A 57,671-nucleotide genomic window follows, 5' to 3' on the forward strand; every position below is an offset into this window, starting at 1 on the left:
CCTGCCTCATCCCGTCCAGCGCGCACGGCACCAACGCAGCGTCCGCGGCCATGGCCGGGCTGCGCGTCGAGGTGGTGAAGTGCCGCGACAACGGGGACGTCGATCTGAACGACCTGCGCGCCAAGATCGCCGACCACGCCGACCGGCTGGCCTGCATCATGATCACCTACCCATCCACGCATGGCGTGTACGAGCACGAGGTCGCCGAGTTGTGCGCGCTCGTGCACGATGCGGGCGGTCAGGTCTATGTGGACGGCGCGAACTTGAACGCTCTGGTCGGCGTCGCCCGTCCGGGCCGGTTCGGCGGCGACGTAAGCCATCTCAATTTGCACAAGACCTTCTGCATTCCGCATGGTGGCGGTGGTCCTGGCGTCGGTCCGGTCGCGGTGCGCGCGCATCTGGCCCGGTATCTGCCTGGCGATCCGTTGCAGGCGGGATCGCACGCGGTCTCGGCGGCCGAGTATGGTTCGGCGTCGATCCTCCCGATCACCTGGGCCTATATCCGCATGATGGGTGCCGACGGCTTGCGCAGGGCCACGCTGTCGGCGATCGCGTCGGCGAACTACATCGCCCGCAGGTTGGATGAGTACTTCTCGGTGCTCTACACCGGAGAGCACGGCATGGTCGCGCACGAGTGCATCCTCGATCTGCGCGAGATCACCACGCGGACCGGTGTCACGGTCGACGACGTGGCCAAGCGCCTCGCGGACTACGGTTTTCACGCGCCGACCATGAGTTTCCCGGTGGCAGGCACACTGATGGTGGAACCGACCGAAAGCGAGAATCTCGCCGAGTTGGACGATTTCATCGAGGCGATGATCGCCATCCGCGCGGAGATCGATCAGGTGGACGCGGGCGTGTGGCCGGTGACCGACAACCCGCTGCGCGGTGCGCCGCACACCGCGGCGTCACTGGTGGGCGAATGGGAGCATCCCTACAGTCGTGAGGTTGCCGTCTATCCACGCGGCCGCACGCATGCCCGAGCCAAGGTATGGCCGCCGGTCCGCCGGATCGACGGGGCATACGGCGACCGAAACCTGGTGTGCGCGTGCCCGCCGCTGGAGGCTTACGCCGACTGAGCGTGAACGGCTCAAACCGCGTTCGCGCACGGCGCGCGACGTCGGTATAGAGCTAGGCTCGGTCGCGCAGTCACGGTCGGTCAGGGCGTAGTGAGCGCCTTGACGACGGCGGAGCCGAAGCTGAGGTCGTCGGAGGTGATGACGCGGGTGTAGCTGCCGCCGGTCTGTCGCGCCAGGTCTTGCAGGGTTTGGTTGCTGCTGCCATTGCCGCCGATGACGATCATATCGATCCGAACTGGGCGGTCGCGGTTGATCGCGGCGGTGATGTCGGCCGCCAGCTTTGCTCCGGTGACGGTGGAGTCGTCATCGGGTCCGTCGGTGATCAGCAGCACCGAGTTGGTCAGGCCAGGCTTGTATCCAGCGATGGCGCTCTTGAAAGCGGCGATCAACGAGGGGTAGGCCTGGTCTGCCCGTGGCTCGCCGGCGTGGACGTTGCCGAGGGCGGTGCTGATCTGCGTGCGCTGGTCGGTGGTGAGCGGCGCGGTGGCGGCCTGCACCTGATACGGGATGGTGCCGTCGAGGTTCTTACCGAAGGTCCAGACACCGAGGCCGAAGTCGGGTGGCATGACGGTCATCGTGGAGTTCAGCGCGCCGATCACATTCGTCAGCCGTGTCATGGCGCCCTCGGGGGTCGCCATCGAGGCCGAGACGTCGATCAGGACCGTGGACTGCACGCCGAGAACGGGCTTTGCGAGCGTGGCCACCACCTTGTCGAGGGCGGCGCGCGGTGGCGCGGCGACCGCGGCAGGCGGTGCGGTGGTGAATCCGGCCGCGAGGAAGTTCTGTGCCTGACTCGGGGCTCGCAGATAATCGCGGAACAGCCCCGCGATGAGATTTTGTGTCTTGTCCACCCATGGGCCGGACATCAGTGCGGCCGGGTAATCCGCCGTCGGCGCGGCCCCGGTGGGATGGAACGCGGCCACTTCGGGCCGGGTCTTCAATTGCTGTTCGGTAGCGGCGACCGCATGAATCGGTGCCTGTTGCGTCCCCGCGATGGCGGAGAGCGCGGCAGCGGTGTCAGACGCCTCGGGGGCGCCCGCGGCCAGCCCCGAAACGGCGGCGACCACCTGACCAGATTGCGCCTCCTCCGTGGTGAGCGGATCCGTGCCCGACACCATGCCGCCGACTGAGGTGGCCGCGGCGAGCGTGGGGTCCCCGGGCGGGAGCGCCATTCGCAGGCCACCCCAACCGGTCAGTCCGAGTTCGCCGAGCGATCCTTGTTGCAGTCGTGGCAGATCCGCCCAGCTGATCTGTGCCTGCTCCAGCGCGCGGCGCAAATCCTCCGGCACAGCCAGCACGATCGGGCTTCCGGCGACCGGCGCGGGAGTGCCCTCGATCAGCCCGGGTACTCGCATCGCCTCGATGGAGCGGGACGAATCGGCGATCCACAGCGCAGGTTGTGGGCCGAGCGCCGGATCCCAGGTTTTGCCGCTGGTGAACGCGGCGACGAGGGCAGCGGAGGGCTGCGTGGTCACCGCGATCTGCGCACAATGGTCGCGCACCCGAGGTTTGGTCGAGTTGTAACCGTCCGCGGCCGCCCTGACCTGCGTCGCGATCTCCGGATCTGCGGTCACGTACAGCGTCGCGGGCCCCTCCACGCACTCGGCCGCCGCAGCGCTGTCCTGATCGGCCGCCCGATCGCGCAGTTGAAACCAGCCGACAACGGCCGCAACCAACAAGGCAACGACAACCACTGCGATAACCGGACCTTTGCTGACGCCCCGGGACCTGGCTCCGCTGCGATGAGTGCCCACGCGCTCAGTGTATGGGCCCCGGCGCGACGGGCTTGGCGAGGCTCCCTGTTTTGCCAGTCGGTCGGTGCGCGGCTCATCGACGTACCTGCCGTCGTGCGCGGGTGGAGGATCACAGGCGGATTACGCGTCCTCGGTCGAACTCGTGGCCGCCCCAGACACCGGACTGGCCGGTGCGCGCGGCGAACTCACCACACGCGTCTCGGATCGGACAGGCCGCGCAGACTGCGCGGGCGTAATCGAAATCCTGCGACGGGTACGGGAACCAGGCTTCGTGGTTCGGGTCGCCACGGCAGGCCGCGCGGTGCCACGCTCGGGAATCCGAGAGTGGGAGCAGCTCGGCCAAGGTCGACTCGGCGACGGTGGTTGTCTCGGGGTACGTCATCGCGATCTTCTCCTTCCTCGGAACGTGGTCAGGTGGCGGCGAGTTGCTTCCAGATCCGCCGTTGCTGCCTGGCCTGGTGGTGGGGTGCCCGCGGCTCCCAGAGCAGGCGCATGCTCGCCTCTTCCGGGGTGCGGTCGGCCTTGGCCGTGTTGCATGGCGCGCAGCAGGCCACCAGATTGCTCCAGGTATTCGGGCCGCCCCGCGATCGCGGCCGGATGTGGTCTACGGTCCGGGCCCATTCCGCGCAGTAGCCGCACCGGTGGTTGTCTCGGCGCAACACGCCGGCCGACGTCGCACGACTGTCGTCGAGCCGCAGCGGGCTGTGCTCGATGTACACATAGCGCAGCAACCGAATCGTCTCCGGCAGAGCGAGTTCCAGATGCCGTGACCGAATCGGGAACCGGGGGTCGCGGACCACGACCGTCTCCGCCGCACCGGCGATGAGCAGGACGACGGCCCGGTCGGCAGTGATCTCATCCAGTGCCTCGTAGGAGGCGTTGAGGACGACCACTCCGGTGTTTGTCCAGTTGTCGGTGGTCGGCACGACCTGATCGGCGGCACAGCGGAACGGCATGGGAATCACCATGTTTCGTACAAAAGAGTGAGTGATGAGGGGGAATGCGGCGGTATCAGCCGAGGGCATCGAGGCGGCTGTCGTCCGGTCCGTCGTGCATGACGCACGACTGCTTGCCGAACGCGTCGTCCGCGGTCGACAGCCACGGTGCCATGTCGGGATACCTTGGATTCGTCTGTTCCGGATGCACTGCCGCCCCTCCTCTCCACTACTCGGGTGACCAGCTTCGATGCGGTGGTCATCGTCAATCACATGGTGGCACAACGCCCCCGTCGCTGTCGGGTCATTTTCGGCGATGCGGCGACCGGGCGCACCGATCGCGGGCTGGCTCGGTCGTAGTTCTGCCACGTCGAACGAGACATCGCACCGGATGCGACGCCGGTGAACTGCGCCGAATCGATGTCGACAAAGGAGGGACGTGGCCCTCGGCGCTTCGAACTACCCGGGTCGGTGCACGTGTGATCGCGTTTACGGAGCCAGCTCTGCTCGGGCAGTCCTCGGTCGCCGTGCTGACCGGTCGCAGCCCGGGACCGGCCACATACCTCGATCAGAGGAGTGAGGCACGCGGCGACGGTGTCCCGCGATCGGTGCGTGTCCGAGCAGAACCCGGCCGCTGAACTGGGCGTGCTCGGCGCGGGAGGCGGGCGGACAGGCAGCCGTGCTCACAAATTCCCGATGACGCGCTCCAAGCGCTCGGCGACTAGTTCACGCGCCCTCTTCCGCAGAGTGGGGCGATAGCCGCTCGGATACACCGGGTCGGCGGGCGCGTAGTCCTTCAGGACCTCTTTCGCGAGGGTGATTTTGTGCACCTCGGTCGGGCCGTCGGCGATGGCCATCACCTCGGCGTAACCGAGCATGTCCACGAACGGCAGATCTTGGCTGACGCCGATCGCGCCGTGTAGGTGCAGCGGGCGTTGGGCGATGTCGTGCATCACCTTGGGCATGGCGACCTTGATGGCGGCGATGTCCTTGCGCACCTTGCGGTAATCCTGCTCCTTGTCGATGCGCCACGCGGTGCGCAGCACCAGCAGCCGGAACTGCTCCATCTCGATCCAGCTGTCGGCGATGCGTTCCTGGGTCATCTGCAGTCCGGCCAGCGTGCCGTCGCGCATCGGACGAGATACCGCGCGCTCGGCCATCATGTCGAACGCTTTGCGCACCAGGGCGACCGTTCGCATCGCGTGATGAACTCGGCCGCCGCCCAGACGGGTCTGCGCGACGACGAAGCCATTCCCTTCGGCGCCGAGCAGATGGTCGGCAGGAACGCGGACGTCGGTGAACCGCAGGTGGCCCTCGTGCTCGCTGAAGCCCGCGACATGGAAATTTTTCACGATTTCGAGGCCGGGCGTGCCGGCGGGCACGATGAACATCGACATGCCCCGGTAGGGACTGACCTCGGGGTCGGTCACCACCATGACGATGTGGAACGCGGCGAACTGTGCGTTCGAGTTGAACCACTTCTCTCCGTTGATCACCCAGTGGTCGCCGTCGAGCACCGCGCGAGTCGTGAACAGCGTGGGGTCCGAACCGCCGGTCGGTTCGGTCATCACATAGCAGGAGCCGATTTCACCAGCCAGCAGCGGCGCCAGGTAGGTCGCCTTCTGCTCCGGAGTGCCGTAGTGCGCGAGGATTTCCGCGTTCCCGGAATCCGGTGCCTGGCAGCCGAATACCGACGGCGCCCAGATCGAGGTACCCAGTACCTCGTTGAGCAGCGCGAGCTTCATCTGCCCGTAGCCGGGACCGCCTAGTTCCGGCCCCAAATGACAGGCCCAGAGGCCCTGCTCCTTGACCTGCTCCGCGAGCGGACGCATCAGCGCCATGGCTTCGCGGTCGGTGCGGTCGTAGGGGTTCGGATACAGCAGGTCGAGCGGTTCCACCTCGGTCCGGACGAACTCCGTCGCCCAGTCCAGCTTCCTCTGGTACTCGGTGTCGGTTTCGAAATCCCAAGCCATAATCAGCCTTTCAGACTTGCTCGGTGGCGCGCACGACGCCGTCGAGGAGGGCGGACGCGAGAATTTCGGAAATCTCGCCGGGAGAGTGGTCGCCGTGCGGGCGGTACCAGAACGTCACCATGTTCAGCATGCCGAGCATGCCGTTGGTCACCACATGGTCGTTGGTGCGCAGCAATCCCTCAGCGTGGCCCGCGTCGAGGACACGTTGCCAGCAGTGCTGGACCCGGTCGCGCAGGTCCTGCAGTTCGGTTGCGCACATGCCGGTCAGCGCGCCGACATCGCGCAACTGGATGGTGACCTCGCGCTGGTGGCGGATGATCAGCCGGACATGGCTATGGATCAGTGCGCGCAGTTTGGTGACCGGATCGTCGCCGCCCTCGGCGATCTGCTCGGCCTCGACGAGCATCAGTTCGATGTAGTCCCGCAGGATCCGCCAGAGTTGCGAAGGCGAGCACCATCTTCTTACCGAGGCCCCGGCTACCTCCGGTCACAACGACGACTCTGTCTGTGAGCGACACCCGGACTCCCGTTGTGGTCGAAATGTTCCGATCAGTACATTAAATATACCGCGCGGTACGATCGAGGGGTTGTCGGGCCGACCGCCGACACCCACGCGATCCGCCCGGTGAACGACCAGCTCACGAACGGCGTGGCGACACAGAATGGGCAGACGAGGTGTCCGCCCGACGCAGGCCTTATCTACCGACGGGTAACATGGTTGCGTCTTTCCACCCGGCTTTCTCAGAAGTGAGGCAGTAGATGACAAAGCGGATTCAGGTCGGCGGGCTCCAGGTTGCCAGCGTTCTCCACGAGTTCGTCGAGAACGAGGCGCTTCCCGGTACCGGCGTGGATTCCGCCGGATTCTGGGCGGGCGCCGAGCGAGTCATTACCGATCTCGCGCCGCGCAATCGTGCTCTGCTGGCCGAACGCGACGAGATCCAGGGCAAGATCGACGCCTGGCACGCGGAGCATCCCGGCGCGAATTACCACAAGGCCGCCTACAAGAAGTTCCTGACCGAGATCGGCTACCTGCGCCCCGAGCCGGGTGAGTTCCAGATCGCGACGCAGAACGTGGACGACGAGATCGCCACCACCGCGGGCCCACAGCTCGTGGTGCCCGTGATGAACGCCCGCTTCGCGATCAACGCCGCGAACGCCCGTTGGGGCTCGCTCTATGACGCGCTGTACGGCACCGACGCCGTCCCCGAGGCGAACGGCGCACAGAAGGGTGTCGGCTACAACAAAGTGCGCGGGGACAAAGTCATCGAGTGGGCGCGCAACTTCCTTGACGACTCGGTCACCCTGATCACCGGATCGCACATCGGTTCGACGTTCTACAAGATCGTCGACGGTGAGCTGGAGGTCGGCCTGGAGGACGGCACCAGTATCGGCCTCGCCGACGCCTCGCAGCTGGTCGGTTACCTCGGCGATCCGGAGTCCCCGAGTTCGGTCCTGCTCCAGCACAACGGTTTGCACATCGAGATCCAGATCGACCCGCGATCGCCGATCGGGAGCACCGACACCGCCGGCGTGCAGGACGTCGTGCTCGAATCGGCCGTCACCACGATCATGGACTTCGAGGATTCGGTTGCCGCCGTGGACGCCGAGGACAAGGTGCTCGGTTACCACAACTGGCTGGGGCTGATGAAAGGTGACCTGACCGAGGTGGTCACCAAGGGCGAGAAGACCTTCACGCGCACGATGAACCCCGACCGGGTATACACCGGGCTGGACGGCGGCGAACTCGTGCTGCACGGCCGCTCGCTGATGTTCGTGCGCAACGTCGGACATCTGATGACTTCCGACGCGATCCTCGACGCCCAGGGCAACGAGGTGCCCGAAGGCATCCTGGACGGCCTGATCACTTCGCTGGTCGCCAAGCACAGCCTCGGCGACGACACCGCGCTGAAGAACAGCCGCACCGGCTCGGTCTACATCGTGAAGCCGAAGATGCACGGCCCGGACGAGGTCGCGTTCACCGACGAGCTTTTCGCCAGGATCGAGGACGTGATCGGACTGGAGCGCAACACGCTCAAGGTCGGCATCATGGACGAGGAGCGCCGCACCACAGTGAACCTTGCGGCATGTATCGCGGCCGCTGCCGAGCGCGTCGTCTTCATCAACACCGGCTTCCTGGACCGCACCGGCGACGAAATCCACACCTCCATGGAGGCCGGGCCGATGGTCCGCAAGGCCGACATGAAGTCCCAACAGTGGATCCTGTCCTACGAGGACCGCAACGTCGACACCGGCCTGGCCGCGGGCTTGCCCGGCAAGGCGCAGATCGGCAAGGGGATGTGGGCCATGCCGGACCTGATGGCCGACATGCTGGTGCAAAAGATCGGCCACCCCAAGGCGGGCGCGAACACCGCCTGGGTGCCATCGCCTACCGCGGCCACGCTGCACGCGACGCACTACCACTTGGTCGATGTGTTCGCACGGCAGCGGGAGATCGCCAAGGGCGGCCGCCGCGCCACCATCGATCAGATCCTGGAAATCCCGCTGGCCGCCGCACCGAACTGGACCGACGAGGAGAAGCGTCAGGAGCTGGACAACAACTCGCAATCCATCCTCGGTTATGTCGTGCGGTGGATCGACCAGGGTGTCGGCTGCTCCAAGGTGCCCGACATCAAGGACGTCGCGCTTATGGAAGACCGTGCGACCCTACGCATTTCGAGCCAGCTCATGGCCAACTGGCTGCGTCACGGCATCGTCACCGGCGACCAGGTGGTGGCCAGTCTGGAGCGGATGGCGCCGGTCGTGGACCGGCAGAATGCCGGTGACTCGAATTACCGCGCCATGGCACCGGACTTCGCGGGCAGCATTGCCTTTCAGGCGGCCAAGGAACTGATCCTGTTGGGCGCCAGGCAGCCCAACGGGTACACCGAGCCGATCCTGCACCGGCGGCGTCGGGAGGCCAAGGGCACGTACAAGTGAGTGATGTTCAGTGATTGAAAAGTAGCTTCTGACAGCTCTTTTCGAATTGAGGCCCCTCGCCAGGGACACCAGGTGAGGGGCCTCTGTAATCACTGGAGATCAGCTTGATACCGGCCCGTCACGCTCAAAACGGTCACAAAAACGGTCACAGGCGGGAACGCTTTCAGTGTCAGAAAGTGATGCTCTACGAGCGCCGATGGCTGCCGCCGTCCTTGATGAGTACGGTCGTGGCGTGCGGACCCCAAAGGGGCGGCTGATGGTGCGTCGCTCAGACGCAATTGATCGGCCAATCAGCAGTCCACCACCGGCATGACGTCCGAGCATCAACCGCTTCCGCGACCGGCGTGGCCACGCACGACGAACATGACTTCCGGCGTGTCGTCGCGCCGACACGCCGACAGTTTTTCACGACAGCTAATTGCTGGCAATCGACATGGTTGGAGCGCTGCCTGGTTTCTGAGCACTCTGGAGCGGCCTTGGCGGACGGCGCTCCAAGACCGCGGCGCGCGGGTGAGGATCCGCTTGCGTGACATGTCTCGGTGGGGGTCAAGACGGGAGGGGGACTCGACCACTACGCACACCTCCACGAACGCACAGTGCTGATCGTGGGGGAGTAGCCAGCCCGTTGCGATCGCCGACCTGGACACGCTCCCACGGACGGTTGGTGTCTAGTCTCAGCCAATCTTGTGCGGATTCATCGAGATGCTTGCTGGGGCGCCGCAACCAGAGCCGTCACGCTAGCCTGCGCCATTCGCGGCGATTGATACTTCGGCTGCCGTGAATGGCGAAAGGTGCCCTGAATTGTGATAATTCGACTTGCCTAACCTGAGTTGCGCCAGGGTTAGGGGTTTTTCGGGATGTATGGAGTCTCTGCGCTGGTGACAGGGGTGTGGTTCGGAGAGGGGGCACACTAATCGGTCGGTAGAATCCGGCCCATGGCCGCCTATATCCGGAAGGTTCGCACCGCCTCGGGGGCGACAGCGGTGCAGATCGCGGCCAAGCAGCGCCGCCGAAACAAGGTGCTCGAGCATCTCGGCTCCGCGCATACCGATGGTGACCTTGCCGCGCCGCTCGAGGCGTCGCGCGAGAAACTGCACGCCGGTCAGCAGCAACTCGACCTCGGTATCGGGACGGGCGCACGCGGGGCGTCGGTGATCACCGGCAGCCGTTCTCGGCCACAAAGTTGATGCTTTTCCAGCGGCCGCAACGGCGGCCGTGTCTATTCGAGCATGCGTACGGTCGCAAGCTGCACGACTAAATGTAGTTCATTGGGTCATCGAATATTCTGAGGCCCTCATGAAATCCATCTAGCCGAGCAAGGTCTTCAGGCAGCAGATCGAAATCGAAAATGTCAAGATTTTCGCGCAAGCGACGCACGTTGTTCGACTTTGGAATAGCCGAGACTCCATGGTGGAGAATCCAGCGTAGCATGATTTGAGCCGGGGTCTTCCCGTATTTGATCGCTGTCGCGATCAGCCTGGGGTCATCGAGACGTTTGCCTTGCGTCAACGGACTGTAAGCCTGTAATTGAATCCCCTGACCCTGGCAATATCTCAAAAGGTCTTCGGAGTAAAGGTACGGACTAAATTCGACTTGATTGACCGCCGGCACTATATCAGCATAGTCTTGAAATTCTTCCAACAGGGGGATAGGATAATTACAGACGCCTATGCTCCGAATTCTTCCCTGTTGGTGCAAGGTCTCCATCGCCCTCCACATTTCTCTCCTATGTGAACGGCTGGGCCAATGTAGCAAATACAAATCAATATAACCGCAATTAATTCTGTTCAGACTCTCCTCGAACGCTCGAATCGTACTGTCGTAGCCTTGGTATGTATCCTTTACCTTGGTGGTAACGAATATTTCCGCACGGCCGATCCCACTTTCGCGAACCGCCCGCCCGACGGCTGCTTCATTGTCGTACATGGCAGCCGTATCGATGAGCCGATAACCAATGGTGAGGGCCGAGCGTATGGCGCGGACCGCGTCCGCACCGTACATCCCAGATACCCCTAAGCCCAACATGGGCATAGAATGGCCGTTGTTGAGGGTGGTCTGCAGCAAAGAAGTCACCATTCTGTCTCGGTCAGCCAGGCTGGGTGTATCTACTCGGCCATTCGATGAATACGCCAATCGCATGGACTCGATGGCAGCCGCGAGCCGCCTGCCGACGGCTTTGTAATCGCAATTATCCGTAGCAAGTGCGTAGTATTGTCGACGATCCGCGTCTTAGCGTTCGCATTGGTGTCGCAGGAGATCTGCGAGCTCGACAAGTCCGACGTTGGGATGGACGCGTATCAGGTTGCGATCGGTAGCCGGCAGCACTTTGTCGACAGGAAGATCGGTCACTGCGACGCAGGCACACGCTGATGTGCGGTCACACGGGATCGGTCGTGAGATTATCCCTCCTAGCTGACGATCCGAGAGATATCGACTCTCGCCACGCGCTGGACAGCGCAGTGGCAGCGTCGTCCCATGTCGGCAGTTCCCCAGCTACTGCATGGGCACGCGCAGCAAGTCGTTGCCGTTTCCGCGGATCGAGCAACAGCTCGGCGATGGCAGCAGCAAAGCGAGCATCCGTTTCCGCGATGACAACTGCATCGCGCGCTGACTGCGGAAAGCCCACCAGGGCTTCTGGTGCCGCCACGATCGGGCACGCGATTTGGAACGCCTCGGACAGTTTTATCTTGACGCCACCATGCATTCGCACTGGGCAGACAAAGACGTCCGCGGATCTGAGGTACTCCGCCACACTGGTGACTTGGCCAACGAATTCCACGCTTGGTGCATGGCGAGCCAGCACTCTCAGTGAAGCATCGGCCCCAGCGCCGATAAGACTCAGGCGAGCGTCAGGGACGAGCTGCAAGACGCGTGGCCAGATCGAGGTCAACAGGCGAACGGCCGCGTCGCGTGTGGGTGTCCACGAGTAGTTGCCGACAAACACTACTTGTGCCCCATCAGCGTGGCGCCGTGGCGGCGCAACGCCAACATGATCGAACCCGCAAGGAAGTAAGACGCTTCGGATGTCCGGAGCGTCGCGACGCATGATCTCGAGGTCGTCGATACTGACGGTGCCGCAGATCGTCGCTTGCTGCCAGGCCTCATGTTCGAGGTGCCTGATTTCATTCCAGCCGATCGAGTCCGGGTCGCCGAGTTCCTCGCATGTCTTGTCGAGGAGGTATTCGATGTTCTCTTCGCACAGAACGATAGGTAGGTCGACGTCCGGGAGGTGTCTCATCATGAAGTACCCCTCGACATGAATCGCATCAATTCCGCCAGCAGCAAGTCTGAGCTCGAGGGCGGGCCGCAACGTGGAAGATCGATAGCTTGCAACCCTTTTCGGCAAGTGAGGCTCGTAACCCTCTGTGGCTGACGCACTTCGAACGATAGTCAGGTTTGCGCAGTACGGCAGCATCAGGGCCGAATTTTCCCGGTCGCGCTCGAACTGGTTCGTAAGGACAACAAGTTCGATCGCGATGTCGCGGCTCAGTCTCTTCAGCGTCTCCGATTCCCTCAACTGGCCACCGCTATGAGCAGGCAGGGGGAGCTGGTTCGTGAGGTAAAGAATGCGGAACTGTCCTGAGTTCGCACCTCCACGCAACTCGAAGTGCTGCTGGCAGTTCTTTTCGCGGTAAATGTCAGACCACCAGATCTCCGGATGCACCCGCTCCCTTTCCATTCCGGGGCTCATCACCTGTCTCTCTCGAAGGTAGCTGGAGGGTTTGGTCGTTCTGCAGCCAAGCACGGAGCTGACCCGCAAACCATCGGTGCCCCTCTTCGAGGGAGTGGCCTCCGGGTCCGCGCTCGTATTCTGACGGCATCTCGAGGAAGCATGTGCCCGGGCGTGGCGGTATTCCGCCGAACGTTCGCGCTTGACTCAGTTGCTCAGCCGCAGCGACGGCCGAGGCAGGAAGTTCGCGTGGGATCGGGAATGCGAAGTTGTACCTGGGATGTACACCGGTGTCACGCAAGAGAGCGTCCATCATCACCCAATCCAAGAATTGGCTCGCCAACTGTCCGTCGTCATTCCACAGGTGGTCGTAGAAGGCGATAGATGCCCGGTGTCCCTCTCTCACGCGCCAGGAGCCGATACGTTGCCAGCCATCATGAAAACGATCTCCAACGTTGAAACGCCGCAAACTCCGCTTCTTTCCAACGTAGTGCTCGTGCCGCGAGGTCTCACTCCAGCTCACTAGGGTCAAGATCTCTTCAGGTGCGTAGCCTGATTGCTGGATTACCGTTGGCAGTTGCTCGACAAGAGTCCGGGTGATCCGCCGATTCGACGAGCCGTTGCGAGCCAGGTTGACAAGTTCAACGCCTAGGCTCTCTGCCAGAACAACCGGCCACCCGTCGCGTTCGGGACGCTCCATCTCTTTTCCTACAGCGCAGCTGCAGCCGTTAGTAACGAGAAGACGGATCATGAGATCACGCGAACGCCGGTTTTGGCGACCCACGACTTTACGTGAGAAGTGTCGTTCAAGAGCGGTTCGCCCCTTCCGTTCAGGCTCGTGTTGAGCAAAGCGGGGCAGCCAGTCTCCTGCTCCCACGCAGCGAGTAGTGCATACAGTCCCGGGTGTTGGTCTTCGGTGACGGTTTGCACACGACTTGTGCCGTCGAAGTGCACGACCGCCGGCATCTCATCCGGCAGACGACTTCGTGCCGTGAACTGCATGTATGGCGATTCGTCCACCGGAATGTCGAACAGATCGTGGGCGCGTTCCTGGCGAATGACCGGCGCAAAAGGACGAAACAGTTCACGTCCCTTGACCTTGTTCACTCGATCCTTCATATCCGCCGGGCGTGGGTCCGCAAGCAACGAGCGGTTGCCGAGTGCTCGTGGTCCGAATTCTGCCTTGCCACTGGCGACACCAACGATTCCATCACCGGTCAGCGCGGCGAGAATGTCGTCGACGGGCCACTCGGTGCCGAGCGATGTTCCGAGATAAGGCCCCCGCCAGTCGATCTCTCCGCCAAGGACCGCGGCCGCGGCACCAATTGACGATCCCGCGTCTCCTGGATTCGGAAGGATCCAAATACGGTCGAACAGTCCACGCTCGGCGATTCGAGTGTTTGCTACACAGTTCAACGCGACACCGCCCATCAAGACAAGGTTGCGAGAGCTGGTCTCTCGCGCAACCCACTCGGCAGCCGATAAAAGGATGTCCTCAGTGATGTGTTGGATACTCGCCGCGAGGTCGGCCGGTTCGGCATCCGCGGCCCATTCCCCAATACCGCGATGCGGGTTGATGCGAAGCCGGAACGACGGTGGGACTACTTCGATGAGGTCGTCATATATACGATCGACATGGCGGGGCGAACCGTAGGCCGCCATCCCCATGACGATGTATTCGTCTTCATTCGGACGGAATCCGCAGCGTCTGGTAAACGCACTGTATAAAAGGCCCAGGCTGTGCGGATACCGGCGCTCGTGAAGCGGGCGAAAACCAGCACCCCGCGTGTAAGAGCCGATGCTGAAGGTGGTGAACTCACCGATCGCGTCTGCGACGATGACGGCGGCTTCATCGAAGCCAGAAGTCGCGATACCTCCGATCGCATGGGATCGGTGGTGACTGACGTACTCGATCGGGGGTAGCCGAAATGGAAGCTCGAGTGATCGTAGGTAGCGACGGGGGAGGTCGTCCAACCGTATTGCGTCGGACCACTGTCCGGCGCGGACCTGGCGCGCTTTCTTAATCAGCGGCCGCTCGTACCAGGCGATGAGATCGGGCCGACCGAAACTCATCGCTTCTTGAATGAGCGCCGGATGCAAATAAAGGTCGTTCTTCACGCGTGAGTAACGCTCAGCATGCGCGGCGAAGAGGACATTCGTGCCGTCGATGACAGCGAGCGATGCATCATGAGAAAGCGCTGAGATCCCCCAGACCACCGTCATGCGCGGGCGCTACTTGTAAAGAAAAGGATCACGGCCACGCAACTTCCTCATCTTCCGACGCCTTCGTAACGTCTTCAGTGTGAATAGGTCAATAATGCTCTGCCACATCGGAATTAGGCTACTCGAACCGGGTGTCCACGGCAAGGGTTCGCGTTGATCGTCAATACTAGTGGGCGCCCGTTAGATTGAGTTCAAACCTGTCCTGCGCGTTCGGGATCCCGCTCTCTTGGCGGGTGCCTCGCTGGGAGGGTTTCGCCGCTCTGGCCGGGCAGGCCCTATTGTGTGCGGAGGTGCGCCGAAAGCCCGCGCCGAACTCGTGCAGGGGAACGATGCTGTAGGGCAACGGCTTTTCCCAAGGGTGGCGTAGGTCGGCGGCTATGCCGCGGGTGAGTCGGAGTTTGGTGTAGGCGGCGATCAGCATCCAGATCCAGCGGTCGGCGGCCTCGGGGTCGCGGACCCTGGGGCTGGTCCAGCCGAGGGTTTGTTTGAGCGCGCAGAAGATGGGTGGCGATGCAGATGACTGAAGACGGTGCCCCGCTCGTGGTTTGGGCGAAGATCTCGCCGTCGAGGGTCAGCTCCCGGCCGCGCGCCTCGTCGGCAATCGCCTCGGCCAACTCCGGATAAGACCTGGTGATCTCCTGCTTGTCTCTGCTGTACAAGCGACAGGTGCTGACGTCGCAGACGGTGATGGCGCGTACACGGTCCCATTTTGACTGCTGTGATCGTTAGCGCGGCGGCGCCGGGGAAGTCGGGCCCGAAAACCCGGCGGATCTCGGGTGGTGCGCCCTGGACCCGCAAGGAGATCACGCCGGGCGGGACAACCGGCGACAAGCGTTCCGGAATCGTGGTGACGCCGAACCCACCGGCGACCAGGTGCAGTTTCCTCAGCCGGTCGCGTGCACTGTGGACGATGCGCGCTCGCCCCGGCAGGCCCGGCCAGACACCGAGCAGTGGCTCCGCGCTGATGAGAAAAGGGCGCGATCCAGGGTGCGTCGACTACTAGGTTGTGCGTTGAACGACCGCCGCGGGCTCTTTTATGCGGCGTGCGCGCCAGGCCAGTATCACCATAGCGACGACCAGCAGCCAGCCTGTTGTCGAGATTCCGAGCATCGACAGAATGTACCCCGCGAGCAACGCGCCTACGGCCATGCCGCTGCACTGCACGAGCAACATGGCGCCGACAACCCTCCCCATCATGGCTTCGGGAATAACGCGCACCTGATACATGGTCAGCACAACGTTGGAGAATGTCCCGAAGCCGGCGATACCCATGAGGGCAACGGCGTACACCACCGGGCTGGAGCTGACCGCTATGAGCGCAAGCAGAACAGCCCACGCCCAGAGCGTGGTTACGAACGCAGTCCTTGCGCTGACCCGACTGGAGAGCCACACCGTGGGAACAGTGCTGAGCATGCCGCCTAGACCCGAGGCGCCCAATACGAGGCCGACCTCCCATACCGGACGGCCACTGTCACTGATATCCAACGCAATAAGCAACACGACGACCTCGAAAATGAAGTTCGTCGCCGCGAGGATGGAGGACGTGGACCGTAGGTACGGTTCGGTCCACACGATCCGCATACCAGCCCAGGCACGGTTCCAATCCCAAATACTCAGGCTGTCGACGTCAGGTTGCGCCGGAACTCTGCCTTTGATTATGGACAGGGACCAAAGACAGTACAGATAGGTTGCGGCGTTCGCGAGGAACGGCAAACTCCGGCCAGCACCCAGAGCGACAGCGCCGAGCGCTCGGCCCACCACGGTTGCGATCGACTCCTCGGCTTCGATGAGCGAGAAGGCTTCCCGACGCTCCTGGACGCTGACAATGTCACGGACCAGCCCCAACTCGGTGGTGGCGAAGAAAACCTGTGCGGTTCCCTCGACCAATGCCGCACTCATAAGGAACAGCGACACACCCGGGGGTTGCAACACGACGACCGTCGCCGTCAGCAGAGTTGCCGCCAACCCGAACTGCTTGCACTTGACGAGTGTTCGCATGCGATTCCCGTAGTCCGCAGCGACACCCGCTGGTACCTGGAAGATCAAGCAGGGCAACGTGATCGCGAATCCCACCCAACTAGCCACGACCGGCGATCCGGTGAGGGACAGCGCCAACAGCGGATAGGCGATGCGGACTCCGTTATAGCCGACAAACGAAGTCGCATTGCCAGACCACAACAGCAGGAAGTTCTTGTTGTTGGTGAGGATGCTCATGCTAGGCATATAGATTCACGGCCTCCGTGGGACTTGAGTTAAGTCGGTCCAGCACCCGTCCAGTACCCATGCGACACTACTGAATTGCTACGGATTCCCCATCTGCGGGAATGCTCGACGACCGCCCCTGGAGTGGGCATTGCCAGCAGGTTTTGGCGGTCGACGAGCGTGGTCACCTGACTGCTTGTCCCGCCCACGATCAGGTCGCTCTCGATGTGACCGGTGATGCTGCGGCCTTCGGCGTCGGCTGGCCTGTCGGTGATCGGCCGTGCCCTGATGATCTGCAAGCGTCACTTCTCTTTCACACTGTGCCGCTTGTTCTTACGGATCGAACGTGCGGTCCTCAGCTTCTTCGACATCTCCCTGGGGATACTCCTCCAGCGGCTGGTGTAGACAGTCCGCAGATCGTCTCGTGGCTGACCGTCACGTCCGGGTCGTCACTGTGCTCGAGGCGCAGCCGCTGCGCGATCTGCTGGGGCGACCACTCCTGCGCCAGCCACTCGGCGACCCGATAGAAGCACCGAATTATGTTCCAGCAGAAGCTATTTCGGGCACCCGCGTTGGTCGCCGGCATGTTTCTGGGCCGATACGGCCCGGTATGCCTCACGAACCGCCGTTGTGCTCGACCTCCCGGCTCACCGTCGACGGTGACCGCTCGAGACCAGCCGCGATGGCACGATACGACACCCCGGCCGCCCAACCCTCGCCACACAACCTCACTCCACCAGCACCGTTGCAATGACACCTTGAATCTCAGTGGTCCGCGCTGAAAGTTCTTCGGGGATTGTTGGGCCGGGTGTAGAACTTGAACGTTCGAGTGCGCGTTTCGCCCGCACCGAGCCACCCTCACCCGCTAGCAGCATCGGTAAGCCGGCACTTGCGGCCGTCTGGCCGATCCCCGAAGAATTCCCAGCGGGAACCACCAGGCGTCAGGCAAGGCCGCATAGCACCGGCCGCGACCGAAACAGGTCCCCGTCTCAGTTGTCGGCCAGGTCGGCGATCTGGCGTTCATAGACGGCAAGGCCGGTCAGGAGTACGGGGGCGTCGTGGAATTCGCGCCTGGCCCGGTCGAGGAATCGTGTCATGTCGTCGAAGCCGTGCTGCTCACCCTCCTCCAAATACAGCGTCCCCGATGGCGCCCAGGTCCGTTCGCGGGTGGCGAGGAAGTCGCTGACTGCCGCGAACTGGCGAACCTGGTCGTCTACTTGCGCTAACTGCCCACGATAGATCTCCTCCGCGATCCCACATTCACTCGAGGCCGCGGCGAACAGGTCTGCCACGGGCTTCCCGGATGCGGTGATGGTCAACGCATCCCAGACAGGTTGGGCGATCAAAGCGAAGACGATCGGTACCCCGTCCAGCACCGACGAGGGCTGGTACAAGTCGTCGTCGACGAAGCTGGTGGTGCGCTCCACGACGTGGACCAGATCGTCGATCACAGCGTCGGGCGGCAGCCAATCCACGTCAACGTTGCTGGTCTGGTCCTGGGTGAAGAAGCGGCCAGCGCCCTTGGCATCGAGGAAATAACGCAGGATCAGGTCGGTATTGGCGTCTTTGGTGATGCCGTCGATGGCACCTAGACGGTTGTAGCTGCCCGAGATACCCAGAGCAATCGGCTGATAATTCCCGCCCACCCGTCGAAGCAGCACCAGCGTGGCATCAACCGCACCCAAGCTGACACCGGTGATCATGCAATTGTAATCATAGAAGCCCACTGTGGAAGCCTATGACGACAGCCCGAGTCCGCACCCGGCGAGTTACATGATCCGGACAGCGAGATGTCTGTATACCTGGCCGGTTTCTGATGACGAGACCACCTCCGAATCGGGTGATCTCGTCATCAGGGACCGGCCAGGAGGGCCATCACCGGCCGCGTTCGGAAGCCGCGTTCGCCATGCTCTGCGGCGTCCCCTGATCCCCGCCTCCTCCGGCAGATGGAAGCATCGCCTGTAATCGGACGCCTTTTCCTCATCGCTCACCACGACGCCGAGTAGCCGGAGGGAATTTCACCCTCCGGCCTTTACAGATCCGGACGTGAACCTCGCGATTCATCCGGCTCGTGCCGTCCAGTCACCAAGTCGTGTAGCGCAGTTCCCAGTGCGCAAATAGGCGAGGCGCGCGTTTCCGAACTCCGCACAGCCATTCTCGCGCACCCTTGTCACCACGTTCCAGCCGCTTGTACTTCCGTCTCGCCCAGTGCATCAAGTGACAATCAACCCGCCAGCAGAACGGAATCACCATGCGAGGCGACCTTCCGGCTAATATCCTTCAACTTGCTGAAATTGACCGCCGGTAAGAACCGGCGCTGGGCTTCTGACGAAGAGGCAGTGGCTCATTTGGAAGACCCAGTCAGTATCGGCGAACCGGCGATCCCGGTACTTGAGCCGCATTGCTTCGAGTCGGTACCCGAAGCGGTTAAGGAGCGGCATCAATTCTAGTCGTGCCCCATCAGTGCCGCGAAGTAGGCCGACTTCGTTTGGAACGATGAAGAGATAGCGTACTTCGTGATCTGCCAATAGACGAAGCCACCATTCAATGGCTGGGCTCGGGCACTCCGGAAAACTGTGAATGTTCAGCGCTACGTCGATACGAGTCGACGAGAGACGCGAAGCAATGTCGTTGAGCGGGACAACGTCGACGGTCTCCACGCCGCGATGAGCGAGATAGAACTCGCTCAGTGCAGTGGATTCAGGGATCCCATCACTGCAGATGTACCCGGCACCGGGCGCTACCTCAGATGTCCTGTGCGCCAGTCGACCATATCCGGCCCCGATGTCGAGAAACGAAAGCGACGAGAGGTCGCCGAGTTCCGACCTCAGAAAGCCCAGCTCTGCAACGGAGTCGAGGAGGTCTCGGCTGACCAACCTGCCATCGATCGGCACGCAGTGGGCGCCGAACGCACCGTCTTCGGAGCAGCCCGCGAGCAGATCCCCTTCGTGGTCCGCTAACCACCTGTAGGACCGCTCGTATGCATCATTTCCATGAAAACGTTGCCACACATAAACGTTGTCTGCGCGGAAGTTGGCAGGGTCGATGCCCGACGCGATGTACTCGCGTGACCACATGGATGTTGCAGAGGCAGGGTGGCCGGAATAAAGCTGCCGTAAACGAGCGACATTCGCCGCGAAATCAACGATTGGCGTTGACATGATTACCTCAAAGGGCTTGGACTGCATGACGGTTGCAGTGCTTGCTCACAGGACCGATAGTGCTCCACAGACTACCGAGGCGGCCGCGACGACCAGCGCCCAGCGCAGTCGCGACCTCAGTACCTTGTGAAATTCCTCGAGGAATTTCACAACTGATCCACTTCTGGGCTTCCGCCACGTCTTTAGACCTCCAACCGCTAGCCGCTCGGCAGTCTCGATTCTTGCGTCGCCGCCACGACAAGTCAAGGGACATACCGCAATTCGCTAGCCAATAGTCGATGAGTCCCTGATCCTTGCGACTTCGACCTCCCTTCCGGATCGGGCCTGGACCAGGGCCGTCCTGCGCGCCCTGAGCTCCGAATCCATCTCTGACGCAATGTCGTACCTGCCGATCAGATCGCAGTGTCACGTCGCGTAAGTATTTCGTACCGGCCGGCTTTCGATTCTGCAGGCGTGGTTATCTGTTGACGGCGGCGTGGGGACCCGAGTTCGGGGCAGGTCTCGGGGTCCTGTCGGGACGTGAGAGATGCTGTGCTGAACCGTGTTTCGATGCCGGATCAGGTGTCGGCGGGGGTGCTGGCTGCCGAGGTGCGGTCGGCGTTTCCGAAGGTCAGGGTCGTGGCGGTGGCCGAATGCGGCACGCACCCCGCAATCCGCCACCTGCTCACGCGCCAAAACGAGCCCGCCACAACAGCTACCGGACCTAGAGACCCGGCGAACCCGCCAGCGTTCGTCACCGTCCGACTCCGACAATTCGAACCAGACTCAGCGGCATGAAGATGGGACGTGGTATTGGATCAGATCGCGGTTCGGCCGGAACGACATTGCCTCAGAGAGGGATTCGGAGCTCGGGGCGGGCAGGACGGCCCAGGTCCCGGCCGGATTCGGCGGGGTGAGCGGAGTTGTAAAGATCAGGAACTCATCGTCTGTTGGTCAGCTGACACGCAGTGTCCGGCCAAGTCTTGTATGCTTGCCGGGTGGTGAGTGTCAGCGTGATTTGCCCTACGTATCAGCGCAATCATGAGCTGCGTGCGATGGTGGGGTACTACTGTGCGCAAAAATTTAGCGGTTCATTGGAGTTGCTGATCCTCGACGACAGCCCAGAACCTGCCGAATTTCTGGCGAACGGGCAGTACCGGAAGTTTGATGTGCATTACATTCACCAACCAAAACACAAGATGTCGATCGGCGCCAAGCTCAACTTCTTGGTGGAAAGAGCTCGTGGGGACGTCGTGATGAGATTCGACGACGACGACTATTATGCACCGCACTATGTGGAGAGGATGCTGGAGCTCCTCGGCGACGGCGATATCCTCACGTTGAACCGCTGGTTCGCATATAGTCCGAAACACGAAAAGTTCTGCTACTGGGAAACGGACGTCAGATTGCCAGAACATTTTGTCGTGTCGCGTCAGGGACCGGTGCACACTGCTTCCACCGAGGGATGGGATCCGGATTGGACGCTCACCAAAAACTTCGGCTGCTACGGTTTCGCTATGGTGCTGCGGAGGCAGGTCGCCTCACAGGTGCAGTTCTCGGACAAGAATCACCGCGAGGAGGCGGAGTTGTTCGAGCGGGCCATGGACGCGGGATTCCGGTCGACGTGTGCGGCGGACACCGAAGGCCTGGTGCTGCACATCGTCCATGAGCGCAGTACCTCGGCGCACATATATCCGCAGTACGTTTTGCCCAGCTTCATGCTCCGGAGATATTTTCCGGACTATGCCAATATCGGTTTGGAATAAAAGTCGGGACCGTCGACGGCCACATGGGTGGTTGGTTGAGCTATGTCCTGGTATCGTACCCTCGATCTTGAAAGAAGTTTTTATGCAATTGAGTTGGAACGGGGCCAGCAGCATGAAAGCGGACCTCGAGACGGATATTGAGATCGCCCGGCGGGTGGGGTATCCATTATTGGAAATTTGGGGTGCGAAATTACGGCACTATCTGCAGGGGAACTCGGTCCTGGATTTGGCCGATCGCTTTCGCGAGAGCGGGGTGAAGCCGCTCAGCATCAACGCCGTGGACAAGACGACGTACTCCGGCAAGGATTTCGCCGACGGCGAAAAAACCTTGCGTGAGTTCGCTTTCATCGCCGGAGAGATCGGCTGCGAGACGATCGTGGTGGTGCCGGGGAGGCGTCCTCCGGGGGTCACCGACAACGAGGTAAAGGACGAAACCGTTGCGGTGCTGCGGGCGTTCGGCGACATCGCCGCCACCTACGGCGTCAAGATCGCCTTCGAGTTCCTGGGATTCCCGGGGTGCTCGGTGCGCACACTCGAAAAGGCCTGGGACATCGTGGCGGAAGTGGATCGCCCCGATGTCGGCCTCGTCATCGACACGTTCCATTTCCATGTCGGCGGGTCGCAGCTAGGATCGCTGCGGCGCATCGACTCGTCGAAGCTTTTCATTCTCCACGTCAGCGATTGCGAAGACCGCCCCGCTGCGCAGTTGCAGGACGCTCACCGCCTCCTGCCCGGGTCGGGCATTCTGCAGTTCAAGCGGATTGCCGACGAGCTGAAAGCCACGGGCTACGATCGGTTGGCGAGCATCGAGCTTTTCCGGCCCGAGTATTGGGAACGAGATCCGTTCGAATTGGCCGCGGCGGCGAAGACAGCCACTCAGAAGGCGCTCGGCATCCCCGAATAGTATTTTTCTACATTGGACTCGGTATCGAGGCCCCGCCAATGGGATGTGTTGGGCCTGACCCGCCCTGATCGATGTCGGTCGGAAAAGGAGAAATGGTGGGCGAGATGACGTTCACTGCGGCCCGTGTGGACCTTTCCGGCGTTGCAATCAACGCCGGGTGCCTTGGGCTTCAATCAGGAGCATTTCGCGCGCCTACGCCCTTCCGAACTGCGCTATGGCCGCACGTCGAGTGCCACGCTCGGCACAGGAACTCCCCAGGCGCACAGTGTCTGGCCTGTCGACGTCAAGCTCGACCCGCTCGATCTTCGGGGCAAGCTTGAGCGCCACAATTGCGATCATCGGGGGAGGCATGGCGGGTCTGGAGGTCGCAACTTCTCTGGCTTCTCGTCCAGGCCTGGAAATCGAGGTATTCGAGCGCGGTCCGTCCATCCGTCGCGAGCACATCGATTGGGACACCACGGTATATTCGGGTGATGAGAAAACGAGGAGATGGACTGCCACAGACTGGGGTGCAGGTGGCGGCCTCTCCGAAAGACTGGGCGGAAGATCGCTCTGCTATCACGGGGTTCTTCTCGAGATAGACTCGTCGGCTCTGGTCGACTGGCCGCAGGAGTGGGTTCACCTGCTCGCGGGCCCGGAAGGGGCCTACAGCGAAGTCCGCAAGAGCCTTATAACTGAGTTTCCTGAGCTCGAACCTCGCCCGCTTTCGCCGGCTGCTGTTCGCCTTGGGATGAAGCACGTTCCTCAGGCTGCGTACTTCGATACTGCTTCACAAGGCTTCAGGGCATACTCTCCGCTTCGGCCAGCGCTTCGGCTAGCGGGAGCGGGTGATTCTTTGCGCATCACCCGAGCTGCGGCGCAGCGACTCCGGCGAACTGCGAATGGATACTGGTCAATTGATCTTATTGATGAATATGGCAACGTCTACACGCGCAGTCACTTTCAATGTTGTGTCCTAGCAGCGTCCGCCATCTCCAACGTCACGCTCCTGAGTCAGACGCTACAGCAGGAATTGACGACTCGCATAACCGACCACTTATGTGCTGGTGCGCTCCTTCGCCTTCCACCCGGAAACGAGCTGGACACATTTCGCCACCGCAAGCTCTGGTCAGGCTACCTGGCCGTGCCATCAATGGCCACAAACATTTTCGTGCAAGAGAGGGCTCCGCTACCAAACGGTGACCGGCTCGTCGAGATCTTCGCCGTTATAGAACAGGGACGCAACCGAGCGGACTATAGCGAATTGACAGCCACTCCAGCCAAAGGCGGGCGCGCCTCGCGCACGTATGTGACCGGCAAAGTGTCGACCGATGACCGAGCGCGTGTGGCAGACGTGAAACGCCATCTGAGGCAGATTGTCAACCAGATCGCGGGAGGTGTACCCGAAGACGTTACGAGACAAGATTCCGAGGCCGGACTCTCTCGGCACGACGGGAACGTTTCGCGGGGAGGGGAGAACTCTCGCTGGCTCAGATACGAGGATGCGTACGACGCTGTCACAGAGCATCAACTAGCCGGGACGTTTGCGTGGTTCGGCAATCCCTATGGGTCGTTCGAGCACGAGGCATGCAGCCACCCAATCGGACTCGACGGCCCGCTGACGGTGACACGTCACTTAGAGGTAGAAGGACTGCCTGGTTTGTATCTCGCCGGACCCGGTAATTTCGTTAGGCCGGGAGCGGCCAATCCGGCTCTGACCATTCTGGCCATGTCGCGATTCCTCGCCGCCACCATTAGTGCAACCTACCAATGAAGCAGGTGTTGCATCTCACCAAACTTGGGCTGACCGCGCTTGATTAGACCGTGTCTCACGCGGATTTATCGCCGGCCTGAGGTTCACCCCGAATGGTGGACAGGGGATCAAGCAGCGGGGCTGAGCATCCCGAGGGCGGAGTGCCGCCGGTCATGGTTGTACCTGTGGATCCAATTGTCCACCGAGGCAACGAGTTCGGCTTTGGTTGCGTAGACGTGCCGGTAATATGACTCGTGTTTGAAAGTCGACCAGAACGATTCGGCGGGACAGTCGTCCCAGCAGATTCCGGTGTCACCCATCGACCGTTTCAGCTGATGGCGACGGCAGGCTTTCACCGTCAACGCCGCAGTGAACTCGCCGCCACGATCGGAATGCAGCACTGCGCCGGCCACGATGCCGCCGCGCACTGCTACCGCTCGGTCGATCGCCTGACACACCACATCGGCGCCGATATGGTCGGCCACGGCGTGGGCGAGCACACGGCGGGAATGCCCGTCACGAATCGCACACAAGTACATGTCGCCCTGCCCGCAGGTCAGATAGGTGAAATCGGTCATCCAGACAGCGTTCAGTCGCCCCTGGTCGAAGTTTCGACGCACCAGGTCCGGCGGGAACGACGCCGCAGGATCGACCACTGTCGTTCTCGTCTTGAAGGTACGGGGGCTGATGCCCTCGATCCCGATCTCGGCCATGATCGCCGCGACAGTCTTGACGTTGGCCACCTCACCGCGTTCGCGCAGCTCGGCGGCGATCCGCGGAGACCCATATGTCTCGTCGGACTCGGCGTGCACGTCCAAGATCTTCACCGTCGGATCGGCACGACGCTGCTGACGCGGCGTCAAAACTATTGCCACCTTCCGTTTCACATGTATGTAGTAGCCCGACGCCGAGACACCGAGCAGGCGTGTCATACGACGGATCGAGAATCGGTGTCCCTCGCGCGTGCCGGTGCCGGCGGTCTCGGCGATATCATCGGGGCCGGCGTACTCGGCCATCAGATCGAACCGGGTCGGTTGTTCTGCATCGCGGCAAAGTACGCCGAAGCTTTTACCAAGAACGCGTTGTCCTTCTCCAAAACGTCGCCCAATTGGTGTCGGCGCTTACTCGTAAAATGTTTCTGCGAATCGATCCGGATCCGGCCGACAAGCGCATCCGTCGTCTGACGGCCACCGAGGTCAGCGACCGGTACTGGCGCGCACGCGATACTGCGGACTTCGCCGCAGTCGTCACCTGGTTCGCCGCGCTCACCCCCGACGAACTCGACACCTTGATCAGGCTGGCCGCCAAAGTCCTGGCCGACTGACACTCGGTGGCCTTGTGGGGTACAGGTCGTTGTGGAAGAGCGCCGCATAGTCGCCGGGGTCGACCGGGACCCGCCATTGGCGGGCGCGCACGCGAGGGCTGACCGTGATGCCGAGGTCTGCGAGTGTCTCGTCGACGGTGCGGATCGAAAACGGGGCAATGCTGGCGCCGTGTGCGTGGTGTCCTCCGGTGCGATCGCGCATCCAGCGCAATCGCTGGGTGATCATCGCGTCGCGGGTGTGCGGGGCCGGTAGGGCGATGCGCCCTTCGAGCCACCCGGCGATCCACGCCGCGGACGCTTCCGCGTTGAGCGTGCTGACCGCCGACGAGTTGTAACCTGCGAAGGTGAGATTCGGGACGTGGGTCGGCAGTATCTGCCGATACAGCCGGAAGTCGCCGCGGGCATCGGTGATCATGTCGCGGACTGTCGAGCCGAAGAACGGCACATGTTGACGGAAACCGGTGGCGCACGCCACGATGTCGGCGCGCAATCGTTGCCCGGTGACCAAATACGCGGCGGTGCCCTCGGGCTCGGCGATCAGCTTGTCGATGGCCGTGTCGCGGCACACGACGATCCTGCCCGTGCCGACCTTTTCGAAGAAACCCTCGGTGACCAAACTCAGGCTACTTTCCGCGATGTCCTCGAATCGACCGTGCGGCACCAGTCCGAGTTCGACCAGCCGCAGCTCCCGCACCACGCGCCGTTGAATACCGGTCAGGATGTGTTCGCGAATGCGTCGGCCGGGGCCATGTAGGAATCGCTCGGTGATGTTCTGTTCGATATAGGGGAACATCGCTTCACCGATGCGGGTCAGGGCCAACTGTTCATAGCCGCCGCCAGCGGTGCGCGGCATCTTCCAGAGCAGCCGTCGGGTGACGACAGTGGTGGACGCGGCCACCTCCGATATGGCCTCCGCCAGATCACAAGCGGACTTCCCGTAACCCACCACCACGACATGTCGACCACGTGCCGCGTCAAGGTCGGCGAACTCGCTTGGCGCGCAGACTCGCCCACCGCCGTCAACGAACTCGTCCGCGCCCGAGAAGTCCGGTATGAGCGGATCACTGAATACGCCGTTGGCCACGACGAGATGGTCGAAACGGGCCATCGATGGTGCTGCCGCGGCCTGCTCGAGCAAGGTCAGTGTCCAACCGCCATCGGCTCTCGGCACCGCCGAGCTGACCTCGGTGCCGAGTCGAATTCGATCGCCGAATCCGAACCGATCGACATAAGCCGCCAGGTAAGCCTGCATCTGCGCGGCTGTCGGCCAGCTCGGGTAGTCGTGCGGCATCGGGAAATCCGAGAACCGGTAGGTCTTCTTGCTGTTCTGTGTTCGCAGCCCTGGGTAGCGCCGGGTGGCGCTCCACACGCCCCCGAGGTCTGGCGTTCGGTCGAACACGGTGACCCCGAACCCTCGCCCGGTCAATGTCTTGGCCGTGGCCAAGCCCGCTATCCCTGCACCAATTATCCCGATCCGCATGCTGTGTGCCGCCCTTACAATGCTCAATATCTTGCCTATTATGGAGAGGTATCCCGGGTGGTCGACAGGAGTTCCAGGTGAGACCACGCAATACGACGTCCGTCAGCGCCTCTCGGGAGGAGACCTTGGAAGCCGTCCTGCCGATGGCCGAGCGCTTCGCCGACCTGGCTGTCGACAACATCGATCCCGATCGTGACGTTCCTGCGACTCTAGGCTGGTCGATCACCGATGTCGTCGGACACGTTGCCATGGAGCCCTCCCGTTATCGCTCCTTGGTCTTGGGCGGCCCCGACGTCCCGGCGGCTGTGGGTCAGCAGCTGAACTCACCACCGAACCGTCTGCAGCGCAGGCCATCAAGGTCAACTTCCTCATAGACACCGACTACGGAGCCGAGCAGATCGAGACCGGATGCTCGGTCGATCGAACCCGTATCGCGATGTCGCCGGCACCACTCTCAACCCCTTGACCTTCAGCGTCGTGACCGACACTCCAATGCGCGTCGACTACGATTGGCCTTATGAATCAGGTAACCGGGGTGTTTGCCGGGCGCGCGCAATAGCGCCTTCCCCGACGAAATCTCGGCATGCAACGGATCTCACTCGGTGCCACTGATCCCGGTCCGGTCTCGTATCGTGCATAACATTCCGCGGTCACCGCTGTCCGCCCGGGCCGTGGATACTGCCGTCGGTCGGTCCGCCAATCGAATGAGCGCGTCGCGCAGATCTTCTCGGCGACCCCCTGTAGTGAGTTCTTGGAGTGCGGCCTCGGCGATAGCAGCGATTAGTAGAATGGCGACCGGCTCAGGTGATTGCCAACCTATCGCCTCCAGATCGGCTATGACTATGCCTGCTGCCTGCTGATTACGTACGGCTACTTCGTCCGCGAGCCCCGCATCGGTGCGTGCCTGAACTAACAGAGCCTTGGTGGCAGGTTCGGCGAGACACACGTCGAGATAAGTGTTCATCCCGATGGTGAGTCGCTCGAGGCCAGGCGGCTGGTGTGTCATCCTGGTTGAGACGATGCGAAGAAGCTCGTCGTGGAAAGTGCGGTGCAGGGCGAGGAAAAACTCGTGACGGCTGCGCCAATGCTGGTAGAAGCTACCTTTAGCCATCTTGGCCTCGGCGGTGATTGCATTGATCGACAGCCGGGTCAGGGGCTCCTCGGCCAATAGCCGCTGTCCGGCTCCGAGCAGGGCGCGTCGTCCGGGTTCGGCGGATCTCATCTTTGACTCCTGGCATGTTGAGCAAGAAACGAAGTGACCTTCCGGAGGAAAAGCTCTGGGCGCTCGTTGAATGGTTCATGACCCGTCGGAAGCAGCACGAACTCAGCGTCAGGTAGGCACCGTCGGGTCCGGCGCCCGTCGATTACGGCAAGCAGGACCGGATCGCGCTTGCCCCAAACAACGAGTGTTGGCACCGCTGGCGCGGTGTCGGACAAGTCGAATCGAGGGTCGGCAAAGCTGCGCCAGATTGCGCAGTGCACTTCAAGCCGCACTGGATCGTTGCGAACCTGCTTCGCGCGTTCGTATGTTGCCCGGGCGCTCGAGGTGCGCAGTCGACCTAGGTAGGCACGGGCGAGCGGGGTGACGAGTCGGCTGGCGATCCAGGGCCTGCCCATCACCTGACGGCAGAACGTTCGAGTGAGTGCATTCTGAGGTGAGTATCCAGCGGAGTCGACAAGTACGACACCAGTGACGGACTCGGGGCGGCATACCGCGAGCCGTACGGCGGCGAAGCCGCCGACGCTGTTACCAATAATGGCCACTCGCTTGATCCCATGTTCCGCCAGGTGATCCAGGACGAGTTCGCCAACCTCGGCCAAGCCGAGCGCGGTTACTTGGCGGGCGTCGGCCACTGTGGACTGGCCGTAGCCAGGCCAATCGACTGACGCGATGGCATACTCGCTGCCGAGAACTGGGGTGACAGCGTCGAAGTCGCGACTATCACCAGGATTCGCGTGCAGCATCAGCACCGTGGGCGCGGCCCCCGGATCCTGTCCGGTGATGTGCACGGAAACGGCTCCCAGTGGCGTGCCGACGGTGAGCATCATCGAGCCGAGGTCGACTGCCGCGTCGCGCGCCGCTGTGATCGGCGCGCGAGATACTCGCCGACCTCCATCGACCACGTGGCAACACCAGCCAGCTGATAGGTTACCGGACCGTATCGCAGAGCCGGCCCTTTCTTTCCGAACAAAAGGTGCCCGCCGAGATTGAACGACCAGCCGACGACGAACATCGGCACTCCGGCGTGGGGCCGCGCTACCAACAGCGGTAGTGAGGCAACAACCATGGGCACGCCGATAAAGTGCATCGCTCGCACACCTGGAACCGCGTGAATCGTCCGATAGTACTCGAGCTTTTCATCAAAGGGCGCAGTCGCCAATGGTGGATGCACGAGATACATGCTAGACATGACCGTCCGGTCGGTCAAGGCCTGTCATCTACTTTAGTACTGCGTAGAGTGGCAGTCCGGTCACACCAATCTTGGTGACGACGATGCGGGTCGTGGCCGAGCTCGCAGCCTGCAGACTTCGTCTCATGATGCGCGACAGACAGCCGGAGAGCCTGCGGGACTGGTCCGTGGATTCTCTCTCTACGCACGGTCGGTCTCATCGCCCTCGGGAAAGGAGGGAAAGGAGGTATTGCTCAAAGGACAAGGTCCGGTTTTGGTTCAACACCGCCTGTCGAGGGTGGACCTTTGCTCTGGCGGAAGAGTACTCGATAAGTTTATTCACAGAGGCTACGCTTAATGGGTGTGAATACTAGGCATCGGGTTGGTGCTGGTAATTTGCCTACGCCTGCTTATGGCTTCGTCGGACGAGATTGTGAGCAGGAGAAAATCAGTGGTCTGCTGCTGGGCGCGGCCAGGTTGATCACCTTGACTGGACCGGGTGGGATCGGGAAGACGCGGTTGGCTGCAGAGACCGTGCGTCGCTACACCAAAGCCGTGCGGGGAGCACGCGTGTATTGGGTACGGATGGCTCGACTTGCCAGAAATGCCGAGGAAGCCGCAGTCGTCGGGGAGATCGCACATGCGGTGATCGACGCCGACTTCTCCGGGCGAACAGCGAGGGCGGCTATCGTTGACACTCTCACCACTACCGACACAACCGGTCACGCGGGACATGTCGTGCTGGTGTTCGACAACTGTGAACATCTACTTACCAGTGTCGGGCGGGTGGTCGCAGACCTGCTTGAAACTGTCCCGGAGTTGACCATCATTGCTACGAGCCGCGAACCCCTCGGCTGGATCGACGAACTCCTCGTCCCCGTCCCGCCCCTAACCCGCCAGCATGCTCTAACTCTTTTCCAGCACCGGGCCGAACTCACCGGCCACCCCATCACCGGCGCCGAGCAGTCCAACACAGCGGCAGCCATCTGCCGTCACGTACACAACCATCCCCTCTACATCCAGCTTGCGGCCGCTCGGCTGGTGTACCAGCCACCTGCAGCGATCTTGCGTGGGCTAACTGGTCGCGTCGACGATGCCCGCCTGCGGTGGTCACAGACCCGTCGGCTGGGGGCAGACCCCCGCCATGGTGCGGTCACCGACGTCATCGACTGGTCCTACAATCTGTGCACGGACAAAGAGCGACTGCTCTTCGACCGCCTGTCGGTCTTCGCCGCTGGTTACTACACCAACCCCGACGACCCTGATACCACCAACATTCTGTTGGACGTCGGTGCCGACCTCGACGCCATCGAAACCATCTGCAGCGATACCACTTACGATGACGCGAAGGCTGACAGTGGCGGCGACGGTCGTTCTGCCGGGGCGGGTCTAGCCCGAAACGAGATCGAGGGTTTGCTCGAACGTCTTGCAGATCACTCGCTGATCTCGGCGCAGAGAACATCCAATACCGTGCGATACTCGCTGATGGAGAGTCTGCGTGTGTATGCCCAGCATCGGTTATCGCTGCGCTCCACCCCTGAGGTGGATGAACCCGCCCGCTTGGCCAAGAGGCACATCCACTACTACCGCGACAAAACGGTCTACGCCGCGGCCCACTGGTTCACACCCGAACGACAAGATCTGTTGAATTGGGCTCGAACGAACTGGGCAAATAACGTGACCGCAATCGAGGCCAGCCTCAACACCCCCGACCAAGCCACCGCCGGGCTGGAAATTTGCCTTGGACTGGCCCATATGCGAGTACCGTTCACGAACGGATCGATTCGAGAAATGCGCCGGTGGCTTCAATGCTGTCTCGAGGCCACCCGAGTCGCAGTGCCGCAACCCACGGAAATTCAGATCGCGGCAATGGCCGTCATGGTGCGGCTCGCCCTGACCCAGGGCATATACGATGATGCTGAACAGCTGCTCGAAGACTGTGTCGCCGCGTGTATTCCTGATGCAGAAGCCAGATCGAAGTGGCGTCACGATGCTGGCACTGATATAGGCCTTCCGGCCGATGTCGAATTTGCATGGGGGATGGAACTCTTACTCACGCGCCACGATCCCGCCTCGATCACTGTTTTTACCCGTGCTCGGAACAAGTTTGAAGCCCTGGGAAACAAGGGAAACGTCTCCCTGAGTGCTTTGTTCGCGGCGACGGCGGCGGGTCTGCTCGGAGACGCAAAACAAGCCCATGAAATCACCGAGCAGTACCTGGATCACACCAATGTTTCCGGAGCGCCGCGAGACAAGGCATGGGCTGAACTCGCCAGATCGATAGCCTTGACCCGACATGGCGACCCAGCCAAAGCCCTGGAACTGCAACGGGCGTCGCTGGAATACAACTTGGATGTAGGTGATCAGTGGTCTGGGGTATGGGCGGTACAATTACGGAATTGGTCGTTGGCCCATACTATCACTGAATCAATCCTCGCTGGGGAACCCGATCAAAATAGATTGGAAGCGCTTGCCACCGAAATCGCAGTATTAGCCGGTGGTGCTACAACCCTACGAGCCGGACTCGGCATAGAAATCAAAGCAATGGGACCACTTGCCGACGAAGCTACGAATGCAATCAACGTTGCACGACGAGTTCTCGGGCCCGACGCATACGCCGATGCAGAGGCACGCGGCTCGCGTTTACGTCCAGAACTAGACGAGGTGCAACGGGTCGCTCTCGGCACTCTCGGAATCGCCCCCGAGTCGAAATATCGTCCAGCCGGAAAAATTCCTTCCTCGAGGTGGAACGAGTTGAGTGAGGCTGAAAAGCAGGTCGCTGTCATGGCCGCCGCCGGTTGGACTAATTCCGCCATCGCCGCTCGCCGCGGTAAATCAGTGCGAACCGTCGAAGCGCAAATCGCCGCAATTCTGCATAAACTGACCATAACCTCGCGCGAAGACATAATCGACTACATCCCCCGAGACTTCATCGGCCAAGTTCGGACTGAAACCACCAAACGACTGAACCGAGATGGCCACAACGCAAAGCGGTAATATTTCTGAATACGGTGTCGCGATACCTCGCCTCGTAGCTTCACAATTTCCTATACCGCGACCCCGTAGATGTTACTGCGTGGGTGACCCGGAGATTACCCGGGGTATGGAGGACTTCACGTTCGGCCTGCGATCTCGCGAGGGCCACGTGTATTTGGCCCGGGCGCAGACGCAGATCGCGCGCGGCCGATTCCGCGCGGCGGTCGCCGACGCGCAGCAGGCATACGAGTGTTTCCAGGCTGCGGAAACGGGTGTGTGGGCCGCACAAGCCCAGCTCACAGCCGGGCGCGCGTTGGCGCGATCCGGCGAACAAGAATCAGCGGTCCGCGAACTCGAATTGGCGCATAGTTCACTTCGCGACTTCGGAGCCTCGCGGCTTGCCGACCAGGCCGCGCGTGAGCTGAGGACGCTGGGAAAGCATATCCGGCGGAGGCCAGCGGTCGATGTGCCGGCTGACCCAGCAGCCTTGACCGAACGCGAACGCGATATCGCCGACCGCGTCGTCGAGGGGTACAGCAACCGTGAAATCGCGGCGGAGCTGTACATCAGCCCGAAGACAGTTGAAAAGCACCTCGCGAGGGTCTTCACCAAGCTGGGGGTTTCCTACCGTGCCGGTGTGGCCGCAGCAATGAGCCGCGGGGACTCCAGACAACGATAGCGCCGCGCCGGCAGGGATTCGGGGGACGTCCACCCGATGTTGATGGTGATCGGTTGCGCAGCGCAGAGGCGGGGTCGATGAAGGTGTTGGTTCGGCGGCCGAGAAATCCTAATCCGTTGCACCCCCGGCTCATAGCTTCCAGCCAGGGGTGGGACACTGGTGACCTCGCGTTATCAACTGTCGTGTAAACCTGGCTCCGGGTCGTTCTGCGGTGCTGGATCGGGCCCGGTCTCGGGGCCGTAGCGGCTCCAGGGACTGCCGGCTTCGGCGGCGAGGCGGGCGGTCTGGTCGTGGGTGTAGCCGAGCATTCGGGCGACGACGGGTGCGGGTGCTTGCAGGACGAGGTGCCTGATCGCGGCGGCGCGGCCGGTGAGTGCGGGGATCTGGTGGAGGCGCAACTGCCGTTGGAGGGCATCGCTGGTCAGGGGCTGGCCGCCCCGGCGGCCGGGGAACAGCCAGTTGGCGTTGCGGTTGGTGGCGGTGGTCAGGTTGAGCTGGTTGCCGAGGTGGGTGCGCAGCAGTCCGGCGACGGGCTCGGGGACCGGGCTGGGTGGATCACCGAGCCTGATACTGGGCTTGGCGTCTGTGCCCAGAACATCGCCGGTGGTCAGGCGCAGGATGCGGGTCAGCGGCTGGGCGTAGAGCAGCATCAGCAGTGCCGCGACACGGGTGGGCAGCTCGATAGCGTCGTCGGTGATCAGGCGGCGAATGAGGTCCAGGCGTTGCCGCTGGCTGATCGGGGACGGGCTGCGGGTGTCCTGATGTGGAATATGTAGTCGGCCAGCCAGTTTGGCGTGGGTGGCCCAGCGCAGGAAGGCGTGGGTGAGCCCGCGCGCAGTGTAGGCACCGCCGTACCAGGCATCGACATCGGCTTGACGGCACGTGCCCAAGGCGCGGCCTCGGCTGTTCAACCAAGCCAGGAAACCGATCGCGTGGCGGACCTCGGCGCGGGCCTGCTGGGTCTGTTTCTCGGTGACCGGGCCGCGGTCGGCGAATTGCCGTAGGCGCCGCTGGACATGCCAGAGAGCGAACCGTTCCACGACACGGCGGTGCTCGCTGTCGTCGATCCGGTCCAGAACCTGACGCAACCAGCGTTCGAACAACATCAGATGCCGGTCGACCGACGGGAGAACGCCGTGCAGCATGAGCAGGTCCCGCAAGTAGGCCACCGACCGCCACGGTGGCATGCCGTCGAGCGTTTCGTGGGTGATCGCAGTAGCGGGATCGGCGAGCCGGTGCAGCATGGCATTGACGTGGGGCCGGGCCATCCAACTGATTCCGGCACGGGGGTTGCGCATGCGGGCCAAGCCTTCGGCGAAGGGCTCCAGTTCCGGCCGGATGCTGCCGGTGCCGTCATCGAGAACGGCCCGCAACTCGACGGCCAAGGCGCAGGGCCCCGCACAATCCGCGCCGGTAGCGCCACCCCTCGGTCCCGCAGCGTTCACACAACAGGGCCGGGGTCACGGTTCGGGACGAAGACGGGTTCGTGTGGGCCGGCGGGCGTTGAGATTGACCACCCCGTCGGCGGTGGCGGTCTTGCGGACTGCGACGCTTTCGGCGCGTGTGGCGATCAAATCGGCTGGGGTGCAGGCGAAGATGTCGCACAAGGCGGCCAGGATCGGCAGCGAGATTCGTTCCGGGGTGCCTGTGGTCAGCCGGTAGACCTGCGACACCGATAGTTTGATCTCACGGTCAGCCAGCAGCGGCACGAGATCGGAGATGGTGAACATGCCGTGCGCGGCCATCACCTCCCGCAGCCGCCACTGATAGCTGACCTGCCGTTTCATCGTTTCCTCCCAGTTGTTCCGCCCAATGCCGCGGCCAGCGTGTCGTTCAGGGCCCGGCGCAAGGTCGAGGTCCGGAAGTCCGACGAAACGCACTTGTATATCCACGTCGTGGAAGCATGTTCGTGCCCGCACTGGAATTGGACGAACAACGGGTCCCGACCTGCCTCGATGAGATGGGTGACGTAAGACCTGCGGAGCCCATGGAAGTCCAGAACGGGATCGAGACCGAGCGCGTCCCGGTAGGTCGAGAACCGGGAATTGATGCGCTGCAACCCGATTCGCCATCCACGCTCGGACGGCCACAACACCGGCGAACCGGGTTCGGCGAGCATCGGCCGGAACTTGGTCACCCACCGGCGGCAGGCGATGAGCCGGTTCGCGGTGCGGTCTCGCAGGTAGCGGCTGATCTCGGCATCAGCGATCAGACGATCTACGGTTGGCGTAAGATCACTGCGCGGAATCGACTGTGAACAGGAAGTTGTCGGCGGTCAGTGCCTTCTACCAGCACGCCACTCGCAATGGCGTGGACCTGGGCGAACTGCTGGTGACGTGGCAGCCGGCCGGTCATCGTCGAGGAACCGGCTGGAAGCCGTTCCTGCACCATGTCACCAAGCGGGAACCGCAGGCTCGGAGAGCGATCGCTTTGGGAAGCCGCCCGCAAAGTCGGCGTTACCGGCGACACCGTCGTGCTCGATCCGGACGGACCACTCGCCGAGGCGTCCTGGGCCAAGCAGCGTGTCAGCCGGGCGACCCAGGCCCTGCCGAACGGATACTGCGGACTTCCGCTGGTGAGGACCTGCCCGCATGCCAACGCGTGTTTGACCTGCCCGATGTTCGTAACCACCGCCGAGTTTCTCCCGCAACACCAACAGCATCGGCAGCAGGTTATCGAACTGATTTCCGCCGCTGAGGCCCGTGGCCAGCAGCGCCTTGCGGAGATGAACGCACAGGTGCTCGGCAACCTGAACAACATCATCACCGCCCTCGAAGACGGCCAGAACATCACAGCGCAAGGAGCGCCGCATGCGGGCTGATAACAGCAAGCATCTCGTCGCTGCGGCACATCATCGACACGAACTGACCCGCAGCAAGGCCATACAGGCAATCCGCGAACTGGACGCAGCTGGCGCACCCGTGACCTTCCAGACCGTTGCCGCCGCCGCAGAGGTCTCGCGATCCTGGCTCTATTCCCAGCCCGACACACGAGCCGAGGTCTGGAGGCTACGCAATCTCAATCGCCGTGCCCCGGAAACATCGCTACCAGCACGTCATCGCACCAGTGATGCGTCGCTGGTCCGCCGATTGGAGCTCACGAACACCAGAAACCGGGAACTGACCGAGGAGAACCAGCGGCTGCGGCACCAGCTCGCAGAAGCACTCGGCCGCCTCCGGCACGCGGGTATCCGCCCCGCGCCTGAAATCGAGCCTTCCAACCTTCCGCGCCGTTCCAGGTCCATAACGATCGGCCCGTGCTGATCAGCTATCCCAGCACCGTCATCTGTTCGTCGGCAACGTTGTTACCGACGAACAGATGCAGGTCAACGCCATAGGGCAACCAGCAGCTAAAGATAACCTTGGTTTCCCGACAACCCTCATTTGGTCGAACACGCTCCCCAACCCGGTTCGCACCGAATCCACGACATCAGTACAGATCCGGTTGAAGCTGTTCGAATTCATCGTTTGCCACCTGGTTTGAATCGATGCGACACTATGAGTGCCACACCAGGTCTACACGAGGAGTGTGCTGCATGGCTGTCCGGTTCAAGCTCGGCTACTACTCACCAGTCACAGACGACCCGCTGAATCGGGATTACGTTGGTTACTTCCCGCGTATGACCGAAGAGGAGGCATGGACAGCAGGCCGGGGAGTATGGAAGGTGAACAAGGAACGGCTATCCCGGGAGAAGTTCGCCCTGATCATCGGTGACGGCCAGGTTTGTGCCGTTGCCGAGATTCACGGCGTGTCCGTGTATGAGGATCGGGTGGCCGTCGACGGTGAGGTGCTGACCGAAGGACACCCCGTCCGTGACGAGTGGATCGGCAAACCGGATCCGGTGGTGAACGCCTCGCAGAACCCGGTCGGCTACTGCGACCTTCCGGAAGAAGCCGAGTTCCGTGCGCGGCCCTGCGGCTGTGGGTGCGGTGAGATCAGCACCCGCGATTTCCTGCCCGGCCATGACGTGCGCGCCTTCCAGGACCGTGTCCGGCGCATGTTCGCCGGATCGGCGCTGGAGTTCATCCGCTGGGTCGACCGCATGGCCGGCGAGCACGGCCTACCTGTCTTGGATATCCGATCCAGGCGAGCCGCCACCGCCGTGCGGCTCCCGGAGCCCGACGATCAATCGCCGCAGGAGCCGGGAATCTCCTACGCCGGGCTCTCCGATGCCGAAGAGCCGTTGCACGGCAACGAATCCCGCGCGGCCGACAGCGCGCACGGCTAGGGTTGCCGCCGTGGCTGAGCGTGAGCAGAACTGGTACCCGATCTCGTGGATCGGGTACTTCACCGATCTTGTCCGCGAAGGTATCGACGTTACCCGCGGACAGATCGAGTTGTTCACCCTGGCCCTGGACGAGGGTTCACGAATACGACGGAAAGGGACCGTGGCTGGGTGTAGCCGCTGGTCGGGGATGGCCTGTGTCCGGGATGGTGGGCGCGGTTAGGGTGTTCGGGTCCGGGTTGTGATTGTGATCTTGGTGGGGTGTTGGGTTGGCGTCGATCGATCGCACCACCTACCCGCGGTTCAAGCGTGTGGTGTCGGTGCAAAACTGGCCGAGGCGTGATGGCGCTCACTGAACTTCCCCACTGACGCTCACCGGAATTCCCCATTTGTCCCCGTGTGGCTCCGCCGTGAAGGGCGGGCCTCCTCCGATGCTGGTGGTTACCACACCTGACCAGCGCTTTTGACCGGAGGAGGCTCGCTTTTCCATGTTGGCATGTGAGGAAGATGTGGAAATCGTTGCCCTGCGGGCGCGGGGCTGGACGATCTCGCAGATCGCCCGGCATACCGGCCGTGACCGCAAGACCATTCGTGCCTATCTGGCCGGGGAACGAACCCCTGGCGTGCGGAAACGGCATCTGCCGGACCCGTTCGAGCCGTTCGTCGAGTATGTGACCGCCCGTCTGCAAGAAGACCCGCACCTGTGGGCACAGACGCTGATGGACGAGTTGGAGCCGCTGGGGTTTCCGCTGTCGTATCAGTCGCTGACGCGCAACATCCGTGCCCGCGCACTGCGGCCGGTGTGCCAAGCCTGCCGGACTGCGACCGAACGTCCCAACGCGGTCATCCCGTCTCGTCGAACCTCCCCACCCGTACTCGTGGAAATTCCCCACCCGTGAGCGGTGCTTATTGTAGGGGTTCGCGGTTTCCGGTGGTTGCTCGGCGGAGGTTGTCGATTCGCGACGCCCTGGTCGGTGCCGAGCGTGTGTGGCACCTTCCGCGAAATCGCCGAACTCACCCAACGCCACGGCGCCGAAGCACACGCCCGGATGCTCGCTCAGGTCGCCGACCTCAGCACGGGCGCGCTGTCCCGACAACCGGGGCGGTCGCCCACCGCGCGGAGATCGACGCCAAGCTCACCTCGTAGACCCACGACGGTGTACTCCTACGAGATCGTTCCGAGGCTCGGGAACAGCTCGACAGCATCCCGAGCGATGGCCTGGTGTCCTACGCCGAGCTCATCGCCTTCTGGGAGCTGACTTCCTGGGCGGGCCCGCCCTACCGCGACGCAAACCCCGGCTCCGGGATGCGCCGAATGGTTTTCGGCCACAACAGTTCAGGGCTCGCGGTGTACGTGATCCTCGATTTCACCGACCGGCGCGCATCGCAGTCCGCGGATCGCGTGCGTGCGTGCGTTCGCCGAGTTCTCGTTGTCTTCAGGCTACCGCTTCTGTTCCGAGAGTGACGGGTGCGAGATCGGACGGGAGGTGGCGCACGGCCGCCGCCACCGCCTCACCGGCGGTGCTGAACTCGAAGTCACCCACGTCGATCGTGTACCGATCGAGGGCTAGAGCGGACAGCCACGGTCCCACAGCAGAAAGGTTGGGACCCGTTGTGGTGGAAAAGCGCAAGTCCCACATGCTCTTGAATGGATAGAGTCGGCGCAGTCCTGGTTCGGCGTACGCCGCTTCGATGAGAGCCCGGTGGGCAGACGCCCAGGCGTGGTCCGGATCGACCATTCTCCGATAGGCGGGTGTCCCTGGGGCCACCAGCTCGGTTGCTTCGGTGCGCAGGCAGCACCACTCACTTTCAGCCATTCGTTCAGGATCGAGGTCGGGGACCTCGAAGCGGCCTGTCAGGTGGACGAACGGGGCGACGCGTCGGATGTCACTGAGCGTTTCTCCGTAGTACCAGCCATACGTGACTGCGACAAGCTGGTCCCAATCGTCTGTGTCGCCAGTGATGAGTTCCAGGTTCTGGAACGAGTCGGTAACCCGTAGCGACCACCGCCGCCTGTTTCGCGAGGCGGTGATCTGCAGAGGTTCGCGGTATGCCAAGACACTGCTGACTGTGGCGAAGGTCAAGGGAGAGCGTTCAGAGTTCGTGATCGGAACGGAGTCCAAGTGGCCTCGTGCCACCGCTCGCAGCGTCGCACCGAGACTGCCACGGTCCGTAACATCGGGATAAAAGAAGGGACTGCCCGAAAGCCAAATCGCGCAAGGGGGTCTTCTAAGCCTCGATCCACCGACGCAATCTGCGGGTAGGGGTGTGTTGAAATAGAGAAAGTGCCTTCTGACCTGGGATGATTGATGTTCTCACGCATTAATCAAGACCAGGACAGGCAGACACTTTCAGTGCGATTGTTCCACACGTTCGCCGAGGGCTCGGCACGCTTTGATGACGACAACCTGGTGTCGGTGGCCGGGCTGGTGCCGGTGATGACATTGGCTGAGCAAACCGGCCTGACCAGCATGTTGACTGAGAAGGTCGCGATCGCCTCGCCGCGGATCAAGTCCGGATCGGCGAATCCGGCACCGAAGTTGGCCACGCTGATCGCCGGGATGTGCGCGGGCGCGGACAGCATCGATGATATCGATTTGTTGCGCAGCGGCGGTGGTAAGGAGTTGTTCGATAGCGTGTATGCGCCCTCGACGGTGGGAACGTTGTTGCGGGAGTTCACCTTCGGGCATGCGCGGCAGTTGGAGTCGGTGTTGGGCGAGCACTTGGTTGCATTGTCCGCGCGCACCGCTCTGCTGCCCGGTGCGGATGTGCGGTGTTTCGTCGACATCGACTCGCTGCTGCGCCCGGTCTATGGCCACCAGAAGCAAGGCGCGTCCTTCGGACACACCAAAATCGCGGGTAAACAGGTTCTCCGCAAAGGGCTTTCACCGTTGGCGGCCACGATCAGCACCGATCTCGCCGCCCCGGTCGTCGCGGGGATGCGGCTACGCGCTGGGAAAACCGGCTCCGGCAAAGGCGCCGCGTCGATGGTCACCGCAGCGATCAACACCGCGCGGCGGGCCGGGGCAACCGGCACGATCGTGGTGCGCGGCGACTCCGCCTTCGGCAACCGCAAAGTCGTGCGTGCGGCGCTGCGCGCGGACGCGCAGTTCTCGGTGGCGATGACCCGCAACGCCGCGATCAGGCGAGCCATCGACGCTATTGACGACGACGCCTGGACCCCGGTGAAATACCCCGGTGCGGTCCGCGACCCCGACACCGGTGAGTGGATCTCCGACGCCGAGGTCGCCGAAATCGCCTACACCGCTTTTGCTTCCACCAAAGACCGCGTGACCGCCCGGCTGATCGTGCGCCGCGTCAAAGATGCCCGCTTCCCGGACACGCTGTTCCCGGTTTGGCGTCATCACCCGTTTTTCACCAACTCCACCGAGTCCACCGCTGACGCCGACATCACCCACCGCAAACACGCCGTCATCGAGACCGTGTTCGCCGACCTCATCAACGGCCCACTGGCCCACATCCCGTCCGGGAAATTCGGCGCGAATTCTGCCTGGGTCCTGTGCGCTGCGATCGCCCATAACCTGCTGCGCGCCACCGGCATCCTCGCTGGCGGAAACCACGGCCGCGCACGAGCGGCCACCCTGCGCCGCAAGATCGTCAACATCCCCGCCCGGATCGCCCGCCCGCAGCGCCGACCGATCCTGCACCTTCCCACCCACTGGCCATGGTCCGAACCATGGTTCACGTTGTGGCACAACACAATCGGATACACGCCACCACAACCCGCCCCCACCTGACCACCCCGGCCCAACAGCCCCAACCGGCATCGAAGTGGAAAAGCTGAGCAGACCAGCGGCTACCCCTCACCCCAAACACGCTGGTCCGCGTGCCTGCGGCGCGCAGACCAGCACGAAACCCACGTCGGTGGATCGAGGCTTAGCGACGGCGACTTCACAGCCCTCGATCAATGGCTACGAGCAACCTGAAACACCCGCGATCCACAGGAATTGACAATTGCTCGAGGATCTGTACAGAGCGTGGCTCCGCACCTATGAGAACGACAGGCAGAAGCGCCCTCAGAACGCAAAGCATTATCGGCGCGAGATCGAACCGGCCACGAAAGGCCGAGCGAAAGCCGACAAGATCACGCTAGCTGGGTCGGTCCTGGGAAGGATGAAGGCGGCCGAGACGAGGCCGTTCCACATCCGCATACACCTGGAGTTACTGAACGGGTTTTCGTACAAGAACGCCCGCCAGAAGTCCATCCTGCGCAACGCGTTTCAGATGCTTGTTGGCGACGGCTTCCGTGACGACAATCCCGTCGACACGGTGAAGGGCTACAAGGGAAGTCGGGCCAAACAGCCGGGAAGCCGCGCAAGAAAGGTGCGCAACCCGTTTTTCCCCGATGAGCCGCAGCCGTTCACCCCCCAAGAGCTCAGCTGGTACTGGGAGGCTGAACGTGACTACTTCCCTCGCCCGAACCAATCCCGTGTGTTCGAACAGCGATACATGGATTTTACGAAGCTGATGTACGAGCTCGCTGCTCGCCCGAGCGAAGCTTTGTCCGTTCGCTTCGACGACGTCAACTTCGACACGCATGAAGTGACTATTTCTGGGACTATCGTCGATACCGAACTGCGTGTGCGGCAACTCAAGGAAATCATCGAGCAGTATCGGCTGCCTCATGACGAGATCGTCATGCCTCGTGGATGGCCGAACTACGACGATGACGACGTTGTCGGCGTCGCCTACCGTCAGCCGTTCACGAAGACCGCACGATCGATGCGGACGATTAAGGTTGGCCCTGACTGCATGGCGATGCTGCGCCGGCGACAGATAGCAGTGGCACCCGGTTACCGACTGGTGATCCCAAGCCGGACCGGCCAAGTGGTGCGGTCGGAGCAGATGTCCAAGACCTGGGCGGCGATTGTCAAGGGGCTGGACCTCGAGTGGTCGACGGTAAAGACGCTCCGCTCCACCCGTGCGACGCGCGTAGCCGAAAAGTACGGGCTTCCGGCTGCCCGGCTGATCCTGGGGCACGAGGTGGATTCGGCCGTGACCGCGAGGCACTACGTCCCAGAGGCTCGCCACGTTGTTGATCTCGCCGATGCCCGGTGATGCGCAAGTGGTTGGTGCTGACCCACCCAAAACGGCCACAAAACGGTCACTGGAGATCTGAAGCTATGTTAATCCGCAGGTCAGGCGAGGAAACAGAGTCATGAGGTTACACCGAGCCGATCCTGCATCGCCGTCGCCGCGAGGCGAAGGCGATAGCCCGCGTGTAGCCCGCGCCGCGCATACCCAGTCGGACCGGCTGGGTCAGGAGATGCGCGTCTCGGGCGCCAGATGAGTTTCGGCTCCCTTTATCAGTCCGTTACCCTTGGTGTCGCACGAGATCGTTCAATTTGTGAGGAAGATTCATGGGAAGCGTTGTGCTCGACATCGTGGCATTGCTCGCCAATCGCGCAGCTATGTTCTGGAATTGGCTGGCCACCGGATCGGCGGGCTTCCCGCCGCTGTGAGTGGTGCGGTGAACGATGGATTTCGATAGTCGAATCCCCTGGTCAGATTCTTGGCCGGGGGATTTTTCTGTTCATGGTGAGGGCGGAACTATGCCGAAGCATCGAGGTTGTCAAGGCGATGGGGCGCGGCGACAGCGCGCTGGCCGGATTGTGTGGACAGTCCAACGGGGCGCCCCGCTGTCGATCTGATCGCTCGCGAGACTGTCTTCTGGAATTGTGGATTACACATGGGCCGTCGGGCATTTCGCCCGACTCGTTTGTCGCTTCTGCCCACGTACGGTTCGCTCGTGATCGTCCATGGCGAAGGTGATTTCATGCTCGATACCCCCCGGCGAAGCGGATCCAGCTCGTATCTTGATCACGTGAGCACCACCGGATCCGTTCGCACACGGTCACGTATCCCTCGTTGGTTCGTTCTTTGGATGGGACTGCTGATCGCGCTCGTGGCGGTGTGCTGTCTAGCGCTGTTCTGGCAGTTGGGTGCTGCGGGGACGTTCCCGACCATCGTCGTGCTGTGGTTGGTTCTCGGCGTGCTCGGCGCGATCGCCTGGCTGTTCGGACTGCTCGGCCTGCTGCGCTACCGCGCCGTTCTCCATAGTCTCGCCTCGCCCGCCCTGATCGCGGTTCTGCTGGCGTCGGTCTGGTTCGATATTCCGGAAACCACCGGCTGGCGGCTCTCCCGCGCCATTCTCGAGGACCAGGCCGTCGACTGCGTCAATCCCGGCCACCGCACCCGCCTAGGTGTCTACGCCATCACCTACATCACTTCCCGTGATGGCGGCTGCCTCTTCTATACGCGAGCGAGCGAATCGAATACCGGCGGATTCGCCTACTTCGCCGACGCCGCTGCTCCACCCCATATCGGCGCACCCCCCACCCGCGGTATCGAGTACCAAACGTTCGAGGGTCGGTGGTACCGATTCACCGAGAAGTCGTGATCGCTTTCAGCGAGTGAGGCAGGCTGCCTCGCGACAGTTCCTGCGCGTTCCATGGTTCGCGGTGACGCCACCGCACGATCTCTCAGTGTGCTGTGCCGCCGCGATTCCACCGCACTTGTGCTGACCAGCCTCGGGAGCTTCTGCTGAGTTCTGCGGGAGCGAGTGCTGCACTGGTGGTTGTTCGCCGATTGCTGGCTGCGTACTTCCGGAATCTCGCGGATATTCGAATCTCGAGGCGTCCGATGACATCCGGCCGCGCTGGTCGAGGTGGCTGGGGATGTCTGCTCCGAGGTGCCGCGCGTCAGTCGGTAGACCGCTACCGGGTGTGATCGCGCCGGTGATCGTCGTGCACACTCCACTGCGCGAATCGTGGCTCAGAAGCCTACGCGTCATTCTCAAGCAATCTTAACTAGATTGCTGCTTGTCCGGACAATAAGGCCTTGAACTCGGATAGCAACAGTAGCTACTCGGTAGTAGTTTAATTTGCGTGAGACGCTCATCGTTTGCTGTTGGAAAGATCTTTCTGGTTGGTTGCTGTCGCGCCCGGCGGGATCTGCCGTGGAGGTGAGGACGGTGGCCGAGTACACGCCAACACTGGTCGTTCTCTATGACGTGGGCTCCGCGCAACCACTACGAGTAGCCGAGTTCAGGCTGACATCGGGGGGTGCGGCGGCGCTCACCGTGATCGACCCCCGCGGATGCCTGGTTGCCGAGCGCTGGCACGACCGCGGGATCAAGGTCTACAACCCGCCCAGTCGAATCAGATCCGACGATGGCCCACGGTTCTTGCGTGCGCTGATCCAGTCGGCGGGGATGAGTTACTACCGTGTGGTCGACGAAAGCGCGGGAAGGTCGGCGCCCGCGGTCGGTCGGACCCCCTGGCAGCGGACGCCGGATCAGACTTCCGGGCTCGTGACGCCGCCCCAGCCGTGATCGAGGGCGTCACCCCGCTGCTGCGTAGTATCGCGAAACGTTTGACCAGAACCTTGGACCTGGGCACACGATCGGTCGAGGGCGTCTACCGACGCACCGGCAATACCGCCAGCGGCGCCGCCCGCACTTTCCGGGAGGTCGACGAGCGGTCCTCGCCGCTGTTGGACGAGCCCCGGAGGATGCGGCAACCGCATCCGATGCAGGTGGCGAGGAGTCGTACATGGGACTATCGGCCGAGCGAAGCCGAGTCTGCCATGAGTGCACGCCGATTGACCGACGATGTCGAGTTTTCCGGTGCGATGGGCGACCTCGTCGCGCGCAGTTCGACCGAAGTGCGAAAGATGCGCTCAGACGACGGGGAACTGAACATATACAAACCGATACATGGTGAGAAATACGACGCAGGCCTGCCATTCATACACGCGCCCGGTGCGCTGACGAGCAGGGAGATCGCAGCGTATCGTGTCGATGAACTTCTCGGATTCGGCAGAGTGCCCCCCACTGCCCGAACAGACGGCGTGATCGGAGCTGATGGCCGACCTTTCGGCCCCGGAATGATCCAGCAGTTCGTCGATTCCGAACCGTCCAGAGCAATCGGTGCTTACCCGAGAGTCCAGCAACAGCAGGTCGCCGTACTCGACTACGTCATCGGTGCGCTCGACCGCCACCCAGGCAACTACCGCACCGTCGACCGTGGCGATCACCTCGACGTGGTCGCCATCGACCACGGCAGGTCGTTTCCCCTGTCACAACGTCCGCTCGAGATACCGATCGACTCCGATTTCGTCGCGGCGCAGAAGGGCGAGTTGCTCGAAGGCGACGTGTTGCGGGCTGTGCGGGGCGTCGAAATGGACCGGTTTCGGGCAGCGCTCGGGGACGCGGGTTTGCACCCCAACGCGATAGACGGAGCGGTCGCGCGGTTGGAAAAAATCCGTGAGCTGCAGCGGATCCCCGGCGATGTATGGGTTTTGCCACCCTGATCACCCGACTACTTGTCAGAGTGGCGTTCGCGCGAGCACTCCGGCTTGCGTCACCAGGTCCGCGCGAGGTGTGCGTCCGTCTCGGCGTGCGCCAGCGCCAGGAGTCCGTCGCAGACACCGAGGGAATACCGGTGCAATGCCACCGCGCGTCCTACCAGTACGGCTAGGCGCGGACGTATTCGGCACGCCCCGCCGAGGTCTCGATGTGTACCGGCTCGTAGCCGTGTTCGGAGAGATAGTAGGCGGCGCGCATATCGAGTTCGCGGGCGGCGCAGGCCAGTTCGAACCAGTCCAGCAGCAGTTCCGAGGAGGTCAGGGGGACCAGTTCGAAACCCCACTTGTAGAGGTCGATTGTTGATTCCAGGTGAACGGCGGGCCCTGTCGCGGCAGGAGCGCATGGAAACGCTGTCCTCGGAAGCTGATATTTGGTCCCGCTTCCCAGCGATCCGTGGCGTGCATGCAGCCACGTGAGACACGGTCTTTGGAGAGTTCTATTCAGGCGCTTGTTCCAGCAGCGACTCTAGGGTTGCGAGCAACCGCTCTCGCAGTACTTCGGCTCGGCTCGACAGTTCAACTTGGCGACGAACATACTCGGCTCGCCCAGAAGGTGTTTCGATGCACACCGGCTGGTACCCATATTCACGTATGTCGTAAGGGCTGGCTTGCATGTCGAGGACCCGGGCATCGAGGGCGAGTTCGAAACAATCCAAGAGCAGTTCAGAGGGCGTTAGTGGGCTTGTATGAAAGCACCACTTGTACAGGTCCATGTTCGTGTGCAGGCATCCAGGCTGTTCGTGGTCGACCTGATCGGCCCGGGTCAGCGGCTTGGCGTTCCGGCCGGCCGCCTCCGGGGTGAAGAAGCGGTAGGCGTCGAAATGTGTGCAGCGCAACGACATCGACTCGACCACGGCATCGGTGCCCGCTCGACCCAGCCGTAACGGGACCTTCTGGTGGCGGATGTCGTCGGTGCGATAGACCATCGCCCACTCGTGCAAACCGAAACAGGACAGTTGTGCGGGACGGGACGCGGTGGCGCGCAAGAGGCTCGCGATGAACGCGAGGGTGTCCCGACGCGCGGCCAGATGGCCTGGGTCGGCCGTGAAGACGGCGACGTCGGGGTGGAAGCCGTCGACAGGCCAAGCGTATCCGTCGCCTTCGGTAGCGCACGCCGCCCTCACCTGGTGGTAGCCCCGGGCGCCGTCGTACTCGGCGGCGTCTGCCAGCGCGACACCATAACCCGGGTGCCAGCGGCGCAACTGCGCGGGTTTGTGACCGTAGTAGGTGAACAAGAAGTCGATCACCGGATGCGACAAACCCTGTGCCCGCCGGTCGAGATACGGTCCGACCAGCTTGTCGAGCCGGACTCGGTGCTCCGCGGCGGTCGCTTTCCATCGCGCGGCGGGCAGCGCGCGCACCGTCATGCCCGCACCCGGTCGCCGTGACGGGGCGCCTGGGCTCGGCGCGCCGCCCTCATTCGATCACCCGATGCGTACCGTCTCGGACGGTGCCGACGAATTCCTCCACCAGGTCCTCCATGGCGACAACGCCGGTCGTATTGCCTCGTTCGTCGACCACCCGGCCGAGGTGGCTGTTGGTGCGGCGCAACCGTGCCAGGGCCTCGTAGAGCGTCGTGCCCATGCCGACGGTCGGCAACGGCCGGATGTCGGTGCGCGGGATCGGCGTCGCGGGACCGGCGCTCTCGTCGGCGACCTTGTCGAGCACGTCCTTCAGGTGCAGGTAGCCGACCAGTGAGCCGTCGCTTGCCCGCACCGGGTATCGGGAGAATCCGGTCTCGGCGACGGCGGATTCGATGTCGCCGAGCGTGGTCCCGCTTCCGCGCAACGGCACCGACCACGTCGCGTCGAGCGGCACCATCACGTCGGCGACCACCCGGTTGCTGGTGTCCAGCGCCTGGGTGAGACGGCGATGTTCCTCCTCGTCGAGCAGGCCCTCCGAGCGTGACTCGCCGATCATCTCGGCCAACTCGACCGAGGAGACGGTGGCCTCGAGTTCGTCCTTCGGCTCGATCCGCAGCAGCCGCAGCGACAGATTGGCGGCGAGGTTGTAGAGCGCGATGAGCGGACGGGCCAGCCGCAGCCACATCAGATGCGCGGGAACGAGCAGCAGTGCACTGCGTTCCGGCCCGGCCAGCGCGATATTCTTCGGGATCATCTCGCCGAACAGAATGTGCAGGATGACCACGATGGTCAGCGCGAGCGCGAACGCCAACGGATGCAGCAGCTGCTCGGGCAGGCCGACCAGTTCGAAGGGACCCGCGAGCAGATGTGCGACGGCGGGTTCGCCGACGCGGCCGAGTAGGATCGAGCAGATCGTGATGCCCAGCTGCGCCGCCGCCAGCATCATCGAAAGGTTCTCGCCCGCCCGGATCACCGTGTTCGCGTTGCGTTTACCTTGTGCCGCAAGCGCTTCCAATCGGTCCCTGCGAGCGGAGATGAGCGCGAACTCCGCGGCGACGAAGAAGGCATTGCCGCCGAGCAGCACGGCCGTGAGCAGTATGCCGAACAGATCACCCATGGCTGGGCTCCTTGGTGACAAGGGCCTCGGCGGCGACCGGGATCAAGCGCACCCGGTCGATGCGCCGCCCGTCCATTCGCTCGACCCGGGCGATCCAGCCGCCGGCGCCGGGGTGCTCCCCGGTCGACCACTGCTGCGAGCGAGGATTCGGCAGCACGACTTCGTCGCCCGCCACCGGGATGCGGCCCAGCCTGGTAAGCACGAGGCCGCCGAGAGTCTCGTACTCGCCCTCGGGGGCGTCGTATCCGGTGGCTCGAGAGACCTCGTCGATGCGCAGCAGCCCCGAACAGTCCCAGCCGTCGGACACGCGCCGCACATCGCGCTCCTCCTCGTCGTGCTCGTCGCGGACATCGCCGAGGATCTCCTCGATGATGTCCTCCATGGTGACCAGGCCCGCGGTACCGCCGTACTCGTCGACGACGAGCGCGACCTGCATACCGTCGGCACGGATGCGCTCGAGCACCTCGTCGCCGTCCAGGCTCGCGGGCACGATGGGCACCGGGCGGGCGAGCAACTGCAGGGGAGTGCTGCGGCGCACACTCGCCGGGTGCGTAAATGCCTGTTTGACGTGCACGAAACCCAATGTGTTATCGAGATCGCCGTCGATCACGGGGAACCGGGAGTAGCCGGTGCGACTCGTCGCATCGATGAGATCGGCGATGGTGTCGAGTTTGTCCAGTGCCTCGATCTTCACCCGTGGCGTCATCAACTCCTCGGCGCTGCGCTCGCCGAACTGCAACGAGCGATCCATCACCTGTGCGGTGCGCTGGTCGAGCGCCCCGCGCAGTGCGGAAGTCCGTACCAGGGAGCCGAGTTCCTGTGGGGACCGCGCCGAGCGCAACTCTTCGGCTGGCTCGACGCCGAACCTGCGGACGACCCAGTTCGCGGTGCCATTCAGGAAATGGATCATCCACTTGAACGCCACCGAGAACCCAATCATCGGCCCGGCGGTGGCGCGGGCGGTGGCGAGCGGTTTGGCGATGGCGATGTTCTTCGGCACCAGCTCGCCGTAGATCATCGACAACGAGGTGGCCAGCACCAGTGCGAGCGTGAGTGCGACGCCGTGCGCGGCGGCGTCACTCAGCCCGATCCCGGTGAACAGCGGATTCAACAGCCTGGCCAGTACCGGCTCGGCGATGTAGCCGGTGATCAGCGTGGTGATGGTGATGCCGAGTTGTGCGCCGGACAGCTGAAACGACAGCGTGCGATGCGCCTTGCGGACCATCCGCGCTTGCACGTCGCCGGTGCGAGCGTGCGCCTCGACGGTGCTGCGTTCCAGCGCGGTGAGGGAGAACTCGGCGGCGACGAACAGCGCGGTGCCGACCGTCAAAGCGACGAACCCGACCAGGCTGAGCGCATTGAGTGCGACGGACATCGTCAGCACCACCCGAACGGTGCTGAGTACCAGCTGGGGAAGGGGACGACTGCGGAGAGAGGGACGCCGGGTTTGTCACCCGGCTCGGTAGAGGAGCCCTCCTGTGCGGCGCCCTCGGACGCGGGTGACAACTGGATCCTTTCGGGAAATGAGTCATGGTGCCGGTGCCCGGCAACCACTATGTTACCGGCCCACGCGTCGAGTCGCGTGGGCCGGTGCCCGGCTGTTCAGGGTGTCGGGTTCACCAACCGCTGGGTAGCGGACGGCCTTCGGCGAATCCGGCCGCGGACTGCACGCCGAGTACGGCACGGTCGTGGAATTCGGCGAGGTTGCGCGCCCCCGCGTAGGTGCACGCGCTGCGGACGCCCGAGCAGATGTGGTCGATAAGGTCCTCCACGCCGGGCCGTTCCGGGTCCAGCCGCATCCGCGAGCTGGAGATGCCCTCCTCGAACAGCGCTTTGCGCGCGCGGTCGAATTCGCTGTCGGATGCGGTGCGGGCGGCTACGGCGCGCTTGGACGCCATGCCGAAGCTTTCCTTGTACGCGTTGCCATCGCGGTCGACCCGCAGGTCGCCGGGCGACTCGTAGGTGCCGGCGAACCACGAGCCGATCATCACGTTGGACGCGCCCGCCGCGAGCGCGAGCGCGACATCACGGGGATGGCGCACGCCGCCGTCGGCCCAGATGTGCACGCCGAGTTCTTTGGCGGCGGCGGCGCACTCGGCCACCGCGGAGAACTGCGGACGGCCGACGCCGGTCATCATGCGGGTGGTGCACATAGCCCCGGGGCCGACACCGACCTTGATGATGTCCGCGCCCGCCTCGGCGAGGTCCCTGGTGCCCTCGGCGGAGACCACATTGCCTGCTACCAGCGGGACACCGAGACCGAGATCGCGGACGGCGGCGAGGGTTTCGAGCATCTTGGCCTGGTGACCGTGTGCGGTGTCGATGACGAGTAGATCGGCGCCCGCGTCGACAAGGGATTTGGCCTTGGCGGCGACGTCGCCGTTGATGCCGACCGCCGCCGCGACGCGCAACTTGCCCGTGGCGTCGACGGCGGGTTGGTAGATGCCGGCGCGGAGGGCCCCGGTGCGGGTCAGCAACCCGGCCAGGGTGCCGTCCTCAGCGGTGAGCACGGCGAAGTCGGCGTGCTTGGCGTGCAGCAGGTCGAACAGATCGCGTGGGGTGGTGCTGGCCGGCGCCCGCACGAAATCGGTGACCGCGACCTCGCGGAGCCGGGCGAATCGGTCGACGTCGGTGCAGGAAGTCTCGGTGACCACGCCGACCGGGCGTCCCGCGTCGACCACGACGACGGCGCCATGCGCGCGCTTGTGCATCAGGGCTACCGCCTCGGAGACCGAGCGGTCGGGGGCAAGTGTCACCGGGGTGTCGGCGGTCAGCGAGCGGCTTTTGACGAAAGCTATGGTGTCGGCCGCCGCGCTGTTCGGCAGATCTTGCGGAAGCACCACGATGCCACCGCGACGTGCCACGGTCTCAGCCATGCGGCGCCCGGCTACCGCGGTCATGTTCGCCACGACGATCGGGATCGTGGTGCCGGACCCATCGGCCGTCGACAGGTCGACGTCGAAGCGCGACGCGACATCCGTCCGATTGGGGACCAGGAAGATGTCGTCGTAGGTCAGGTCGTATGGCGGCTGGTGACCGGGTAGAAAGTGCACTTGACCGATGATAACGGGGACCCGTGCGCGCCGCGCCGTTCTCCCGGCAACGCCCCCTGCCGCACAGTTCGCCTGCCCGAGTTCCGGGCGCTGTCTCCGACGACGAGAACCACGAGTTCTTCGCGGCCCGGTCGGCGCTGAGAACGGTCCAGCCCGCACCGCTCGCGCGGGCGAGCGTGACAAGTAGCTGTTTCCGTACCGGCCCGGTGGTGTCGATAGGGTCATTCAGCCGTTTCCCATCACGTTCTTGACCGATTCCGTGCGGTTTAGTCGATCTACGCGCAACGTTCGCAAAACTCTTACGGCGGGGCAGCCTGGCCGCGTCGCCGGCGCAGGTTGGCCAGGACGTAAATGTGCTGCCACTGTGTCGCGGCGAGCGCCGTACGGATGCTGCCCGAGCCCGCTGCGGTCGATCCGTGCTCGGTACAACAGGATTTGGCGGGATCCCGCCAGTATTCGGCTGATGCCGTGCGGGATTCGGAGGACGCCGCCACGGATGCCGACCGAGGTGGCCTTGGCCCGGGCGGGCGGCCGTCCGGCCCGACATCGATGTCACGGAGCGTGCGCATCTAATCGTCGTGGTCAGGCGGCGGTGGCCTGCGAGCGGGAGAGCGCGAGTGTGGTTGCGCACATGACGATCACCGCCAGCCCGGTGACCACGAGGCCGAGGGTGTTCGTCCGAAAGTGTTCATCCAACACGGTGAGTCCGAGGAAGGCGGCGGCGAGTGGCTCGGCGATCGTGACGGCGGGCAGGGACGCGGCGAGCGGTCCGGCCTGAAACGCGCGCTGCTGAAGGTAGACGCCGGTCACGCCAGCCGCGATCAGCGCCCAGGTCTGCCAGCTGCCGAGCACGTGCAGGAGGCCATGCTCGAACAGGTCGGTGACGTAAGAGGTGAGGGCGGCGGCGAGTCCGTACAGCGAGCCGCTTACCGCGCCGAGCAACAATGCACGCCGTGCCGGGTCCACCGCGACGATGCCGCCCGCGACCGCCCCGACGATCAGGGCGAGCATGAATCCGAGCGGGAGGAGCCACTCGTGCAGGGGTGCACTGGTATTGCCTTCCGTCGGGTCGCCGACGAGCAGGAAACATGCCAGCGCTGCGGTCAATGTCAGCGCGGTCAGCCAGGTGCGGGGCGTGATACGGCGGCTATTGAGTCGCGCCGCCAGTGGCAGCGCGAACACCAGGGCACTGACCAGGATCGGTTGCACAAGGAGCACGGCGCCGAGTGCGAGCGCGGCGACTTGCATCGCGTATCCGCCCGCGTCGCCGACGACGCCCGCCAACCAGCGCGGGTTACGCACCAGCGATCGGACGAGCGATTCTCCCTCCGGGACCGCCGCGGCCGCCCGTTGCTGGGCGACCGCCGCGACGGCGAACAGCATGGCCGCGAGCACTGCGCAGGCGACGGCCCCGATCGGGTGATTCGACACCTATCAGTTTGCTACATGATTGCCATACCTCGGCGACTGCTGTGCTCGCACGGCGCGTCGTCGTGGTCGCCCGGGCGTGTCGCCGGACCCGGAACCCGCGTCTCGGCTGGAGAACTCCGTCGTGCTGCCGGAGTCGCGTACCCGCGTTGCCTTAGGTGCGCCCGCATGCCGTCCCGCGGAGTTGCTCGTCGGCGAATTTCCAGTCGCTGTCGCACTGTGGCGTCGGCCCGACGTGCCCTTGGCGGGTCCGCCGATCCGATCGGCGGACGATGCCCCCGAGCCCTGTCGTGCGCCCGACTTGATCGCCGCGCCCGCGCCACGGCCACCGGAAGCGGCCTGCTCGCCCCGGCGCCCCGGCTTCCTGCGGGGAGGCTTCGCCGTGCTCGCGACTGGCGCCGGTGCGGTCGGCGCCGCAATCGGAACGCCGGAGGGGCGACGCGCGCCGGTGATCTCGATCAGCGTGCGGTCGCCCGGACGCACCTCGACCCCGTCGACCTCGACCCCGGCCTTGCGTGCCATCGTCTCGACGTCGCGCCGTTCCTCGGTCATCACGAGTGTGACCACCACGCCGTCCTCGCCCGCGCGGGCGGTGCGTCCGGCCCGATGCAAGTAGGCCTTCGGCTCAGCCGGCGGATCGACGTGCACAACAAGGGAAATTCCGTCGACGTGGATGCCGCGTGCGGCGACGTCGGTGGTGACCAGCACCGGCACCGAGCCGTCGGCGAAAGCCGCGAGCGTGCGGGTCCGGTTGTTCTGTGCCTTGCCACCGTGCAGTGCGCCCGCGGGGACACCTGCGCCCCGCAATTGCTTGGCGAGCCGATCGGCGCCGTGCTTGGTGCGGACGAACATGATGGTCAGCCCGTCGCGAGCGGCGATCTCGGTAGCGACGGCTCGCTTGGCGACCTTGTCGCGCACGTACAGCAGATGGTGCGACATCGTCGCGACCGAGGCCGAGGGCGGTGCGGTGGAATGGGTGACCGGAGAGCGCAGGTAGCGCTTGACCAGCTTGTCGACCTCGCCGTCGAGTGTGGCCGAGAACAGCAGTCGCTGACCGTGTTTCGGCGTGCGGTCGAGCAGCTTGGTGACTTGCGGCAGAAAGCCCATGTCGGCCATGTGGTCGGCTTCGTCCAGCGCGGTGATCGACACGTCGGACAGGTCGGCGGAGCCCTGCATGATGAGGTCGGCGAGCCGGCCCGGCGTAGCGATGAGCAGGTCGACGCCGCGCGCGAGTCGGTCGGCCTGGCGCTTGATCGGCGCGCCGCCGACCACCGAGGCAACCCGAAGGCCGAGCGCGCGCCCCGGTTCGTCGAGAGCCCGTTCGATCTGTGCTGCCAGCTCACGGGTCGGTACCAGCACGAGCCCGCGCGGCTTGCCGGGCTTGGCGGGTGAGCCGGCCAAGCGGGTGAGCATCGGGAGGCCGAAGGCGAGGGTCTTCCCGGAACCGGTCGGCCCGCGGCCGAGTACGTCCTTGGCGGCCAAGGCGTCCGGCACCGTGGCGGCCTGGATCGGGAACGGCGTCTCGATGCCGTCGCGCCGCAGTGCCTGTACGAGCACGGCGGGCAGGCCCAGTTCCGCGAAGGTCACGGTGGGCGCCGCGGCGACGGTTGTCGAGGGGGTCACGAGGGGTATATGCCTTTCGTCGCACAGCGCGTTCGACGCGAACGCGCTGTTCGGTGGGTTCGAGAGCGGTGCACGATGCGGTTCATCGCGCGCTGCGGCGCGAGTGATCGCATGCCGCGTGAAGAGCTGGCGCGGCCGATCGGAGACCGGGCCGAGTGTCCAGGATACGGCCTGGCGGATTCAGCCGTGGAACAGCCGACTGAGTTCGACGAGCCAGGGTACGGCCACCGCCTGCGTCGGCACCAGCAGGATGGCGGCGGAACCGAGGTAGGCGGCTGTGGCGATACGCACGTCGCCGATCCGATCGCTGAGTCGCTGGATGCGGATCAGTGTGGTCGGACCACCTGCGGCGAGCGCGCCTTGCGGTGCGGTGGACTTCGCGCACGCGATCAGGGCGCGGGCGAGTGGTTTCGGCCCGGTGACTTTGACTGCAGAATCGTCGGCGAGCAGTTCGATCAGCAGTTTCACCGAGCCGAGCGCCGCCTTGCTGCGCACCACTCGCGGGAACGCCTCGTGCACTGCGGTGAAGGCCTCCAGCACCAGATCGTGCCTGGCCCGCAGGTGCGACCGCTCATGGCTCACGATGGCGGTGACCTCGGCATCCGCCAGATTGGTCAGCGTGCCCTCGCTGAGCACCACCCGCTGGCGCAGGCCGGGTAGGCAGTAGGCGATCGGCTCGGTGGCCGCCAGCACCCGGATGTCGGCGGCGCGGCGGTGCGGACCGCCCTGGTCGAGCAGGTCGACGAGCATGCGGTGGCGGGCCCGCCGCCTGCGCGTGTGCACGCCGACCCGGACGATCGCGTAGATCAGTCGGGCGCCGACCAGTAGCGTGAGCGCGAAGACAGACACATAGGCCAGCCACAACGGCACGCCGAGCGCGTCGATCTCGCGGGTCGGTGCGGTGGTCGGATGTCCGTCAGGGCCGGGCACGAGCAACTCGGCGGCGATGGCGAGTCCCGACCCGAACGCGCTGAGCACGGCGGCGAGCGCGATAGCCTGCCAGAGCACCAGTGCGGCACGAGGTGTCCGGTAAGTCCAGGTTGCCCGGCTGAGCAAAGCCGGAGCGGGTCCCGCGAGAAGCAATGCCAGTCCGGCGAAGACCGGCGCTGTTGCGTTCATCGACTCAGCTCACTGCGTTGTGGGGCCATGACGCCCGAGAAGTCTACTCCGGAGGGGGTGCCGGATCCTCGGTTGCTTCGAGCTTAGCGAGTGCCTCCCGTAGTGCGGCAGCCTCATCCCTACCCACCTGTTCCACGAAGTGCACGAGCGCGGCGGCGCGGCTGCCCGCCTCGTCGGCCTGTTGCAATGCGTCCACCATCAGACTGGCCACCAGTTCATCGCGCGTATGCACGGGCGCATAGCGGTGCGCCCGGTCGTCGCGCCGCTGGACCACGAGGTTCTTCTTCGCCAGGCGCTGCAACACGGTCATCACCGTGGTGTAGGCGAGCTCCCGGCGTGCGGCGAGCGCCTCGTGCACCTGCCGAACCGTTTGTGGTTCGTCGGCCGACCACAACTGGTCCATGACCGCTTTCTCGAGTTCACCAAGACCTGCCATTCCTCAATTTTAGGTACTCAACGACGGTGATGCGTACTACAGGGTGTCGTAACTATGTAATAACTGGTGTGTCATTTGTCATAGGGTGCGGTTTCCGGCCCGGCGACAGCCGGTCCGCCCACCGTGCCGCGGACATGTCGGGCGCCGATCGGCACGATCATCGGCCTGCCCGAGACGGGGTCCTCGAGCACCGCGGCCTCCAGGTCGAACACCTCGCGCAGCAGCTCTACCGAGATCACGTCGGCCGGGGCGCCGCTGGCGACGATGCGCCCCGCGCGCATGACGATCAGGTGGTCGCTGTAGCGGATCGCGAGGTTGAGGTCGTGCAGCACCATGACGATGGTGCGGCCGAGGTCATCGTGGAGCCGGTCGACGAGATCGAGCACCTCGATCGAATGCGCCAGATCGAGGTAGGTGGTCGGCTCGTCGAGTAACAGAATGTCGGTGCCCTGGGCCAGCGCCATCGAGATCCAGGCACGCTGGCGCTGGCCGCCGGATAGTTCGTCGAGAGCGCGGTCGGCCAGATCGGCGATCCCGGTCTGCTCCAGTGCGGTCAGCACTTCGGCTTCGTCGGTGGCCGACCACTGGCGGAACCAGGACTGGTGCGGATGGCGACCGCGCGCGACGAGGTCGGCGACAGTGAGCCCTTCCGGCGCGACCGGTGACTGCGGAAGCACGCCGATGATGCGAGCCACGGCTTTGGTGGTCATCGTGGAAATAGCTTTGCCGTCCAACAGGACTCGGCCCGCACGTGGGCGCAGTAGTCGCCCGAGCGAGCGCAGCAGCGTGGACTTGCCGCAGCCGTTCGGCCCGATCACCGTTGTGATCACTCCGGGGGCGATATCCAGACTCAGGCCGTCGACGATGATCGCGTCGCCGTAACCGAGGGTGACGCCGTCCACGCCGAGACGATGCGCGTCGGTGTAGGTCGAATCGCCCACGGCATCCGTAATGCTGCGGTCTGCGGCCGTCATGACACTGTCGCCTTCCGATTGATCCGCACGAGCAGGTACAGCAGGAACGGGCCGCCGAACGCCGCAGTGACGACGCCTACCGGCAGGTCGATCGGAAACACCGCGCGCGACGCGACATCCGCGCCGACGACGAGGATGGCGCCGATCAGCGCTGAGCCGATCAACGGTTCGCCCGGCGTGCGCAGCAGTCTGCGCGCGATCTGCGGCCCGGCGAGGGCGACGAAGCCGACCGGCCCGACGGCGGCGGTCGCTACCGAGGCGCCGATCACGGCCGCCCCGATCAGGATCGCCTGCTGGGTCTGGATTCGCACGCCGAGCGCCCGGGTCGTCTCCGCGCCGAGGCGCAGCGCGGCGAGGGTGCGGGCCGAGCCCAGCGCGACGAGCGCCAGCACGGTGGTGGCGATTGCGGCGGGCGCCAGATGCGCTCGGTCGGCCGCGTTGAGCGATCCGCTCAGCCACAACTGAGCGCGCTGTGCGTCCGCCAGGCTGGCGCGGGTGAGCAGCCAGCTGATGCCGGCGGTCAGCAGTGCATTGATGCCGATGCCGATCAGCACCAGCCGCAGTCCGGTAACACCGCGCTCACCGGTGGCGCTGCGTCCCCAGGCGAGCAGATAGATGGCCACCGCGGTGAGTAGCCCGCCGACCAGCGCGGCAAGTGGCGCACCGACAGTGGCCGCCAGTCCGGTGCCCGCGCCGCCGGTGCCGACCAGGACGGTGACGGCGCCGAGACTCGCGCCGGAGGTGATGCCGAGCATGTCAGGGGCGGCCAGCGGGTTGTGC

The 57,671-nt window shown here is 63.6% G+C and carries 49 protein-coding genes and 4 pseudogenes (2 of these 53 cut by a window edge); 19 read left to right on the top strand and 34 right to left on the bottom strand.

Translation table 11 applies throughout. The features are described 5' to 3' along the window. Positions 1–1,079: the 3' end of an aminomethyl-transferring glycine dehydrogenase gene (gene gcvP / locus AB0C34_RS21125; protein ID WP_357075879.1), read on the top strand. 1,768 nt of this gene lie to the left of the window's left edge; the window shows 1,079 of its 2,847 coding nt (coding positions 1,769–2,847); the start codon falls outside the window, past its left edge; its stop codon occupies positions 1,077–1,079. Positions 1,080–1,159: 80 nt separating this feature from the next. Here gcvP and AB0C34_RS21130 read toward each other — a convergent pair whose 3' ends face one another. The 5 genes from AB0C34_RS21130 to AB0C34_RS21150 all read right to left on the bottom strand — a co-directional run bounded on the left by AB0C34_RS21130 (position 1,160) and on the right by AB0C34_RS21150 (position 6,147). Next, positions 1,160–2,833, bottom strand: a complete 1,674-nt coding sequence (locus AB0C34_RS21130) for a VWA domain-containing protein (protein ID WP_357075415.1) — start codon at positions 2,831–2,833, stop codon at positions 1,160–1,162. A gap of 109 nt (positions 2,834–2,942) precedes the next feature. Beyond that, positions 2,943–3,215 (bottom strand): WhiB family transcriptional regulator, encoded by a 273-nt coding sequence (locus AB0C34_RS21135; protein ID WP_357075418.1) that lies wholly within the window; start codon positions 3,213–3,215, stop codon positions 2,943–2,945. Positions 3,216–3,243: 28 nt separating this feature from the next. Further along, positions 3,244–3,801 carry an HNH endonuclease gene (locus AB0C34_RS21140; protein WP_357075421.1) on the bottom strand — a complete coding sequence of 186 codons (558 nt, stop codon included), beginning with the start codon at positions 3,799–3,801 and terminating at the stop codon, positions 3,244–3,246. A 650-nt stretch (positions 3,802–4,451) separates the two neighbouring features. Beyond that, positions 4,452–5,741 (bottom strand): acyl-CoA dehydrogenase family protein, encoded by a 1,290-nt coding sequence (locus AB0C34_RS21145; protein WP_357075424.1) that lies wholly within the window; start codon positions 5,739–5,741, stop codon positions 4,452–4,454. A gap of 10 nt (positions 5,742–5,751) precedes the next feature. After that, on the bottom strand, positions 5,752–6,147 hold the full coding sequence (locus AB0C34_RS21150; RefSeq protein ID WP_357075427.1) for a hypothetical protein: 396 nt from the start codon (positions 6,145–6,147) through the stop codon (positions 5,752–5,754). A 353-nt stretch (positions 6,148–6,500) separates the two neighbouring features. Here AB0C34_RS21150 and AB0C34_RS21155 point away from each other — a divergent pair, with 353 nt between their 5' ends. Further along, positions 6,501–8,678, top strand: coding sequence for a malate synthase G (locus tag AB0C34_RS21155; protein ID WP_357075430.1), 2,178 nt, complete (start codon positions 6,501–6,503; stop codon positions 8,676–8,678). Positions 8,679–9,613: 935 nt separating this feature from the next. Then, a complete protein-coding gene (locus tag AB0C34_RS21160; protein WP_357075433.1) occupies positions 9,614–9,865 on the top strand; it encodes a hypothetical protein in 252 nt (83 codons plus the stop codon). Between the two features lie 67 nt (positions 9,866–9,932). Here AB0C34_RS21160 and AB0C34_RS21165 read toward each other — a convergent pair whose 3' ends face one another. The 6 genes and pseudogenes from AB0C34_RS21165 to AB0C34_RS21190 form a co-directional block, all read right to left on the bottom strand. Further along, a complete protein-coding gene (locus AB0C34_RS21165; protein ID WP_357075436.1) occupies positions 9,933–10,742 on the bottom strand; it encodes an aldo/keto reductase in 810 nt (269 codons plus the stop codon). A gap of 313 nt (positions 10,743–11,055) precedes the next feature. Continuing rightward, positions 11,056–12,357 carry a glycosyltransferase gene (locus AB0C34_RS21170; protein ID WP_357075439.1) on the bottom strand — a complete coding sequence of 434 codons (1,302 nt, stop codon included), beginning with the start codon at positions 12,355–12,357 and terminating at the stop codon, positions 11,056–11,058. After that, positions 12,317–13,099, bottom strand: a complete 783-nt coding sequence (locus AB0C34_RS21175; protein WP_357075442.1) for a DUF6071 family protein — start codon at positions 13,097–13,099, stop codon at positions 12,317–12,319. Before AB0C34_RS21175 ends, AB0C34_RS21170 begins: the two co-directional genes overlap by 41 nt. After that, positions 13,096–14,571, bottom strand: a complete 1,476-nt coding sequence (locus AB0C34_RS21180; RefSeq protein WP_357075446.1) for a carbamoyltransferase C-terminal domain-containing protein — start codon at positions 14,569–14,571, stop codon at positions 13,096–13,098. The genes AB0C34_RS21175 and AB0C34_RS21180 overlap by 4 nt, the downstream gene beginning before the upstream one ends. A gap of 275 nt (positions 14,572–14,846) precedes the next feature. Beyond that, positions 14,847–15,275: pseudogene (locus tag AB0C34_RS21185) on the bottom strand (hypothetical protein); the annotation flags it as partial. A 295-nt stretch (positions 15,276–15,570) separates the two neighbouring features. After that, positions 15,571–16,785 (bottom strand): MFS transporter, encoded by a 1,215-nt coding sequence (locus AB0C34_RS21190; RefSeq protein ID WP_357075449.1) that lies wholly within the window; start codon positions 16,783–16,785, stop codon positions 15,571–15,573. Positions 16,786–17,010: 225 nt separating this feature from the next. On the opposite strand from AB0C34_RS21190, the gene AB0C34_RS21195 reads away from it, so the two are divergent. Continuing rightward, positions 17,011–17,178: a hypothetical protein gene (locus AB0C34_RS21195; protein WP_357075452.1), complete on the top strand. Its 168-nt coding sequence runs from the start codon at positions 17,011–17,013 to the stop codon at positions 17,176–17,178. Between the two features lie 197 nt (positions 17,179–17,375). Here AB0C34_RS21195 and AB0C34_RS21200 read toward each other — a convergent pair. From AB0C34_RS21200 to AB0C34_RS21210, 3 genes and pseudogenes are all read right to left on the bottom strand, one after another. Further along, positions 17,376–17,478 (bottom strand): annotated as a pseudogene (locus AB0C34_RS21200) (helix-turn-helix domain-containing protein); the annotation flags it as partial. A 284-nt stretch (positions 17,479–17,762) separates the two neighbouring features. After that, complete coding sequence (locus tag AB0C34_RS21205; protein ID WP_357075455.1) at positions 17,763–18,476, bottom strand: hypothetical protein; 714 nt, start codon at positions 18,474–18,476, stop codon at positions 17,763–17,765. A gap of 567 nt (positions 18,477–19,043) precedes the next feature. After that, on the bottom strand, positions 19,044–19,961 hold the full coding sequence (locus tag AB0C34_RS21210; protein ID WP_357075458.1) for a putative sugar O-methyltransferase: 918 nt from the start codon (positions 19,959–19,961) through the stop codon (positions 19,044–19,046). A gap of 950 nt (positions 19,962–20,911) precedes the next feature. Between AB0C34_RS21210 and AB0C34_RS21215 the strand changes: the two genes are divergently transcribed. Together AB0C34_RS21215 and AB0C34_RS21220 are read left to right on the top strand one after the other, a co-directional pair. Continuing rightward, a complete protein-coding gene (locus AB0C34_RS21215; RefSeq protein WP_357075461.1) occupies positions 20,912–21,679 on the top strand; it encodes a glycosyltransferase family 2 protein in 768 nt (255 codons plus the stop codon). A 67-nt stretch (positions 21,680–21,746) separates the two neighbouring features. Beyond that, on the top strand, positions 21,747–22,583 hold the full coding sequence (locus AB0C34_RS21220; RefSeq protein ID WP_357075464.1) for a sugar phosphate isomerase/epimerase: 837 nt from the start codon (positions 21,747–21,749) through the stop codon (positions 22,581–22,583). Positions 22,584–24,443: 1,860 nt separating this feature from the next. Here the strand turns inward: AB0C34_RS21220 and AB0C34_RS21225 are convergent. Next, positions 24,444–25,331 carry an IS3 family transposase gene (locus AB0C34_RS21225; protein WP_357075467.1) on the bottom strand — a complete coding sequence of 296 codons (888 nt, stop codon included), beginning with the start codon at positions 25,329–25,331 and terminating at the stop codon, positions 24,444–24,446. Between the two features lie 116 nt (positions 25,332–25,447). Here AB0C34_RS21225 and AB0C34_RS21230 point away from each other — a divergent pair, with 116 nt between their 5' ends. Beyond that, the gene (locus AB0C34_RS21230; RefSeq protein ID WP_357075470.1) at positions 25,448–25,639 is read left to right on the top strand and encodes a hypothetical protein; all 192 of its coding nucleotides are present in this window, start codon (positions 25,448–25,450) and stop codon (positions 25,637–25,639) included. On the opposite strand, the gene AB0C34_RS21235 is transcribed toward AB0C34_RS21230, so the two are convergent. The 4 genes from AB0C34_RS21235 to AB0C34_RS21250 form a co-directional block, all read right to left on the bottom strand. After that, a complete protein-coding gene (locus AB0C34_RS21235; protein WP_357075473.1) occupies positions 25,608–27,119 on the bottom strand; it encodes an NAD(P)/FAD-dependent oxidoreductase in 1,512 nt (503 codons plus the stop codon). The genes AB0C34_RS21230 and AB0C34_RS21235 overlap by 32 nt on opposite strands. Before the next feature lie 595 nt (positions 27,120–27,714). Then, on the bottom strand, positions 27,715–28,341 hold the full coding sequence (locus AB0C34_RS21240; protein ID WP_357075476.1) for a helix-turn-helix domain-containing protein: 627 nt from the start codon (positions 28,339–28,341) through the stop codon (positions 27,715–27,717). After that, the gene (locus tag AB0C34_RS21245) at positions 28,338–29,168 is read right to left on the bottom strand and encodes an alpha/beta hydrolase (RefSeq protein ID WP_357075479.1); all 831 of its coding nucleotides are present in this window, start codon (positions 29,166–29,168) and stop codon (positions 28,338–28,340) included. The genes AB0C34_RS21240 and AB0C34_RS21245 overlap by 4 nt, the downstream gene beginning before the upstream one ends. Next, positions 29,165–29,548, bottom strand: a complete 384-nt coding sequence (locus AB0C34_RS21250; RefSeq protein ID WP_357075482.1) for a DUF962 domain-containing protein — start codon at positions 29,546–29,548, stop codon at positions 29,165–29,167. The genes AB0C34_RS21245 and AB0C34_RS21250 overlap by 4 nt, the downstream gene beginning before the upstream one ends. Before the next feature lie 318 nt (positions 29,549–29,866). Between AB0C34_RS21250 and AB0C34_RS21255 the strand changes: the two genes are divergently transcribed. Continuing rightward, positions 29,867–32,506 (top strand): AAA family ATPase, encoded by a 2,640-nt coding sequence (locus tag AB0C34_RS21255; protein ID WP_357075485.1) that lies wholly within the window; start codon positions 29,867–29,869, stop codon positions 32,504–32,506. A 79-nt stretch (positions 32,507–32,585) separates the two neighbouring features. Then, entirely contained in the window at positions 32,586–33,164 is a 579-nt protein-coding gene (locus AB0C34_RS21260) for a LuxR C-terminal-related transcriptional regulator (RefSeq protein WP_357075488.1), read from the top strand. A gap of 173 nt (positions 33,165–33,337) precedes the next feature. Here AB0C34_RS21260 and AB0C34_RS21265 read toward each other — a convergent pair whose 3' ends face one another. From AB0C34_RS21265 to AB0C34_RS21275, 3 genes are all read right to left on the bottom strand, one after another. Continuing rightward, positions 33,338–34,549 carry a hypothetical protein gene (locus AB0C34_RS21265; RefSeq protein ID WP_357075491.1) on the bottom strand — a complete coding sequence of 404 codons (1,212 nt, stop codon included), beginning with the start codon at positions 34,547–34,549 and terminating at the stop codon, positions 33,338–33,340. 75 nt (positions 34,550–34,624) lie between these two features. Then, entirely contained in the window at positions 34,625–34,951 is a 327-nt protein-coding gene (locus AB0C34_RS21270; RefSeq protein ID WP_357075494.1) for a helix-turn-helix transcriptional regulator, read from the bottom strand. Beyond that, the gene (locus AB0C34_RS21275) at positions 34,948–35,412 is read right to left on the bottom strand and encodes a tyrosine-type recombinase/integrase (RefSeq protein ID WP_357075881.1); all 465 of its coding nucleotides are present in this window, start codon (positions 35,410–35,412) and stop codon (positions 34,948–34,950) included. Before AB0C34_RS21275 ends, AB0C34_RS21270 begins: the two co-directional genes overlap by 4 nt. Before the next feature lie 141 nt (positions 35,413–35,553). On the opposite strand from AB0C34_RS21275, the gene AB0C34_RS21280 reads away from it, so the two are divergent. The 5 genes and pseudogenes from AB0C34_RS21280 to AB0C34_RS21300 form a co-directional block, all read left to right on the top strand. Next, positions 35,554–35,985, top strand: coding sequence for a hypothetical protein (locus tag AB0C34_RS21280; protein WP_357075497.1), 432 nt, complete (start codon positions 35,554–35,556; stop codon positions 35,983–35,985). Next, entirely contained in the window at positions 35,975–36,427 is a 453-nt protein-coding gene (locus tag AB0C34_RS21285; RefSeq protein WP_357075500.1) for a DUF6262 family protein, read from the top strand. The genes AB0C34_RS21280 and AB0C34_RS21285 overlap by 11 nt, the downstream gene beginning before the upstream one ends. Before the next feature lie 272 nt (positions 36,428–36,699). Then, positions 36,700–37,392 (top strand): hypothetical protein, encoded by a 693-nt coding sequence (locus tag AB0C34_RS21290; RefSeq protein ID WP_357075503.1) that lies wholly within the window; start codon positions 36,700–36,702, stop codon positions 37,390–37,392. 10 nt (positions 37,393–37,402) lie between these two features. Further along, a complete protein-coding gene (locus AB0C34_RS21295; protein ID WP_357075507.1) occupies positions 37,403–37,612 on the top strand; it encodes a hypothetical protein in 210 nt (69 codons plus the stop codon). 265 nt (positions 37,613–37,877) lie between these two features. After that, positions 37,878–38,240: pseudogene (locus tag AB0C34_RS21300) on the top strand (helix-turn-helix domain-containing protein); the annotation flags it as partial. A gap of 585 nt (positions 38,241–38,825) precedes the next feature. Here AB0C34_RS21300 and AB0C34_RS21305 read toward each other — a convergent pair. Next, positions 38,826–39,206: a DUF6193 family natural product biosynthesis protein gene (locus AB0C34_RS21305; protein ID WP_357075510.1), complete on the bottom strand. Its 381-nt coding sequence runs from the start codon at positions 39,204–39,206 to the stop codon at positions 38,826–38,828. Between the two features lie 537 nt (positions 39,207–39,743). Here AB0C34_RS21305 and AB0C34_RS21310 point away from each other — a divergent pair. The 5 genes from AB0C34_RS21310 to AB0C34_RS21330 all read left to right on the top strand — a co-directional run bounded on the left by AB0C34_RS21310 (position 39,744) and on the right by AB0C34_RS21330 (position 45,723). Next, positions 39,744–41,147 (top strand): IS1380 family transposase, encoded by a 1,404-nt coding sequence (locus AB0C34_RS21310; RefSeq protein WP_357075513.1) that lies wholly within the window; start codon positions 39,744–39,746, stop codon positions 41,145–41,147. Positions 41,148–41,364: 217 nt separating this feature from the next. Beyond that, positions 41,365–42,468, top strand: coding sequence for a tyrosine-type recombinase/integrase (locus AB0C34_RS21315; protein WP_357075516.1), 1,104 nt, complete (start codon positions 41,365–41,367; stop codon positions 42,466–42,468). 826 nt (positions 42,469–43,294) lie between these two features. Continuing rightward, positions 43,295–43,810, top strand: a complete 516-nt coding sequence (locus tag AB0C34_RS21320) for a hypothetical protein (protein ID WP_357075519.1) — start codon at positions 43,295–43,297, stop codon at positions 43,808–43,810. A gap of 573 nt (positions 43,811–44,383) precedes the next feature. Next, entirely contained in the window at positions 44,384–44,743 is a 360-nt protein-coding gene (locus tag AB0C34_RS21325) for a hypothetical protein (RefSeq protein ID WP_357075522.1), read from the top strand. Positions 44,744–44,784: 41 nt separating this feature from the next. Further along, positions 44,785–45,723: a hypothetical protein gene (locus AB0C34_RS21330; protein WP_357075525.1), complete on the top strand. Its 939-nt coding sequence runs from the start codon at positions 44,785–44,787 to the stop codon at positions 45,721–45,723. Between the two features lie 50 nt (positions 45,724–45,773). Here the strand turns inward: AB0C34_RS21330 and AB0C34_RS21335 are convergent. From AB0C34_RS21335 to AB0C34_RS21385, 11 genes and pseudogenes are all read right to left on the bottom strand, one after another. Continuing rightward, positions 45,774–46,087 (bottom strand): annotated as a pseudogene (locus tag AB0C34_RS21335) (3-methyladenine DNA glycosylase); the annotation flags it as partial. Between the two features lie 127 nt (positions 46,088–46,214). Then, a complete protein-coding gene (locus AB0C34_RS21340; protein WP_357075528.1) occupies positions 46,215–47,144 on the bottom strand; it encodes a 3-methyladenine DNA glycosylase in 930 nt (309 codons plus the stop codon). 49 nt (positions 47,145–47,193) lie between these two features. Next, positions 47,194–48,258, bottom strand: coding sequence for a hemolysin family protein (locus AB0C34_RS21345; RefSeq protein WP_357075531.1), 1,065 nt, complete (start codon positions 48,256–48,258; stop codon positions 47,194–47,196). Continuing rightward, positions 48,251–49,633: a hemolysin family protein gene (locus tag AB0C34_RS21350; protein WP_357075534.1), complete on the bottom strand. Its 1,383-nt coding sequence runs from the start codon at positions 49,631–49,633 to the stop codon at positions 48,251–48,253. The genes AB0C34_RS21345 and AB0C34_RS21350 overlap by 8 nt, the downstream gene beginning before the upstream one ends. Positions 49,634–49,874: 241 nt before the next feature. Continuing rightward, the gene (locus AB0C34_RS21355) at positions 49,875–51,311 is read right to left on the bottom strand and encodes a GuaB1 family IMP dehydrogenase-related protein (RefSeq protein WP_357075537.1); all 1,437 of its coding nucleotides are present in this window, start codon (positions 51,309–51,311) and stop codon (positions 49,875–49,877) included. Between the two features lie 582 nt (positions 51,312–51,893). Next, entirely contained in the window at positions 51,894–52,742 is an 849-nt protein-coding gene (locus AB0C34_RS21360; RefSeq protein WP_357075540.1) for a DMT family transporter, read from the bottom strand. Positions 52,743–52,745: 3 nt separating this feature from the next. Beyond that, positions 52,746–54,362: a DEAD/DEAH box helicase gene (locus AB0C34_RS21365; protein ID WP_357075543.1), complete on the bottom strand. Its 1,617-nt coding sequence runs from the start codon at positions 54,360–54,362 to the stop codon at positions 52,746–52,748. A gap of 180 nt (positions 54,363–54,542) precedes the next feature. Next, on the bottom strand, positions 54,543–55,481 hold the full coding sequence (locus AB0C34_RS21370; RefSeq protein ID WP_357075546.1) for a M56 family metallopeptidase: 939 nt from the start codon (positions 55,479–55,481) through the stop codon (positions 54,543–54,545). A 43-nt stretch (positions 55,482–55,524) separates the two neighbouring features. After that, complete coding sequence (locus AB0C34_RS21375; protein ID WP_357075549.1) at positions 55,525–55,917, bottom strand: BlaI/MecI/CopY family transcriptional regulator; 393 nt, start codon at positions 55,915–55,917, stop codon at positions 55,525–55,527. Positions 55,918–55,988: 71 nt separating this feature from the next. Beyond that, positions 55,989–56,891 (bottom strand): ABC transporter ATP-binding protein, encoded by a 903-nt coding sequence (locus AB0C34_RS21380; protein WP_357075553.1) that lies wholly within the window; start codon positions 56,889–56,891, stop codon positions 55,989–55,991. Further along, a protein-coding gene (locus tag AB0C34_RS21385; RefSeq protein WP_357075883.1) for an iron chelate uptake ABC transporter family permease subunit crosses the window boundary here: on the bottom strand, positions 56,888–57,671 show its 3' portion. The gene runs 230 nt beyond the window's last position; 784 of the gene's 1,014 nt are visible here — the last part of the coding sequence; its start codon lies beyond the right edge, outside the window — the gene reads right to left on this strand; its stop codon occupies positions 56,888–56,890. The genes AB0C34_RS21380 and AB0C34_RS21385 overlap by 4 nt, the downstream gene beginning before the upstream one ends.

Source organism: Nocardia sp. NPDC049220 (assembly GCF_040647855.1).
Taxonomy (GTDB): Bacteria; Actinomycetota; Actinomycetes; order Mycobacteriales; family Mycobacteriaceae; genus Nocardia.

Excerpts from the sequence above, each read along its gene's own strand:
- AB0C34_RS21145 (WP_357075424.1), bottom strand. The coding sequence starts at position 5,741 with ATGGCTTGGGATTTCGAAACCGACACCGAGTACCAGAGGAAGCTGGAC.
- AB0C34_RS21285 (WP_357075500.1), top strand. The coding sequence starts at position 35,975 with ATGCGGGCTGATAACAGCAAGCATCTCGTCGCTGCGGCACATCATCGA.
- AB0C34_RS21320 (WP_357075519.1), top strand. The coding sequence starts at position 43,295 with ATGGGACTGCTGATCGCGCTCGTGGCGGTGTGCTGTCTAGCGCTGTTC.
- AB0C34_RS21245 (WP_357075479.1), bottom strand. The coding sequence starts at position 29,168 with ATGATGCTCACCGTCGGCACGCCACTGGGAGCCGTTTCCGTGCACATC.
- AB0C34_RS21240 (WP_357075476.1), bottom strand. The coding sequence starts at position 28,341 with ATGAGATCCGCCGAACCCGGACGACGCGCCCTGCTCGGAGCCGGACAG.
- AB0C34_RS21370 (WP_357075546.1), bottom strand. The coding sequence starts at position 55,481 with ATGAACGCAACAGCGCCGGTCTTCGCCGGACTGGCATTGCTTCTCGCG.
- AB0C34_RS21225 (WP_357075467.1), bottom strand. The coding sequence starts at position 25,331 with ATGGCCGAGTACGCCGGCCCCGATGATATCGCCGAGACCGCCGGCACC.
- AB0C34_RS21180 (WP_357075446.1), bottom strand. The coding sequence starts at position 14,571 with ATGACGGTGGTCTGGGGGATCTCAGCGCTTTCTCATGATGCATCGCTC.
- AB0C34_RS21375 (WP_357075549.1), bottom strand. The coding sequence starts at position 55,917 with ATGGCAGGTCTTGGTGAACTCGAGAAAGCGGTCATGGACCAGTTGTGG.
- AB0C34_RS21230 (WP_357075470.1), top strand. The coding sequence starts at position 25,448 with ATGTTTCTGCGAATCGATCCGGATCCGGCCGACAAGCGCATCCGTCGT.
- AB0C34_RS21305 (WP_357075510.1), bottom strand. The coding sequence starts at position 39,206 with ATGGCTGAAAGTGAGTGGTGCTGCCTGCGCACCGAAGCAACCGAGCTG.
- AB0C34_RS21350 (WP_357075534.1), bottom strand. The coding sequence starts at position 49,633 with ATGTCCGTCGCACTCAATGCGCTCAGCCTGGTCGGGTTCGTCGCTTTG.
- AB0C34_RS21380 (WP_357075553.1), bottom strand. The coding sequence starts at position 56,891 with ATGACGGCCGCAGACCGCAGCATTACGGATGCCGTGGGCGATTCGACC.
- AB0C34_RS21345 (WP_357075531.1), bottom strand. The coding sequence starts at position 48,258 with ATGGGTGATCTGTTCGGCATACTGCTCACGGCCGTGCTGCTCGGCGGC.
- AB0C34_RS21190 (WP_357075449.1), bottom strand. The coding sequence starts at position 16,785 with ATGAGCATCCTCACCAACAACAAGAACTTCCTGCTGTTGTGGTCTGGC.
- AB0C34_RS21155 (WP_357075430.1), top strand. The coding sequence starts at position 6,501 with ATGACAAAGCGGATTCAGGTCGGCGGGCTCCAGGTTGCCAGCGTTCTC.
- AB0C34_RS21270 (WP_357075494.1), bottom strand. The coding sequence starts at position 34,951 with ATGAAACGGCAGGTCAGCTATCAGTGGCGGCTGCGGGAGGTGATGGCC.
- AB0C34_RS21235 (WP_357075473.1), bottom strand. The coding sequence starts at position 27,119 with ATGCGGATCGGGATAATTGGTGCAGGGATAGCGGGCTTGGCCACGGCC.
- AB0C34_RS21150 (WP_357075427.1), bottom strand. The coding sequence starts at position 6,147 with ATGCTCGTCGAGGCCGAGCAGATCGCCGAGGGCGGCGACGATCCGGTC.
- AB0C34_RS21195 (WP_357075452.1), top strand. The coding sequence starts at position 17,011 with ATGCTGCGGCCTTCGGCGTCGGCTGGCCTGTCGGTGATCGGCCGTGCC.
- AB0C34_RS21255 (WP_357075485.1), top strand. The coding sequence starts at position 29,867 with ATGGGTGTGAATACTAGGCATCGGGTTGGTGCTGGTAATTTGCCTACG.
- AB0C34_RS21205 (WP_357075455.1), bottom strand. The coding sequence starts at position 18,476 with ATGATCACCGGTGTCAGCTTGGGTGCGGTTGATGCCACGCTGGTGCTG.
- AB0C34_RS21135 (WP_357075418.1), bottom strand. The coding sequence starts at position 3,215 with ATGACGTACCCCGAGACAACCACCGTCGCCGAGTCGACCTTGGCCGAG.
- AB0C34_RS21290 (WP_357075503.1), top strand. The coding sequence starts at position 36,700 with ATGGCTGTCCGGTTCAAGCTCGGCTACTACTCACCAGTCACAGACGAC.
- AB0C34_RS21280 (WP_357075497.1), top strand. The coding sequence starts at position 35,554 with ATGTCACCAAGCGGGAACCGCAGGCTCGGAGAGCGATCGCTTTGGGAA.
- AB0C34_RS21210 (WP_357075458.1), bottom strand. The coding sequence starts at position 19,961 with ATGCAGTCCAAGCCCTTTGAGGTAATCATGTCAACGCCAATCGTTGAT.
- AB0C34_RS21340 (WP_357075528.1), bottom strand. The coding sequence starts at position 47,144 with ATGACGGTGCGCGCGCTGCCCGCCGCGCGATGGAAAGCGACCGCCGCG.
- AB0C34_RS21160 (WP_357075433.1), top strand. The coding sequence starts at position 9,614 with ATGGCCGCCTATATCCGGAAGGTTCGCACCGCCTCGGGGGCGACAGCG.
- AB0C34_RS21175 (WP_357075442.1), bottom strand. The coding sequence starts at position 13,099 with ATGATCCGTCTTCTCGTTACTAACGGCTGCAGCTGCGCTGTAGGAAAA.
- AB0C34_RS21140 (WP_357075421.1), bottom strand. The coding sequence starts at position 3,801 with ATGGTGATTCCCATGCCGTTCCGCTGTGCCGCCGATCAGGTCGTGCCG.
- AB0C34_RS21170 (WP_357075439.1), bottom strand. The coding sequence starts at position 12,357 with ATGGAAAGGGAGCGGGTGCATCCGGAGATCTGGTGGTCTGACATTTAC.